The 57,671-nt window shown below is 40.1% G+C and carries 42 protein-coding genes, 8 tRNA genes and 5 pseudogenes (2 of these 55 cut by a window edge); 14 read left to right on the plus strand and 41 right to left on the minus strand.

Annotation, left to right across the window (positions count from 1 at the left end; translation table 11 throughout):
• Positions 1-754, minus strand: a pseudogene (locus tag D2C72_05015) (MFS transporter); it reaches 406 nt to the left of the window's first position.
• Positions 755-817: 63 nt separating this feature from the next.
• Between D2C72_05015 and D2C72_05020 the strand changes: the two are divergent.
• Positions 818-2,455 carry a glucose-6-phosphate isomerase gene (locus D2C72_05020; protein ID QEF43660.1) on the plus strand — a complete coding sequence of 546 codons (1,638 nt, stop codon included), beginning with the start codon at positions 818-820 and terminating at the stop codon, positions 2,453-2,455.
• A 307-nt stretch (positions 2,456-2,762) separates the two neighbouring features.
• The gene (hofH, locus tag D2C72_05025; protein ID QEF43661.1) at positions 2,763-4,178 is read left to right on the plus strand and encodes an outer membrane beta-barrel protein HofH; all 1,416 of its coding nucleotides are present in this window, start codon (positions 2,763-2,765) and stop codon (positions 4,176-4,178) included.
• 342 nt (positions 4,179-4,520) lie between these two features.
• On the opposite strand, the gene D2C72_05030 is transcribed toward hofH, so the two are convergent.
• On the minus strand, positions 4,521-6,584 hold the full coding sequence (locus D2C72_05030) for a carbon starvation protein A (GenBank protein QEF43662.1): 2,064 nt from the start codon (positions 6,582-6,584) through the stop codon (positions 4,521-4,523).
• Positions 6,585-6,792: 208 nt separating this feature from the next.
• Here D2C72_05030 and D2C72_05035 point away from each other — a divergent pair.
• The 5 genes and pseudogenes from D2C72_05035 (at position 6,793) to D2C72_05055 (ending at position 10,424) form a co-directional block, all read left to right on the plus strand.
• Positions 6,793-7,445 (plus strand): annotated as a pseudogene (locus D2C72_05035) (amino acid ABC transporter permease).
• 1 nt (position 7,446) lies between these two features.
• A complete protein-coding gene (locus D2C72_05040; GenBank protein QEF43663.1) occupies positions 7,447-8,118 on the plus strand; it encodes an ABC transporter permease subunit in 672 nt (223 codons plus the stop codon).
• 1 nt (position 8,119) lies between these two features.
• Positions 8,120-8,866 carry an amino acid ABC transporter ATP-binding protein gene (locus D2C72_05045; protein QEF43664.1) on the plus strand — a complete coding sequence of 249 codons (747 nt, stop codon included), beginning with the start codon at positions 8,120-8,122 and terminating at the stop codon, positions 8,864-8,866.
• 48 nt (positions 8,867-8,914) lie between these two features.
• Positions 8,915-9,748, plus strand: a complete 834-nt coding sequence (locus D2C72_05050) for a glutamine ABC transporter substrate-binding protein (protein QEF43665.1) — start codon at positions 8,915-8,917, stop codon at positions 9,746-9,748.
• Between the two features lie 121 nt (positions 9,749-9,869).
• A complete protein-coding gene (locus D2C72_05055) occupies positions 9,870-10,424 on the plus strand; it encodes a hypothetical protein (GenBank protein QEF43666.1) in 555 nt (184 codons plus the stop codon).
• A gap of 274 nt (positions 10,425-10,698) precedes the next feature.
• On the opposite strand, the pseudogene D2C72_05060 reads toward D2C72_05055, so the two are convergent.
• The 8 genes and pseudogenes from D2C72_05060 to D2C72_05095 all read right to left on the minus strand — a co-directional run bounded on the left by D2C72_05060 (position 10,699) and on the right by D2C72_05095 (position 19,925).
• Positions 10,699-11,921: pseudogene (locus D2C72_05060) on the minus strand (sugar MFS transporter).
• A 128-nt stretch (positions 11,922-12,049) separates the two neighbouring features.
• On the minus strand, positions 12,050-13,357 hold the full coding sequence (locus D2C72_05065; GenBank protein QEF43667.1) for an NCS2 family permease: 1,308 nt from the start codon (positions 13,355-13,357) through the stop codon (positions 12,050-12,052).
• Positions 13,358-13,786: 429 nt separating this feature from the next.
• Positions 13,787-15,712: an outer membrane protein gene (locus tag D2C72_05070; GenBank protein ID QEF43668.1), complete on the minus strand. Its 1,926-nt coding sequence runs from the start codon at positions 15,710-15,712 to the stop codon at positions 13,787-13,789.
• Positions 15,713-15,866: 154 nt separating this feature from the next.
• Entirely contained in the window at positions 15,867-16,046 is a 180-nt protein-coding gene (locus tag D2C72_05075) for a hypothetical protein (GenBank protein ID QEF43669.1), read from the minus strand.
• Positions 16,047-16,535: 489 nt separating this feature from the next.
• Positions 16,536-17,237 carry a purine-nucleoside phosphorylase gene (deoD, locus tag D2C72_05080; GenBank protein QEF43670.1) on the minus strand — a complete coding sequence of 234 codons (702 nt, stop codon included), beginning with the start codon at positions 17,235-17,237 and terminating at the stop codon, positions 16,536-16,538.
• Complete coding sequence (locus tag D2C72_05085) at positions 17,234-18,475, minus strand: phosphopentomutase (GenBank protein ID QEF43671.1); 1,242 nt, start codon at positions 18,473-18,475, stop codon at positions 17,234-17,236. Before D2C72_05085 ends, deoD begins: the two co-directional genes overlap by 4 nt.
• 11 nt (positions 18,476-18,486) lie before the next feature.
• Positions 18,487-19,742 (minus strand): annotated as a pseudogene (locus D2C72_05090) (NupC/NupG family nucleoside CNT transporter).
• Positions 19,743-19,847: 105 nt separating this feature from the next.
• Positions 19,848-19,925, minus strand: a tRNA-Met gene (locus tag D2C72_05095).
• Between the two features lie 127 nt (positions 19,926-20,052).
• Here D2C72_05095 and D2C72_05100 point away from each other — a divergent pair.
• Together D2C72_05100 and D2C72_05105 are read left to right on the plus strand one after the other, a co-directional pair.
• Positions 20,053-21,384: an MFS transporter gene (locus D2C72_05100; GenBank protein QEF43672.1), complete on the plus strand. Its 1,332-nt coding sequence runs from the start codon at positions 20,053-20,055 to the stop codon at positions 21,382-21,384.
• Positions 21,385-21,403: 19 nt separating this feature from the next.
• Positions 21,404-22,165, plus strand: coding sequence for a tRNA 2-thiocytidine(32) synthetase TtcA (locus D2C72_05105; protein ID QEF43673.1), 762 nt, complete (start codon positions 21,404-21,406; stop codon positions 22,163-22,165).
• 8 nt (positions 22,166-22,173) lie between these two features.
• Here D2C72_05105 and D2C72_05110 read toward each other — a convergent pair whose 3' ends face one another.
• The 3 genes from D2C72_05110 to D2C72_05120 all read right to left on the minus strand — a co-directional run bounded on the left by D2C72_05110 (position 22,174) and on the right by D2C72_05120 (position 26,076).
• Positions 22,174-23,325: a cation:proton antiporter gene (locus tag D2C72_05110; GenBank protein ID QEF43674.1), complete on the minus strand. Its 1,152-nt coding sequence runs from the start codon at positions 23,323-23,325 to the stop codon at positions 22,174-22,176.
• Between the two features lie 25 nt (positions 23,326-23,350).
• Positions 23,351-24,730 (minus strand): MATE family efflux transporter, encoded by a 1,380-nt coding sequence (locus D2C72_05115; GenBank protein QEF43675.1) that lies wholly within the window; start codon positions 24,728-24,730, stop codon positions 23,351-23,353.
• 170 nt (positions 24,731-24,900) lie between these two features.
• On the minus strand, positions 24,901-26,076 hold the full coding sequence (locus D2C72_05120; GenBank protein QEF43676.1) for a sugar transporter: 1,176 nt from the start codon (positions 26,074-26,076) through the stop codon (positions 24,901-24,903).
• Between the two features lie 277 nt (positions 26,077-26,353).
• On the opposite strand from D2C72_05120, the gene D2C72_05125 reads away from it, so the two are divergent.
• Positions 26,354-27,097 (plus strand): carbonic anhydrase, encoded by a 744-nt coding sequence (locus D2C72_05125; GenBank protein QEF43677.1) that lies wholly within the window; start codon positions 26,354-26,356, stop codon positions 27,095-27,097.
• A gap of 225 nt (positions 27,098-27,322) precedes the next feature.
• Here D2C72_05125 and D2C72_05130 read toward each other — a convergent pair whose 3' ends face one another.
• From D2C72_05130 to D2C72_05140, 3 genes are all read right to left on the minus strand, one after another.
• The gene (locus tag D2C72_05130) at positions 27,323-28,447 is read right to left on the minus strand and encodes a DUF874 family protein (GenBank protein ID QEF43678.1); all 1,125 of its coding nucleotides are present in this window, start codon (positions 28,445-28,447) and stop codon (positions 27,323-27,325) included.
• A gap of 412 nt (positions 28,448-28,859) precedes the next feature.
• On the minus strand, positions 28,860-29,900 hold the full coding sequence (gene asd / locus D2C72_05135) for an aspartate-semialdehyde dehydrogenase (GenBank protein ID QEF43679.1): 1,041 nt from the start codon (positions 29,898-29,900) through the stop codon (positions 28,860-28,862).
• On the minus strand, positions 29,887-31,215 hold the full coding sequence (locus D2C72_05140; GenBank protein QEF43680.1) for a histidine--tRNA ligase: 1,329 nt from the start codon (positions 31,213-31,215) through the stop codon (positions 29,887-29,889). The genes asd and D2C72_05140 overlap by 14 nt, the downstream gene beginning before the upstream one ends.
• A gap of 61 nt (positions 31,216-31,276) precedes the next feature.
• Between D2C72_05140 and waaF the strand changes: the two genes are divergently transcribed.
• Positions 31,277-32,326, plus strand: coding sequence for a lipopolysaccharide heptosyltransferase II (gene waaF / locus D2C72_05145; protein QEF43681.1), 1,050 nt, complete (start codon positions 31,277-31,279; stop codon positions 32,324-32,326).
• Positions 32,327-32,458: 132 nt separating this feature from the next.
• On the opposite strand, the gene D2C72_05150 is transcribed toward waaF, so the two are convergent.
• From D2C72_05150 to D2C72_05170, 5 genes are all read right to left on the minus strand, one after another.
• Positions 32,459-32,785, minus strand: coding sequence for a flagellar protein (locus D2C72_05150; GenBank protein ID QEF43682.1), 327 nt, complete (start codon positions 32,783-32,785; stop codon positions 32,459-32,461).
• A 541-nt stretch (positions 32,786-33,326) separates the two neighbouring features.
• Positions 33,327-35,405, minus strand: coding sequence for an elongation factor G (gene fusA, locus D2C72_05155; GenBank protein QEF43683.1), 2,079 nt, complete (start codon positions 35,403-35,405; stop codon positions 33,327-33,329).
• 11 nt (positions 35,406-35,416) lie between these two features.
• The gene (locus tag D2C72_05160) at positions 35,417-35,884 is read right to left on the minus strand and encodes a 30S ribosomal protein S7 (protein QEF43684.1); all 468 of its coding nucleotides are present in this window, start codon (positions 35,882-35,884) and stop codon (positions 35,417-35,419) included.
• Between the two features lie 15 nt (positions 35,885-35,899).
• Entirely contained in the window at positions 35,900-36,307 is a 408-nt protein-coding gene (locus D2C72_05165; protein ID QEF43685.1) for a 30S ribosomal protein S12, read from the minus strand.
• Between the two features lie 88 nt (positions 36,308-36,395).
• The gene (locus D2C72_05170; protein ID QEF43686.1) at positions 36,396-45,068 is read right to left on the minus strand and encodes a DNA-directed RNA polymerase subunit beta/beta'; all 8,673 of its coding nucleotides are present in this window, start codon (positions 45,066-45,068) and stop codon (positions 36,396-36,398) included.
• Here D2C72_05170 and D2C72_05175 point away from each other — a divergent pair.
• Positions 45,062-45,252 (plus strand): annotated as a pseudogene (locus D2C72_05175) (hypothetical protein). The gene D2C72_05170 and the pseudogene D2C72_05175 overlap by 7 nt on opposite strands.
• A gap of 38 nt (positions 45,253-45,290) precedes the next feature.
• Here the strand turns inward: D2C72_05175 and D2C72_05180 are convergent.
• From D2C72_05180 to D2C72_05240, 13 genes are all read right to left on the minus strand, one after another.
• On the minus strand, positions 45,291-45,668 hold the full coding sequence (locus D2C72_05180) for a 50S ribosomal protein L7/L12 (GenBank protein QEF43687.1): 378 nt from the start codon (positions 45,666-45,668) through the stop codon (positions 45,291-45,293).
• Positions 45,669-45,712: 44 nt separating this feature from the next.
• A complete protein-coding gene (locus tag D2C72_05185; protein ID QEF43688.1) occupies positions 45,713-46,207 on the minus strand; it encodes a 50S ribosomal protein L10 in 495 nt (164 codons plus the stop codon).
• Between the two features lie 110 nt (positions 46,208-46,317).
• A complete protein-coding gene (locus D2C72_05190) occupies positions 46,318-47,022 on the minus strand; it encodes a 50S ribosomal protein L1 (GenBank protein QEF43689.1) in 705 nt (234 codons plus the stop codon).
• Between the two features lie 44 nt (positions 47,023-47,066).
• On the minus strand, positions 47,067-47,492 hold the full coding sequence (gene rplK, locus D2C72_05195) for a 50S ribosomal protein L11 (GenBank protein ID QEF43690.1): 426 nt from the start codon (positions 47,490-47,492) through the stop codon (positions 47,067-47,069).
• Between the two features lie 17 nt (positions 47,493-47,509).
• A complete protein-coding gene (gene nusG / locus D2C72_05200) occupies positions 47,510-48,040 on the minus strand; it encodes a transcription termination/antitermination protein NusG (GenBank protein QEF43691.1) in 531 nt (176 codons plus the stop codon).
• A 26-nt stretch (positions 48,041-48,066) separates the two neighbouring features.
• Positions 48,067-48,246, minus strand: coding sequence for a preprotein translocase subunit SecE (gene secE, locus D2C72_05205; GenBank protein QEF43692.1), 180 nt, complete (start codon positions 48,244-48,246; stop codon positions 48,067-48,069).
• Between the two features lie 142 nt (positions 48,247-48,388).
• Positions 48,389-48,464, minus strand: a tRNA-Trp gene (locus D2C72_05210).
• Between the two features lie 39 nt (positions 48,465-48,503).
• Positions 48,504-48,662 (minus strand): 50S ribosomal protein L33, encoded by a 159-nt coding sequence (gene rpmG, locus D2C72_05215; protein QEF43693.1) that lies wholly within the window; start codon positions 48,660-48,662, stop codon positions 48,504-48,506.
• A gap of 32 nt (positions 48,663-48,694) precedes the next feature.
• Positions 48,695-49,894 carry an elongation factor Tu gene (gene tuf, locus D2C72_05220; protein QEF43694.1) on the minus strand — a complete coding sequence of 400 codons (1,200 nt, stop codon included), beginning with the start codon at positions 49,892-49,894 and terminating at the stop codon, positions 48,695-48,697.
• A gap of 126 nt (positions 49,895-50,020) precedes the next feature.
• Positions 50,021-50,095 (minus strand) — tRNA-Thr (locus D2C72_05225).
• 30 nt (positions 50,096-50,125) lie between these two features.
• Positions 50,126-50,202: transfer RNA gene (locus tag D2C72_05230), tRNA-Gly, on the minus strand.
• A 15-nt stretch (positions 50,203-50,217) separates the two neighbouring features.
• Positions 50,218-50,302: transfer RNA gene (locus D2C72_05235), tRNA-Tyr, on the minus strand.
• 27 nt (positions 50,303-50,329) lie between these two features.
• Positions 50,330-50,405: transfer RNA gene (locus D2C72_05240), tRNA-Thr, on the minus strand.
• Positions 50,406-50,592: 187 nt separating this feature from the next.
• Here D2C72_05240 and D2C72_05245 point away from each other — a divergent pair.
• Positions 50,593-52,329 (plus strand): ABC transporter ATP-binding protein, encoded by a 1,737-nt coding sequence (locus D2C72_05245; GenBank protein QEF43695.1) that lies wholly within the window; start codon positions 50,593-50,595, stop codon positions 52,327-52,329.
• Between the two features lie 8 nt (positions 52,330-52,337).
• Here D2C72_05245 and D2C72_05250 read toward each other — a convergent pair whose 3' ends face one another.
• The 7 genes from D2C72_05250 to D2C72_05280 form a co-directional block, all read right to left on the minus strand.
• The gene (locus D2C72_05250) at positions 52,338-53,006 is read right to left on the minus strand and encodes an HAD family hydrolase (protein QEF43696.1); all 669 of its coding nucleotides are present in this window, start codon (positions 53,004-53,006) and stop codon (positions 52,338-52,340) included.
• A 200-nt stretch (positions 53,007-53,206) separates the two neighbouring features.
• The gene (locus tag D2C72_05255) at positions 53,207-54,196 is read right to left on the minus strand and encodes a modification methylase (protein ID QEF43697.1); all 990 of its coding nucleotides are present in this window, start codon (positions 54,194-54,196) and stop codon (positions 53,207-53,209) included.
• An 8-nt stretch (positions 54,197-54,204) separates the two neighbouring features.
• Positions 54,205-54,891, minus strand: coding sequence for an HNH endonuclease (locus D2C72_05260; GenBank protein QEF43698.1), 687 nt, complete (start codon positions 54,889-54,891; stop codon positions 54,205-54,207).
• A 94-nt stretch (positions 54,892-54,985) separates the two neighbouring features.
• The gene (gene cysE, locus D2C72_05265) at positions 54,986-55,501 is read right to left on the minus strand and encodes a serine O-acetyltransferase (GenBank protein QEF43699.1); all 516 of its coding nucleotides are present in this window, start codon (positions 55,499-55,501) and stop codon (positions 54,986-54,988) included.
• 300 nt (positions 55,502-55,801) lie between these two features.
• A tRNA-Leu gene (locus D2C72_05270) sits at positions 55,802-55,888 on the minus strand.
• Positions 55,889-55,941: 53 nt separating this feature from the next.
• A tRNA-Leu gene (locus D2C72_05275) sits at positions 55,942-56,028 on the minus strand.
• A 72-nt stretch (positions 56,029-56,100) separates the two neighbouring features.
• A complete protein-coding gene (locus D2C72_05280; GenBank protein QEF43700.1) occupies positions 56,101-56,418 on the minus strand; it encodes an ATP synthase subunit C in 318 nt (105 codons plus the stop codon).
• Positions 56,419-56,680: 262 nt separating this feature from the next.
• Between D2C72_05280 and D2C72_05285 the strand changes: the two genes are divergently transcribed.
• Positions 56,681-57,671, plus strand: partial view of a hypothetical protein gene (locus D2C72_05285; GenBank protein ID QEF43701.1) — the 5' portion only. The gene runs 122 nt beyond the window's last position; only the first 991 of its 1,113 coding nucleotides appear in the window; it begins with the start codon at positions 56,681-56,683; its stop codon lies off the right edge, out of view.

Genomic DNA, 57,671 nt, shown 5'->3' on the forward strand with positions numbered 1-57,671 from the left:
TAAAACATAAAAAGGTATTGCTCTTTAACGCCTTGTTTTAAAAAATACGCTTGCCACATTTGAAAATGGCTCATAAAAAAGATGGGCGTAATCAAATGCCCCACTAATAAAATTTTAAGCTTGGGGTTATCTTTAAGCTCTTTAAGACTGCCTTTGACTTGCTCTTTAAGGAGTTTCAGGCTTTTTTGGCTTTTAAAATCCTCTTCTTTTTCTTTAAAATAAATTACGATCGTTAGTGCGCAGAGCATGATTAAAAAATCCCCACGACATACAGCATCGCATGGACTTTGAGATACAAAAACGATCCCAAAGAACTCCCTATAATCATGCCTAAATAAGTAATTTGATTGTTTTTGGCTAAAAACCGGGACAAATCCTTTTTGTTTTCCTTAATGTCTGTGATGAGTGAAGCCTCAATCGTGCCGCTAGAGCATGCGCTATACAAACCATACAACCCCCACGCTAAAAGCATGAGAATAAAACTATCAAAAAACAGCACAAACGAAAAACTAGCGATTAAAAACACATTAGAAACCAGGAATAAATTTTTCCGGCTCATCAAATCCGCTAAAACACCGCTCGGGTATTCAGCCACCAGCACGCAAAAACTGAAAAAGGTTTGCACGAGCAAAATTTCACTCAAACTAAGCCCTTTAGAAAGCAACAAGGGGGTTAAAATCGCATGGGGTAAGCTTTGAGCGATGATTAAGAGAAAATTCGCCCCATAGTAAGCTAAAATGTTTTTTCTTAACATTTGAAAATTGTAATTAAAACTAGCTTATAATACAGCGTTATATCTTTTATTTAAGGGGTATTGATGCTAACCCAATTAAAAACTTATCCAAAATTACTCAAACATTATGAAGAAATCAAAGAAGTGCATATGCGCGATTGGTTTTTTAAAGACAAAGAGCGAGCGAGCCGTTATTTCGTGCAATTGGAAAGCTTGAGTTTGGATTATTCCAAAAACCGCCTGAACGATACCACTTTAAAGCTTCTTTTTGAATTAGCGAATGACTGCTCTTTAAAAGAAAAGATTGAAGCGATGTTTAAGGGCGAAAAAATCAACACCACCGAAAAAAGGGCCGTTTTACACACCGCCTTAAGAAGCTTGAATGACACTGAAATTTTACTAGATAACATGGAAGTGTTAAAAAGTATTAGGAGCGTTTTAAAACGCATGCGAGCCTTTAGCGATAGCGTGAGGAGCGGTAAAAGACTAGGCTATACCAATCAAGTGATCACCGATATTGTCAATATCGGTATTGGGGGGTCAGATTTAGGCGCTCTAATGGTTTGCACCGCCTTAAAACGCTACGGCCACCCGAGATTAAAAATGCATTTTGTGTCTAATGTGGATGGCACGCAGATTTTAGATGTTTTGGAAAAAATCAATCCGGCCAGCACGCTTTTTATCGTGGCTTCTAAGACTTTTTCCACTCAAGAAACTTTAACCAACGCCCTAACCGCTAGAAAATGGTTTGTAGAAAGGAGTGGCGATGAAAAGCATATCGCTAAACACTTTGTAGCGGTATCCACCAATAAAGAAGCCGTGCAACAATTTGGCATTGACGAGCATAACATGTTTGAATTTTGGGATTTTGTAGGGGGGCGCTATAGTTTGTGGTCGGCTATTGGCTTGTCCATTATGATCTATTTGGGGAAGAAAAATTTTAACGCTCTTTTGAAAGGGGCGTATTTGATGGATGAGCATTTTAGAAACGCCCCTTTTGAAAGCAATTTACCCGTTTTAATGGGATTAATCGGCGTGTGGTATATCAACTTTTTCCAATCCAAAAGCCACTTGATTGCTCCTTATGATCAGTATTTAAGGCATTTCCCTAAATTCATTCAGCAATTGGATATGGAAAGTAATGGCAAACGCATCAGCAAAAAAGGCGAAATCATCCCCTACGACACATGCCCTGTTGTTTGGGGCGATATGGGCATTAACGCTCAGCACGCTTTTTTCCAGCTCTTGCATCAAGGCACGCATTTAATCCCCATTGATTTTATCGCCTCTTTGGATAAAAAGCCTAACGCTAAAGGTCATCATGAGATTTTATTTAGCAATGTTTTAGCGCAAGCGCAAGCCTTCATGAAAGGCAAAAGCTATGAAGAAGCGCTTGGGGAATTGCTTTCTAAAGGTTTAGATAAAGATGAAGCCAAAGACTTGGCCCACCACAGGGTGTTTTTTGGCAACCGCCCCTCTAATATCCTTTTATTAGAAAAGATTTCACCAAGCAATATTGGGGCGTTGGTGGCTCTTTATGAGCATAAGGTCTTTGTGCAAGGGGTTATTTGGGACATTAACAGCTTTGATCAATGGGGCGTGGAGCTTGGGAAGGAATTAGCCGTGCCGATTTTACAAGAATTAGAGGGGCATAAAAGCAACGCTTATTTTGACAGCTCCACTAAGCATTTAATAGAATTGTATAAGAATTACAACCAATAGGCTTTGTTTTATAACCAGATAAAACCTAAAAAACGATAAAACAAGGCTTAACCCCCATTTTCAAGCGTTCCATTCAAAATAATCCGTCAATCATAACGGATTTTAGCGCCATATATTAGCCATTTGAATTTAAAGAGAGTAAATTTTCCACAAATTAATCGTTTTTAGCCTTTAAAAGCTTGACTTTCTCATCATACGCATTATTTTACATATTATAATTACTTCAAAGCTAAGAATAATAAAAACTAAAGAATAGATTTATCTTTAAAAGTATTTGCATTTATCAATCTCATTTTAGGAGGCATGCATGAAAAAGGCAAGTCAGGTTTTATTCTTTGGGGCATTTTTAGGCTCTTCTTTACAAGGTTTTGAAGCTAAGCTCAACGGCTTTGTGGATCAATCCAGCACTATCGGTTTTAACCAGCATAAAATCAATAAAGAAAGAGGTATCTACCCTATGCAGCAATTCGCAACGATTGCGGGCTATTTAGGGCTTGGTTTTAGTCTGTTACCCAAAAAGGTTTCAGACCATGTTCTAAAAGGCAAAATAGGGGGCATGGTGGGATCTATTTTCTATGACGGCACGAAGAAGTTTGAAGATGGCTCTGTGGCTTATAACCTCTTTGGTTATTATGATGGGTTTATGGGGGGCTATACGAATATCTTACAGACCGATAGCCTTGAAACACAGAACATGAAACACAACAAAAATGTCCGCAATTATGTCTTTAGCGATGCGTATTTGGAATACGCTTATAAGAATTATTTTGAAATAAAAGCCGGACGCTATTTATCCACTATGCCTTATAAAAGCGGTCAAACGCAAGGCTTTCAAGTTTCTGGGCAATACAAGCATGCACGCTTGACTTGGTTTAGCTCTTTTGGGAGGGCGTTCGCTTATGGTTCGTTTTTGATGGATTGGTTTGCCGCTAGGACCACTTATAGCGGAGGCTTTACCAAAAACGATAAGGGAGGTTATGATAGCCATGGGAAAAAGGTGCTTTATGGCACGCATGCGGTGCAACTCACCTATAAACCTCATCGTTTCCTCATAGAAGGCTTTTATTACCTTTCGCCTCAAATCTTTAACGCTCCAGGCGTTAAAATTGGTTGGGACTCTAACCCTAATTTTAGCGGCACAGGCTTTCGCTCTGATACAGCTGTCATAGGGTTTTTTCCCATTTACTACCCTTGGATGATCGTTAAATCCGATGGGAGTCCGGTCTATAGATACGACACGCCTGCCACTCAAAACGGGCAAAACCTCATCATCCGCCAACGCTTTGACATCAACAATTACAATGTTTCCATCGCTTTTTATAAAGTCTTTCAAAACGCTAATGGTTGGATAGGCAATATGGGGAATCCAAGCGGTGTGATCATGGGGAGTAACAGCGTCTATGCAGGTTTTACAGGCACAGCCCTTAAAAGAGACGCCGCTACCATTTTCCTTTCTTGTGGCGGCACTCATTTTGCCAAAAAATTCACATGGAAATTCGCCACACAATATTCCAATTCAGTGGTCTCTTGGGAAGCGAGAGCGATGATCTCTTTAGGCTATAAATTCAATGAATATTTGAGCGGTAGCGTGGATCTTGCATATTATGGCGTGTATACTAACAAAGGCTTTAAACCGGGTGAAAACGGGCCTGTGCCTAAAGACTTCCCCGCCCTTTATTCTGATAGGAGCGCGTTATACACGGCTCTAGTAGCATCTTTTTGATGCTGTCTCCTATAATATGGTGGGCGTCATTTTGATGCTACCCTATGATATGGTAGACGTCTTTTTGATGCTATGATCACAAAACATGATAAGCGTTTTTTAACGCTGTTCCTCTAATCTATTATAAAATTTCTTTTCAAGCAAAAGCCCTTTTTTAAATCATACCCATTAAGTAAAAAATCATCATCTTCATCATCTTCAAAATTGAGCTTTTAAAAAAGCAAGCGATAGCTTTTTAAAAACCAAAACAGAAATCCCAAACGTCTTTAGTGTTTGCACGCTTCACGAACAGGGTCAAACTTTTTTTATGGATTTAAAGGGGGGTTAAAAACCCCTTTTTATTCAAGCGGCTTTGATGTAGGGCGTTTCAGCTAGCGGCGGGTAAATTTTATTTTTAAAATAAGCGTTTGAGCAAATCCTAACGCTCACGATCAGCACTAAAAGCGCTACAAGCATGAAAAACACGCACAAAATCGCATCAATCGCATGGTTAAAAAAGGATTTTTGGAGTGTTTTGAGCGCTTTTTCATCGGTAGTGGTAGCCATTTTTTCTTTGATGATTTGCATTTGCGCCACATGCGAGACATTATTAAGCACGCTATCATTACTCTTTGGCATTACTTTTAAAATACCGCTATAAAAAGTGATAAATAAAATCAAAACTGCCGGTAAGGCGCTTATCATCGCCCCCTTAAAACGCCCCATTTTAAACAACACCACCGTAACCAACAACAACGCCATGCCCGCTAACATCTGATTGCTCACGCCAAATAAAGGCCATAGCGTATAAATCCCTCCTTTAGGATCGATCGTGCCTTGATACAAGAAATACCCCCACCCTGCCACGCACAAAAGAGTGGCAAAAATCCCAGCCTTATAAGAGCTAAGATTACCCAAAGGCTTATAAACATTACCGAGCAGATCTTGGATCATGAAACGAGCGGTTCGTGTGCCAGCATCCACAGCGGTTAAAATGAACAAAGCTTCAAACAAAATCGCAAAATGATACCAAAACGCCATCACGCTTGGATCCCCTAAAATGTGATACACGATCATCGCTAAACCGATCGCAAAAGTGGGCGCCCCACCGGTGCGGCTCAAAATGGAGCTTTCGCCGATGTTTTTAGTCATCTCACTGATTTCTTCAGCGCTGATATTAAACCCCCATGAGCTAATCACCGAAGCCGCATCAGCTATATTTTTACCGATGCTCACTTCTGGGGAATTGATAGCGAAATAAAGCCCTGGGTGCAAGATCCCTGCGCACACCAACGCCATAAGGGCCACAACGCTCTCCATCACCATAGAGCCATAGCCCACTAGCCTGGCGTCGCTTTCTTTAGCGAGCATTTTAGGGGTCGTGCCTGAAGAAATTAAAGCATGAAAGCCACTAATCGTCCCGCAAGCCACCGTGATAAACAAGAAAGGGAACACGCTTCCTGCAAACACAGGCCCACTGCCATCTACAAAGGGCGTGATTTTAGGGATTTGTAAAGGCGGAGCGACAAAAACAATAGCTACAACCAACACCCCTATAACGCCAATTTTTAAAAAAGTGCTTAAATAATCTCGTGGAGCGAGTAAAAACCATACCGGTAAAATAGAAGCCACAAACCCATAGCCCATGATCATCCACGCTAAAGAACCGGCCTCAAAAGTGAATATTGACGCTAATTTAGGATCTAAAGAAACGTATTTACCCGCATAAATCGCTATAATCAACAAAATAAAGCCGATAACAGAAACTTCTAAAATCTTATGCGGCCTGAAAAACCGCATGTAAAGCCCCATAAGAATCGCAATGGGAATGGTCATAGCGATCGTAAAAAAGCCCCAAGGCGAATGCGCTAAAGCCTTCACCACCACCATCGCTAAAATCGCAATGATAATGAGCATGATCCCTAAAATGCCAAGACTTGCGATCATGCCTACAAATTGACCCATTTCAAGTTTGATCATTTCGCCTAAAGACTTGCCATCGCGCCTAATGGAAGCAAAAAGCACCACAAAATCATGCACGCAACCCCCTAAAACCGAGCCTATCAAAATCCATAAGATAGAGGGCAAGTAACCCATTTGAGCGGCCAGTATCGGGCCTACTAAAGGGCCAGCCCCAGCAATAGCGGCGAAATGATGCCCAAAGGTGATGGCTTTATCGGTTGGCACAAAATCCTTGCCGTCATTCCTTACGCATGCGGGCGTGGCTCTGCTATCGTCTAGCTTTAACACCCGATAAGCGATAAAATGGCTATAAAAACGATAGCCTATGCTATAAATGCAAGCGCTCGCTACTACAAGCCATAGCGTGTTAATGCTCTCACCCTTGTGTAAGGCTAACACCCCTAAACAGATCGCCCCCAAAATAGCGACAAAGACCCAAGCCAAAGAAACTAAACTTTTTTGCATGTCCTCTCCATTTAATGATTATTTAATCATTGTTGTTAATTTCAGCCAATTTTTTATTATAATCCAAATTTTCTTTGAATAGTAGAAAAACGGCTCATAAACTTCCCGCATAAAGGCTTGGGTTTCCAAACTTCTAACAATTAGGGCAAATAAGAGCTGTTTTTAAACATGATGCTTTAAAGCGTCATTAATTTTAAGGTATAGCGTTATGGCATTAGATTGGGATTTTATGTTTCACTCCATCCCTATGTTTTTTAAGGGGTTAGAACTCACGCTTTATATTTCTTTCTTTGGGATTTTGCTCTCTCTTTTGGTGGGGTTTTTGTGCGCGATCGTTTTGTATTTTAAAACACGCTTTATCTCCCCTATCGTCTATATCTATGGCGAAATCGCTAGGAACACGCCCCTACTCATCCAGCTTTTCTTTTTGTATTACGGGTTGAATGAAATCGGTTTGAGCGCTTTAGAGTGTGCGATTTTAGCGTTAGGGTTTTTGGGTGGGGGTATATGAGTCAAAGTTTTTTGCTTGGGTTTAAAAGCTTAGCTTCCATTCAAAGAGAAAGCGCTTTGAGTTTGGGGTTTAGCCCTTTGAAAATGATGTATTACATCATTCTGCCTCAAAGCTTAAGCGTTTCTATGCCTTCTATAGGGGCGAATGTGATTTTTTTACTCAAAGAAACTTCTGTGGTGGGCGCGATAGCCCTAACCGATATCATGTTTGTGGCGAAAGATTTTATTGGCATTTATTATAAAACGACTGAAAGCCTGTTGATGTTAAGCCTCACTTATTTGATCGCTTTGCTCCCTTTGAGCGCTTTGTTTGTGATTTTAGAGCGTTCTTTTAAAAAGAAAGTGGCTTAAAATGGGAGTTTTATTAGAGTTAGACAATCTCAAGCGTTTGTTAGAAGGGTTTGAAACCACTCTTTTAATCGCTCTTAGCTCTGCGATTGTTTCAATCGTTGTTGGAATGCTTTTGGGGAGTTTGATGGCGTTTGGCTCTAAAATGATGGTTTTGGCGTGTCGTGTGTATTTAGAAAGCATTCGCATTATCCCGCTTTTAGCATGGCTGTTTATCGTGTATTTTGGGTTAGCGAGCTGGTTTGATTTGCATATCAGCACTGTTTTAGCGAGCGTTATTGTTTTTAGCTTGTGGGGGGGCGCTGAAATGATGGATTTGACTAGAGGGGTTTTAACTTCCGTGAGCAAACACCAAGTAGAAAGCGCTCTAGCCTTAGGCTTAGATTCAAAAAAGGTGATTTTTAATATTATTTTCCCTCAAAGCTTTTTGTCTTTATTGCCCTCAAGCCTTAATTTATTCACGCGCATGATTAAAACCACGGCCTTAGTCTCTCTCATTGGAGCGATTGATTTGCTAAAAGTGGGCCAGCAAATCATAGAGCTTAACCTCTTACGCATGCCTAATGCGAGCTTTGTGGTTTATGGCGTTATCTTAATGTTTTATTTTAGTTTATGCTATAGTTTGAGCCTGTATAGTTCCTATTTAGAAAAAAAATTCCAATACATTAGAGGGTAAAATGAACGCGATTTTAGAAACCAAAGGGTTAAAAAAAACCTATCAAAACCATTTGGTTTTAGACGGCATTAATTTCACTTTGAATAAAGGTGAAGTGGCAGTGATTTTAGGGCCTAGCGGGTGCGGGAAAAGCACTTTTTTAAAATGCCTAAACGGGCTTGAAAAGATTGATGAGGGTGAAATCCTTTTTGAAAACACTAACCTTAATACGCCAGCCACTAACTGGAATCAAATGCGTCAAAAAATAGGCATGGTGTTTCAAAATTATGAATTGTTCCCGCATTTAAATGTGTTGGATAATATCTTACTCGCTCCTTTAAAAGTGCAAAAACGATCCAAAGATGAGGTCATTTCTCAAGCCGTAGAGCTTTTAAAGCGAGTGGGTTTGGAGCATAAACAACAAGCTTACCCTAAAGAATTGAGCGGTGGGCAAAAACAACGAGTAGCCATCGTGCGTTCTTTATGCATGCGGCCAAAAATCATGCTTTTTGATGAAGTAACCGCCTCATTAGACCCTGAAATGGTTAAAGAAGTTTTAGAAGTGATTTTAGAATTAGCCACAACGGGCATGAGCATGGTGATTGTAACACATGAAATGAAATTCGCGCAAAAAATCGCTCATAAAATCGTGTTTTTTGATAGCGGTAAGATCGCTGAAGAAAACAGCGCTAAAGAATTTTTTAATAACCCTAAATCTCAAAGAGCGCAAAAATTTTTAGAAACTTTCCATTTTTTAGGGAGCTGTTAAATAAAGTTTGCTAAAAAGATAGTTTTAATTTTAAAAAAAGGTGGTTTTATGAAAACGAACGGGCTTTTTAAAATGTGGGGGCTATTTTTAGTTTTAATCGCTTTAGTCTTTAGTGCATGTTCTGATAGCCATAAAGAAAAAAAGGACGCTTTAGAAGTCATTAAACAAAGGGGGGTTTTAAAGGTGGGGGTTTTTAGCGATAAGCCTCCTTTTGGCTCTGTGGATTCTAAAGGGAAATATCAAGGCTATGATGTAGTCATTGCTAAACGCATGGCTCTTGATTTATTGGGCGATGAGAATAAAATTGAGTTTATTCCTGTAGAAGCCTCAGCTAGGGTGGAATTTTTAAAAGCCAATAAAGTGGATATTATCATGGCTAATTTCACGCGCACTAAAGAAAGAGAAAAAGTCGTGGATTTCGCTAAGCCGTATATGAAAGTCGCTTTAGGAGTGATTTCTAAAGATGGGGTCATTAAAAATATAGAAGAGCTGAAGGATAAAGAGTTGATCGTGAATAAAGGCACGACAGCGGATTTTTATTTCACTAAAAATTACCCCAATATCAAACTTTTGAAATTTGAGCAAAACACAGAGACTTTTTTAGCCCTTTTAAATAATAAGGCTACCGCTCTAGCCCATGACAACACTTTGTTGCTCGCTTGGGTGAAACAACACCCTGAATTTAAATTAGGCATTACAAGCCTTGGCGATAAGGATGTGATCGCTCCAGCGATTAAAAAAGGCAACCCTAAGCTTTTAGAGTGGTTGAATAACGAGATTGATTCCCTCATTTCTAGCGACTTTTTAAAAGAAGCTTATCAAGAGACTTTAGAGCCTGTTTATGGCGATGGAATCAAACCGGAAGAAATTATTTTTGAATGATTTCTTCTAGGCTTTTTTGGCTGAAAGCATGCGTTTTTGTTGCTAAAATAGCGGTTTTGTGATCTTTTTGTTTTTCATTTTGAGATATATTTTTTTGATTTTACATTGAAAGGATTTGTTGATGAGTTATTTTTATAAGCGTTGTTTGAAATTTTCGTTAGTGGGGTTACTGGGTGTGGGGTTTTTGAGCACTCAGCTTAATGCTAGGAGTTTTGTTGATGGGGATTTAGACATTCAAAAATTCAGCTATGAAGATTCTTTGCTTAAAAAGGGAGATCCTAATGGCGTGCATAAAGTGCAGGTGCGAGATTATAAGGGCAAAATGCAAGAAGCTGAGATCCATTCAGAAATACGCATTGCGCTTAAACCGGGGGTTAGAAAAGAAGTTAAAAAAGGCAAGATTTATAGCGCTCAAATCAATGATGGCATGTGCTATGCTTTTAGAATGCTCCAAACCGGCGATACCACAAGCCTTGATCCTAAAGAGTTCCCTAAGCAAAGTCGTGAAAAAAAGGGCCAAGTGATCACTTTAATCGGTCAAAATGAAGTGCCTTATCTTATTTTAGAGACGGATTGCCAAGTGGGTGATATTGCAAAAATCTCTTTAGTGGGTAATTTTGATGGGACCGGGTTTCTCACGGAATATAAATTCAAAGGCGCTAAACCCATTTACTAGTCTTTATTCTTTGCTTCATTCTTAAAATCTCTTAATCTTTTATGATTAGGAGGTTTTCTTATTTACTGCGGATATTTTTGATCGCATCTTAAAATTTAAAATTTGCGTACCTTTTGATTTCAAGCGCTGATAAATAAAACCTTATTTAACCACCCAAGCAGAAATCCCAATCGTCTTTAGCGGTTGGGCACTTCACCTTTGGCATTTTCAATTTTTAAAACAAAACCAAAGAAAATAAGAGAGAAAACAAGTAGGGAGAGAAACCCCCCTTTTTTTAGGAGTTTTCTTCTTGTTTATACCCCTTAAGCGCAAAGAAGAGGATATAAAAATAGCACAACAACGGCACGCTATAAGCGTAGAGCAGATTCGATTCGGTTGCTGTGAGCATGTCTGTAACCACGCCTTGAATGGGGGGATTAACGCCCCTCCTACAATCGCCATGCTAATCACCCCAGAAGCCTTAGAAGTGAGATGCCCTAAATTGAGCGTAGCCAAAGAAAAGATTGTAGGGAACATGATAGAGTTGAAAAAGCCCACAAAAGTCAGAGCGAATAAAGCGATCTTGCCTCCAATGAGAATAGCCAAAGCGATAAGCACGATAGAGCTTAAGGCGTTGAAAGCCAGGTATTTATTAGGGGCAATTTTATTCATCAACACACTGCCTAAGAAACGGCCCACCATCGCGCCTCCCCAATAATACACCAAGTAATGCGCGCTTGATTGAGGGTCTAAATTCAAAAGCTTTTCAAAGCTTAGCACCAAGAATGATCCAATCGCCACTTCTCCCCCCACATAAAAAAAGATCCCTAAAGCCCCAAAAACAAAGTGTTTGTGCGAAAACAGGCTTTTTTGCGTCGTTTCTTTAGGCATTTCTTTTTCCACATCAGGCAATTTCAAAAGATACATGATGAGCGCTAAAAGAAGCGAAAACACCGCCAAGCCCAAATAAGGCATTTGAACGCTTTTAGCGTCCGCTAATTTATCTATCAAACTTGCATTATCGCCCATTTTAGTCGTGCTAAAAATCAACAAGCTCCCAAAAATAGGCCCTAAAGTCGTGCCAAGCGAATTGAACGCCTGGACTAAAACCAGGTTTCTGGCTTCTTTACCTTTAGAAAGCAAGGTTACAAAGGGATTACCAGCGGTTTGTAAGCACACAATCCCGCTCGCTAAAATAAACAACGCTCCTAAAAAAAACCCATAGGAGCCAAAATGCGCCGCCGGATAAAACAACGCACACCCCGTCGCTGTGATCACAAAACCAAGCACCACGCCAAAAGGGTAGCCGATTTTACTGATCACATTCCCAAAGACTCCCCCCATGATAAAATACGCCCCAAAAAAGCAAAATTGAATGAGTGAAGCTTCAAAATAGGTCAAGTCAAAAATGGGCTTTAAATGCGGGATTAAAATGTCGTTTAAAACCGTGATAAAACCCATTAGAAAGAATAGCGCTGTCAAACTCCCCAGCGCCAGAGTGTTAGAAGTTTTTTGCATACCTTCTCCTTTTTTATTGAGTTGATATAATAATAATGATATTACAATTATTTTAAGATAATAATCTGTCTAAATAAAGAAAAAGAGGCATGAAATGAGTAAAAAATGCAAAGCCCCTTAAAAAGAGCTTAACGAAAGATAAATACAGAAACAGAAATGATGCAGAGAATGATGATGCCTGAATTGATGGCTTTGAAGTCTTTTTGAACCAATTTGATGATACTATAAGACAAAAAGCCAAAGGCTAAGCCATCGGCAATGGAGAAGGTTAAGGGCATCATCACCACGGTTAAAAAAGTGGAAACGCTAATGGCCATGTCTTTAAAATTCACCCCCTCTAACACGCTAAACATCAAAACCCCTACTACCACCAGCACCGGATAAATCGCATTGCTAGGAATAGCTTTTAAAAGAGGCAAGCAAAAGAGCGTTAAAACAAAAAATAGTCCGGTAAAAACCGCTGTAAGCCCTGTGCGGCCCCCCTCTTCAACCCCACTCGCGCTTTCTATAAAAGCGGTCGTGGTAGAAACGCCCACCACCGCGCTCCCTAAAGAAGCCACCGCATCCGCTTCCAAAGTCTTTTCCAATTCCTTATTTTTTTCTTCATCATTGAAAAAATCAGTCTTGTGGCCAATCCCTGCAAGCGTGCCTAAAGAATCAAACAAATCGGTTACAAAAAAAGTGATGATGACTGGCACTAACGCTAAAGTGAAGGCCCCGCTCGCATCAAAAAAAATGCCTTTAAAGTCTAATTGAAAGGCGATAGGGCCAATGCTAGCGGGCATGGAAAAAAACTCGCTAGGGTAAGGAGCCAGCTTTAAAACCCAGGCGAGAATGGAAGTGATTAAAACCGCTATAATAAAAGAACCCTTGATTTTAAGCGTGTAGAGCGCGAAAGTCAAAATGATCCCCACAACCCCCAATAACACATGCGGATCTCCAAAATCGCCTAAGGTTACAAGCGTAGCCTTATGGGTAACGACAATATGCATTTCTTTAAGGCCAATAAATGCGATAAAAGCCCCTATCCCCGCGCTCACCGCACGCCTTAAATCGATAGGAATGCTTCGCATGACCCAACTTCTAAATTTAGTGAAAGACAAAATCACAAAAATCGCTCCCGAGAGTGCTACGATGCCTAAAGCGCTCTGCCAAGGGAGTTTTAGCCCCTGAACTAACCCAAAGCTAAAATAAGCTGACAGCCCTAATCCCACGCTCATAGCGATGGGGGTGTTTGCCCACAACCCGTTAAACACACTCGATAAGATAGTGATAATGGCCGTTGCGCTCAAAAGGGCTTCATAAGGCATGTTGGCTTGAGAAAGGATAAGAGCGTTTAAGGGCACGATGTAAATCATGGTGATAAAGGTCGTTAAACCCGCTCTAAACTCGGTGGCGATGTTAGTGTTGTGTTCTTTAAGCTTGAAAAACCCCATGTTAGATAACTCCTTACTATTTGGTATAGATTAATTTAATAAGGGGCTTTAGGGTTATGTTAGCACTATTTTATTTTAAATTGCCTTAAGACGCTTGATTGTGTTGTGTAAATCAAGAGAAGTGAGTAAAAAACCCTTTTTTTAATGGAAACCACAAAAAAGCCCATCTTGTAAGGCAATTTTACTCTTTAATGGTTTTTAAAGAGAGCGTTTTTTTAAATTTGAAAAGATTGTTGTAAAACAAACGCCCCCATAAGAGCGGTTATGGGGATAAATTCTAAAAAGGAGTTTGCCATGGAAAATTAAAAGTGGCGAAAACATTATACCTTGAAATTTCTTTTTTAGAATTTAATCATTGTTTTTTGAAGATTTTTAGCTTTAAAGGTTTTTTAGAAGTTTAACCCCCCCCTTTTTAAAAAAAGAGGGTTTTTAATAGGCAAACACATAATTGAGATACACGCTATAAAGCCTTCTATATTCTAGTTTAGTGTCTAGAAAAGAATAGTAATTCGTGTTAATGGTAGGGATTTTCACGCCCAATTCCATGCCATGTTGAGCCGCATGATGGCTATCTTTTTTCTTAGGCCTAGCGAGATTGGTTCTCAAGCCTAAATTGAATAAAAATTGGAAGTTAGCCGTATTCACTTTAGCGCTATAGACATTGCTGATGGTTTTTAAATTCACAAATTGAGAATTAAGCCATGAAGTCCCTGCCAGTTGGATGCCTCCAAAAAGCCCCACTGAAATCTGGTTATTCTTGCCTAAAAAGTTGGTGTTTTTATCGTTGATGAAATTAAACAATAAATCACTACCCACCCCATAAGTCCACACATCAGAAGCCGAGTTAAAGAAATTGGATTTGATATAGGCGTGGTTGTAATCAAAGAAACCATAATACCTTAACCCCCATCTTTTCTTTTCTCCAAAAAATTGCTTATAGCCCGCTTGCACGCCAAAGCCATTCAAGGCGCCGTTATTCGTGGTTGAAGAAGCGATCATGCCCATATTCCTAAAAGGGTTGTTGCCAAGTTCTTGAATAAGGGTGTTGGCTAGGTTTTGCGCTTGATTGATTTGAGGCGTTTGGTTGTTAAAATCAGCGGCGCTTGTTTTTAATAAAGACTGAGTTTCTTCCACGCCAGCACACCCGTTCCCCCAATTGTTCTTTTGATTTTGCATTGTCATATTCGCGCTGCTTATAGCGCTCGCATCGCATTTCCCTATGTAGTCTTTAAGATGGCCTGAAGAAAGTTTGTCAAAATCGTTCTCCACTTGATTGGCCAGCTTTAAAATTTCTGCTTGAGATTGCGCGTTTTTAAGCATTTTTTGAGCTAAAGCTGTAAGACTGCTAGGGGTGTTAAGGTTGAAATTATGAGGTTGTGTGATATTTTTTGGTTGGTTGGCGCTGAGTTGTTGGGTTTCTTGAACGATTTTTTGCGCATTATTAATCATGTCTGAAGCGGCACTAAACTCCGCACCAAAAGTCGTGCATGAATCTTTGCCACCACCGGTTGTTTGCCATGAAGGGGTGTTTGTAGTAGCTTGGCCACTACTTCCACTACTAGATTTCGCTATCAACATGGGGCAATAATCTTTAAGGGTATTGACAATCGTTTGCGCTTGAGTCAAAAGATTTTGCGCATCGTTAGTCGTATCAATAACAGAAGTTGTCGTTTTAGTTTGATTATCTTGTTGATACTTTGATGTGGTTACATGCGCTTCTAATTTTTCCCCTTTGCTATTTAAAGGAGCAAGCCCAGCTTGTTTTAAAGCTTTTGAAAGAATCTGATAAGCTTCATGGATTTTTTCATATTGCTCAATAGATAGAGAAACATTTTTGTCTGCTTTTAATGTATTTGTGCCACTAAAACTATGAGTGCCATCACTATTTGTGCTCCCACCGCAATTGATTGTAGTGCCGTTGCCATTCTCATCGGTGTAGTGGAAATTTTTTTGATTGTTTTCGCCTGGACTTTTGGTATAACCTCCGCATATGACCGCATAACCCATGCTATTCCATAGCCCTAACACCGATCTCAACGCCAAAAGCGTAGCTTGATAGGCAGGGGAATTGGTTGTCCCACCGGCTAAAGTTTTTGCGCGTTCGTTCAAATTATTAACCGCTTGGTTGATCGCTTGCGCGCTTGTCTTTGAGCCTGAGCCATCATTGTTGGTTAAAAGTCTGCTTAATTTTTCATAAGAGTCTGAAAGCTTTTGCACCTTGTCGGCGTTTTTCACCTTTTGAACCGCTTCACCGATTTGATAACCCACGCTTAAAAAAACGCCGTTATCTTCAGCATGCAAGAGTGACGCCGCAAGAGTTAGAGAAAGCAGAATCGTTTTTTTCGTTTTTTTCATAAGATGTTCCTTAAAGTAATGTTTTATTGTAAAAATGTATCAAAATGAGAATTTATTTACAATGCGTTTAATTATAGCATAAATTTATTGGATTTCAAAAAAAGTTTTAGGGTGTTTTGATGCACTCAATCAAGCTTGTAAGAGTGTTTTTAATTTAATTGGGATTTGGTTTTAGAAAGATTGTTGTAAAATAAACGCCCCCATAAGTGCAATTATGGGGATAATTTTTAATGGGAGTTTGCCATGAAAACAGAAAATGGTAAAAACTCTTGGAAAACATTATACCTTGAAATTTCGTTTTTGGGGTGTAAAGTTGTTGTTTTATTGAAGCGATAGTTTTGTCAAACGAAGTTTCTGTAAAACGATAGCTTTAGTTTTTCCAAAGTTCCCTTAAGGCTTTTAGCTTTAAGGGTTTTCCTTAAAAGTTTATCCTTAACTTATGGGGTTATAAAAACTCTTTTAAATTAGCTCTAATATTCTTTTTAGCGTTCTTTATTTGGGGTAAGGTTTTGCTTTTTTAATTTAGATTGGGGCTTTAAGAAAGATTGTTGTAAAATAAACGCCCCCATAAGTGCAATTATGGGGATAATTTTTAATGGGAGTTTGCCATGAAAACAGAAAATGGTAAAAACTCTTGGAAAACATTATACCTTGAAATTTCGTTTTTGGGGTGTAAAGTTGTTGTTTTATTGAAGCGATAGTTTTGTCAAACGAAGTTTCTGTAAAACGATAGCTTTAGTTTTTCCAAAGTTCCCTTAAGGCTTTTAGCTTTAAGGGTTTTCCTTAAAAGTTTATCCTTAACTTATGGGGGCAACAAAAAAGGCTAACTCATCATCTCTAAAGCTAGAGTGATCATGTTATCAAAGCTCTCTATTCTTTCTTTAGGGCTTAAGGCTTCTTTAGTGATTAAGTGATCCGAAACCGAGCACAAGCATAAAGCCTTAGCGTTTAGTTCCATCGCCGTGGCGTATAACCCTGCCGCTTCCATTTCAATAGCCAAGTGGTTGTATTGGGCCATTAAATCAAAGGCATGCGTTTCAAAAGAATAGAAAAAATCGCTTGAAAAAATATTGCCCACTTTCAAATCAATACCCAAACGCTTTGCTGTTTGATACGCTCTTAAACTCAATTCAAAATCAGGCGTTGCGCTCAAATCGTGGTTTAAAAAACGCACCCGATTGGTTTTAGAATCCGTTGAAGCTCCAGTCGCCATGATAATGTCTTTCAGGCCAACTTTTGGGCTAATCGCCCCGCAAGTGCCAATCCTTAAAAGCTCTTTAACCTGATAGGTTTTAATGAGCTCCGTTACATAAATCGTGCATGACGCAATGCCCATGCCATGCCCCATTAAAGAAATCCCCTTACCCTTATACTTCCCGCTAAAGCCTAGCATGTTGCGCACATTCGTGATCTCTTTAGCGTCTTGTAAAAAATTTTTCGCAATGTAGCTCACCCTTAAGGGATCGCCGCATAAAAGGCATTGAGGATAAAAATCGCCGATTTTAGCGTTGATGTGAGGGGTCATGGTTGTCCTTTAAAGTTTAATAAGTTTTTGCCATAATCTAAGGGGCTTAATCCCAAAAAATAAGCGATACTTTGCCCAATATCCGCAAACGACTCGCTCTTGCCTAAAAAGGCTGGTTGTAAATCTTTGTGATAGAACAAAACAGGAATATATTCTCGTGTGTGATCGGTGCCTTTAAAGCTGGGATCACACCCATGATCGGCGCAAAGAATGAGCAAATCGTTTTCCCTTAAATTGTCTAAAACCTCTTTTAAGCGCAAATCAAAATACTCTAAAGCGTTAGCGTACCCGCTAACATCGCGCCGATGCCCATAATCGCTATCAAAATGCACAAAATTCGTAAAAATCAAGCTGTTGTTTGGGGCGTTTTTGACTTGATCTAAAGTCACATCGCATAATTCCATTAAGCTACCGGCTTTGAATTTTTGAGTGATCCCCACATGGGCGTAAATATCAGCGATTTTCCCAATGCTAATGACTTCGCCTTGCTTTTCTTCAATGAATGTTTCAAAAAGCAATTTTTTATGGGGCTTTATCGCATAGTCTTTACGATTAGCGGTGCGCTTGAAATTCTCTCTATTGGTGCCAATAAAAGGCCTTGCGATCACTCTGGCGATCTTTAAAGGCTCTAGAATTTTAAACGCTTCTTCACAAAGAGCGTATAAATGATCAAGCCCAAACTTTTCTTCATGTGTAGCGATTTGAAACACCGAATCCGCTGAAGTGTAAAAAATGGGATATAAAGTTTCTAAATGCTTTTCACCTAAATCTTTAATGATTTCTGTCCCGGATGCGTGGCAATTCCCTAAATAGCCCTTAATCTTAGTTTTGTGCATGATTTCATCTAAAATTTCTTTAGGAAACGAATGGGTTTTGTCTTTAAAATACCCCCATTCAAAAAGAACGGGCACGCCCATCATCTCCCAATGCCCAGAAATCGTATCCTTAGCGCTAGAGAGTTCTTTAGCGTAAGCGTAAGCCCCTATTAAATTGGGTTGTGGTTGGAAACCCAAAGGCAATTCATTTGCGGCTTCTAAAGCGCTCAAACCTAAACCCAAACTCTCTAAATTGGGCAGTTTCAAAGCCCCACTGCGATCGTTAGAATTAGCCAGGTTATTGAAACAAGCCTTAGCGATATTGCCTAAAGTGTTCGCCCCCAAATCGCCAAAATCTTTAGCGTCTTCACTAGCCCCTATACCAAAAGAATCCAATAATAAGATTACCACTCTTTTTTGCATGTTTTGTCCTTTTAATGAGCGTTTAGCCCTATGAATAACCCAGCGATAGTCGCGCTCATGAAATTAGAAAGCGTGCCTACAAGCACCGCTTTTAAAGCAAGCCTGGCAATGAAATCTTTCTTTTTAGGCACTAAACTGCCAAGCCCCCCAATGAGCATGGCGACTGAGCTTAAGTTAGCGAATCCGCACAACGCAAAGGTGATGATCGCTTTGGTTTTCTCGCTCAAGATTAAAGGAGGGTTATCGCCCAAATAAGGCAATAATTGCATATAGCCCACAAATTCATTGAGCGCGATTTTAATGCCTATGATTTCCCCGGCAATCCCGGCTTGGCTCCAAGGAATGCCTAACATAAAGGCCAAAGGTTTTAAAAGCGTGCCTAAAACCACCCCTAAAGACAAATGCTCCATGCCTAAAAATCCCCCTACAACCCCTAAAAGCCCATTAATGAGCGCGAGCATCCCCACAAAGGCTAAAAGCATCGCCCCCACATGCAAGGCTAAATGAAGCCCTGTGCTTGCCCCATTAGCGATAGCTTCTATAATATTGACATGCTCTTCTGCAGAAACATCTGCATGGCTAGAAATGGTTTCGTTTTGCGGGTAAATGATTTTAGCGAACAACAACCCCCCAGGAGCGGACATAAACGATGCGGCGATTAAATAAGGTAAAGGAATTCCCATGCTCGCATACCCGGCTAACACAGGCCCCGCAACGCTAGCCATGCCCACGCACATGACCGCAAAAATCTCTGAATCGCTCATGCTTTTCAAATAAGGTTTAATGACTAAGGGCGCTTCGGTGTGCGCTACAAAATATTAGCCGCTGCGCTCATGCTTTCTGCTTTAGAAGTGCCTAAGCATTTTTGCAACGCCCCACCGATGAGGTTGATCACTAAAGGCATGATTTTTAAATAATATAGAAGTGAAATCAAACTAGCAAAAAAGATAATGATCGCTAAAACGTTGATCGCAAAGATAAAGCCTCCTATCCCTTGATCGCCCTTAGCGTTTGGAGCGAGATTGCCAAATAAAAAGCGTACCCCCTCATAGCCGTAACCAATCACGCTTTGTATGCCGCTAGCTAAACCCTGCAGTATTTCTCTGCCCAAAGGCACATATAAAGCCAACGCCCCTAAAGCCACTTGAATCACAAAGGCGCTGACAATCGTGCGATAATTTATAGCCCTTTTATTGCCAGAAAACACCCAAGCAATAAGAAAAAGCACCGCCATCCCTACAACACTTAAAAGAGAGCTAAAAATCATCGTCAAATCCCTAATGTTAAGAAATTAAAAGATGCAACGCTATTGTAGTTTAGGTTTGCTAAAAAAAAGATTAAACGGATATTAAATGAAGATTAAATCAAATCATGGTGTCAAGAGGGGGACTTGAACCCCCGACCTCCGGCTTATGAGACCAGCGCTCTAAACCAGCTGAGCTACCTTGACAAAAAATAAAAGAATAAGATTATACAAAAAATTTTCTTAAAAATCCATTAAAATTAAACTTTTATTATCAATCCTACTTCCCTAAATTAATGATAAAAATTAGAGATTTTCTTGTAAAATAACCCGCATGTTTAAGAAGATTTTTCCATTAGCGTTAGTGTCGTCGTTGCGGTTTTTGGGGCTTTTTATTGTTTTGCCGGTCATTAGTTTGTATGCGGATAGTTTCCATTCAAGCAGTCCCTTGCTTATAGGTTTAGCGGTGGGTGGGGCGTATCTCACACAAATCATTTTTCAAACCCCCATGGGCATTCTTAGCGATAAGATAGGCCGTAAAGTGGTGGTTATGGTGTGCTTATTATTGTTTTTAGCTGGCTCGTTAGTGTGCTTTATGGCGAATGATATTATTACGCTCGTTATCGGGCGCTTCATTCAAGGCATGGGGGCTTTAGGGGGGGTCGTTAGCGCGATGGTGGCGGATGAAGTGAAAGAAGAAGAGCGCACCAAAGCCATGGCTATCATGGGAGCGTTTATTTTCATTAGCTTCACTATAAGCATGGCCATAGGCCCTGGGGTTGTGGCGTTTTTGGGGGGGGCAAAATGGCTCTTTTTACTCACGGCGATCTTAACCTTATTGAGTTTGTTGATGCTTTTAAAAGTCAAAGACGCCCCTAAAATTTCTTACCAGATCAAAAACATAAAAGCTTATCAACCCAACTCTAAAGCCTTGTATCTTTTGTATCTAAGCTCTTTTTTTGAAAAAGCGTTCATGACGCTTATTTTTGTGCTGATCCCTTTAGCCTTAGTGAATGAATTCCATAAAGATGAAAGTTTTTTGATCTTGGTGTATGTGCCTGGAGCCTTATTAGGGGTTTTAAGCATGGGAATAGCGAGCGTTATGGCTGAAAAATACAATAAGCCTAAGGGGGTGATGCTTTCTGGCGTATTATTGTTTATTGTGAGTTATATGTGCTTGTTTTTAGCCGACTCTAGCTTTTTAGGGAAATATTTATGGCTTTTTATTGTTGGGGTGGCGTTTTTCTTTATTGGCTTTGCCACCTTAGAGCCTATCATGCAATCTTTAGCGTCTAAGTTCGCCAGAGCAAACAAAAAAGGCAAGGTTTTAGGGCAATTCACTACTTTTGGCTATTTAGGGAGCTTTGTTGGGGGCGTGAGCGGGGGGTTAAGCTATCATCATTTAGGCGTTTCTAACACAAGCTTAATCGTTGTAGCTTTAGGGCTTATTTGGGGCTTATCGCTCTTTTTACTCCATAACCCTTCCAAGCAAAAAAATGTCTATTTCCCCTTAGACGCTTATAATGAGGAACAATTTGAAACTTTAGGGGACAAAATCATTGAATGGTATGTCAATATTAGCGAAGAAATCATTATTGTGAAATATAATTCTGATCACATTAGCGAAGAAGAAATCATTCACTTAGTGCAAAACTTTAGAAAATAAACATAATCAAGGATCAAAAATGGCCTATGAAATTTCCAAAAAAGTCTTACACATTGTAGGCAAGACAAACGCCACTTACAAACTCATAGAAGAAGGCGATAAAATCTTGTTAGGATTGAGTGGGGGCAAGGATTCTATCATGCTCGCTTGCATCTTAGCCAGGATGCAAAAACATGCCCCTTTCAAATTTGATTTTAAAGCGGTTACCGTGCATTATGGTTTGGGCGAAGATTTGAAATGGTTGAGCGATTTGTGCCAAGAACAAGGCATTGAGCATGAGATCATTTACACCCAAATCGCTGCCACGATCAACGAAAAACGCCGTGAAAAAAGCTCGTTTTGTTCGTTTTGCTCTCGTTTGAGGAGGGGGACTTTGTATTCTAAAGCCTTAGAAGAAGGCTATAATAAAGTCGCTATCGCACACCATTTAGACGATGCGGTGGAGAGCTTTTTTATGAATTTCACTTATAACGGGAGTTTAAGGAGCATGCCCCCCATTTATAGGGCTGAAAACGGCTTGTTGGTAATCCGCCCTTTGATTAAGGTTCGAGAAGCCAGCAGCATCCATTTTGTCACTTCTCAAAATATCCCGGTTGCCCCTGATTGCAATTGCCCGGCCAAACAGCCCACCTCTGATAAGCCTCCTATCGCGCGATTAGCCACTAAAAATTTCTTAAAAGAAATGCAAAACTTGCACCCTCGTTTCTTTGATAGCTTAGAAAACGCGTTTAATAACGTTCAGGCGAACAGCTTTAGCGACGCTAGATATTTAGACGCTTAAGCTTTCATTTAAGCTTTTTTGTTGAGTATTTTGATCGCAATCGTGAATAATACCCCTTCAAAAATAGCCGCCATGAGCAATGCGTAGTAGGTGTTTTGTGAGATCGCTTGCGCTTTTAAGCCAACTGCTGCGGTGGTTACTAAAAAAGTTAAAGGCATAGAAGCCCCTAAAGCGAATGAAAATAAATGCTTAGCCTCTTTAAAGTATTTGCGCCACAATAAGGTTGAAGTGATCAAGTGCAAACTCAACATCGCTATGACAATCAATATCCCTTGGAGAATCAAATGCGGGTTTAAAAACACTAATTTTAAGTCTAAAGTAGAGCCTACATGGATGAAAAACAAAGGCACAAAAAACCCAAACCCCACATCATTGAGCTTGTGGATCAGCTCTGATTTATGAGGGAAGAAAGTAGAAACGACTAACCCCGCCAAAAACGCCCCTAAAACCATTTCTATTTTGAGCCACACCACGATCGCAACCAAGGAAAAAAAGAGCATGAGCGAAAAACGCACATCTTGGTTAAACTGACTGCTTTTAGGCATCACAAAAAGCTTTAAATGCGGGAACCACCAAAACAAAGTCTTAAAGATTTGAAACGCCACGATGATTAAAATTAAAAAAACAATGAGAATGCCTAAATCTTTAATCAAATCCATGCCCAAACCATGCGAATACACCCCATCCACGACCACCAAACCAAAAATGCTTAACAATTCCCCAATAACGCCCACTTTCAAAACCAAATCAAGCCACAAAATCTCTTTACGATAATCTTTGACTAAAGTCATGATCATGCCCAAACTGATAATAGGGAAAATCACCATAAAAATAGGCTCTAAATTAAGGCTAAAAGTAAGGATGAATGAAAGCGTGTATAAAATCAACAGATAAGCAAAAATGCGTTTTAAAAGAGAAACCCCTAATTTTTTAAACAAATAAATCTCCACTTCCAAACCGCATAAAAACATTAAAAACAAAAAGCCAATTTCAGACATGATTTCAAAGCCTTTAGTTGGCTCAATAAAACCCACATACGCCCCAACAGATCCAAACAAAATCTCCACGACCGTGATGGGCAAACGAGAGATTCTAGACATATAGGGAGCCATCACAATTAAAAGCATGATGAGTGCGAAAGTGAAAAATTCTGCATGCATGTCTTAATTTTACCTTATTTATTGGTTAAGTTTTCAAAGCGATAGGGTTTTTCTCTTTATAAGTGGTGAAAACCCCTTTTTTGATTTCGTAATAAGTTACCCCTAACGCTACTAAAAACGCTAAAAATTGCGCGATAGGGTAAGTTACCCAAATGCCATTAATCCCATAGAAATAGCTTAAAATCGGCAATAGGACAATAATAAACCCTAGCGTGTGCGAAAGGGTGATGATAAACGAACTTTTAGTGCGTTGGATGGATTGGAAAAACACCGCGCACAACAAAGTCATGCCTAAGAAAATATAGCCCACATAATAAATATTCATCGCTCTTTTAGTCTCTTGCATAAAAAGGGGGTCTTGTTCGCTTGGCTGCAAATAAAGCTTGATTAAAAATTCATCTAAGAAATAATAAGCACCATAGAAAACAATCCCTATACAAAACGCTGCTTTCAAACCAAAGACAAACACGGCTCGCACGCGCTCTAAATTTCTAGCCCCATAGCTAAAGCTCGCGATCGGTTGGATGCCTTGAGAGATCGCAAACAAAGTCGTAAAAAAGATAATCGCATTATACATAACGATCCCATACATGCTCACAGACCTTTCCCCTGCCGTGTGCATGATAGCGGTATTAAACAATAAAATCATAATAGAAGCGCTAAATTCCGCCGTGCTTTGAGGCACACCGCTTTTAGCTGAAGAAATGACCGAAGACAAAGAAAATCGTTTGATGAAATACAACTGCCCTTTTTTGCGCCAAAAATGCTGCATTAAGACTAAAACCCCTATCGCATGCCCTATCACGGTGGCTATCGCGCTGCCTTGAACCCCCACTTCCAACACAAAAATAAACCAATAATTGAAAAAGATATTCGCTAACGAGCCAATCAGCATCGCCACCATCGCTAAAACGGGCCGTTTGTCATTCACCACAAAGACATCCGCTAAAGGGTGCAAAACCATAAAAACAGAGCCCATTAAAATGATTTCAATATAGCGTTTAGACATGCTCAATAAAGCGTCATTACTCCCAAAAAAACGCGCGATAGTTTCGCTAAAAGGCAATAACGCCATGCTCAAAATAAAGGCACTTATAGCGACAAAATAAAACACGCTGCTAAACACAAGCCTAGCCCTATGGGTTTTATTTTGACCTAAAAAATACCCCACAATGCTCGCTGCCCCAAAACCAAAAAGCAATTCATACGCAATGAGTCCTGGAAAAATAGGCCATGCGATATTGACCGCAGCGATAGCTTCTTTACCCAGTTTTTTGCCAACAAACATGCCATCTACCATAGAGTAAGTAGAAAGTGAGATCATAGAAAAAACTAAAGGGATGAAGTAATAAAAAAAGAGCTTCCTAATAGAATCTTTATGCAAATCAATCTTTTTTTTTAGCATTTAAACCCCACACCGCTTAAAATTGATGACAAATTTTTCTATTTTAACATAAAAAGAGAGACAATCTACCCGTTTGCGCGGTTGGATTCAAGCAGCACCATTAAAGTTTAAAAAATGGTTTTTAGCGCAAAAGGGATTTCCTTTATTGGGCTAATCCTTATTAACGCCCCTTATGTTTTTTTAAACTTTATCGTAATGAATCTAAGCCAAAATAGTGCCAACAACCCCAAAGCCCCACCCACAAAGCCAATACACCCTAGCCCTAGTTGGTGGATCACAATACTGCCAAACAGCGCTCCTGATCCAATCCCCACATTATAGCTCCCCGAAAAAATCGCGCTTGCGACATCCGTGGCATCTGGGGCGAGCTGTAACACCCTCATTTGCAACGCAATGGTGAGTGAAGTGATCCCAATCCCCCATAAGAAAATTTGTAAGAAAACCACCCACTCTAAGTTTTTAAACACAAAAAGCAAGAGTTGCGGGCAAATGACTAAAACCATTGCAAAAGCGATAAATTTTCTTGAGTTTTTCGCATACAAACGGCCGAATAAAAAACTCCCCGCCACGCCTGCTAACCCAAACACAAACAGCATTAGCGTCGTAATGTCAGGAGAAAATTGGCTGATCTGAATGATAAAAGGCTCAATATAGCTATAAGTGGTGAAATGCCCAGAGATAACCATGATTACAAGCAAATAAATCCCCACTAAAAGCGGGCGTTTCATTAATATAGGGACACTTGCGAGCGTGCCGGCGTTTCTACTCGGCAAAGGCGGGAGCAATTTCCACATGAGCAACGCTATAAGAGTCGCAACGCCCCCAATCACGCCAAAAGTGGAGCGCCAATCCAAGATTTGCCCAATGATCCTCCCAAGCGGTAACCCCAAAATCATCGCTAACGAACTCCCTAGCGCTAATAGGCCTAAAGCTTGTTGTTTTTTATTTCTTGGCGCGACACGAATGACTAAAGAAGCCGTGATGGACCAAAAAATAGAGTGGGCAAAAGCGATACCCATACGAGAAATGAGAAGCACCCAAAAATTCCACGCTAGCGCTGAAAGAATATGACTAGCAATAAAAAGGGCGAAAAGAAAAAGCAATAAGCGTTTCCTTTCAATTTTAGCGCTAAGCAGCATCAAGGGCAATGAGCCAAGAGACACCACCCATGCATAAGCAGTGATCATAAGCCCCACTGTCGCGCTCTCCATTTCAAAACTTTTCGCAATATCTGATAACAATGCGACAGGGACAAACTCCGTGGTGTTAAAAATAAACGCCGAAAGCGAAAACACAAAAACCCGCATTAAAGCGAATCTTTGATACGATTGTTTGGTTATCATCATTTAAATCTTAAGGGGTTAAATTTTATTCAATTTGAAAACCTAGAGTATAAAACAAAAATTTTAACCGCTTGTAAATTAGGGGCTAATTGAAACAAATATTCTTGCTCCATAGGCGCATTAATTTAATAAAGTTGTTACTATATAAAACAGAATTTAAAATCATTTTCAACTTTTAACCAATCTATTTTTGGTAACTGCGGTCATTGTTGATTAAGCGCTAAAATTAAGTCGTTGCCTTTTTAATAATTTTAGAATTTTAGAATAAAGGATAATTAAAATGAAAAAAACTTTTTTGATCGCTTTAGCGTTAGCGGCTTCTCTTATAGGCGCTGAAAACACCAAATGGGATTATAAGAATAAAGAAAACGGCCCGCACCGCTGGGACAAATTGCACAAAGATTTTGAAGTCTGTAAAAGCGGTAAAAGCCAATCGCCCATTAATATTGAGCATTACTACCACACGCAAGATAAAACCGATTTGCAATTCAAATACGCCGCTTCTAAACCTAAAGCGGTCTTTTTCACTCATCATACTTTAAAAGCTTCGTTTGAGCCGACTAACCACATCAATTATAGAGGGCATGACTATGTGCTGGATAATGTGCATTTCCACGCCCCTATGGAGTTTTTAATCAATAATAAAACCAGGCCTTTGAGCGCGCATTTCGTGCATAAAGACGCTAAAGGGCGTTTGTTAGTGTTAGCGATTGGTTTTGAAGAAGGGAAAGAAAACCCCAACCTTGATCCTATTTTAGAAGGCATTCAAAAGAAACAGAATTTTAAAGAAGTGGCTTTAGACGCTTTCTTGCCTAAAAGCATCAATTACTACCATTTTAACGGCTCTCTCACCGCTCCTCCTTGCACAGAAGGGGTGGCATGGTTTGTCATAGAAGAGCCTTTGGAAGTCTCTGCCAAACAATTGGCTGAAATCAAAAAACGCATGAAAAATTCGCCTAACCAACGCCCCGTCCAGCCTGACTACAACACCGTAATCATTAAAAGCTCAGCTGAGACCCGCTAAAATGGAAACTCTCTCTTTTATAAAGAGAGAGGTATAAAAATCATTCTTCATAATAAAACAACGCCAAAAATTGCAACCGCTTGTATTTTGTGAAACGCTCAAACGCTAAAGACGATTGGGATCCCTACTAAGGAGTTTAAAAAAGGCTCTGTTCTAATTGGGTAACATAGAGTTTTTAAAATACCATAAATAAGCTAAAAACGATTTCATGGTGTTTTCTTATGCCTACATCCTTTTACTATAACCATAACCCGCTTTTTCTGCTTTCTTTTCAGTATTAGCAACTGCTTTTATTTCTTTATTAACATCAGCAAATATTTTTTGAAGGAACAAAAGGCTTTGAGAGGTTGAAAGGTGGGCTTGTGGGTTTCTCATTTCAAGCATTTTAGCTTGAGCTTTAGAGCGTATTTTTAGATTTTCTTTTTGCCATTCTTCTGTAGCTTTAAAATCTCTAGGATCTAGTTCTAAATAAGCGATAGAACTTGGCCTGTAAAAATCCACTTGTTTAGCGATAGCTTTTTGTGAATAGGGCAGAGATTCTAATTCTTTTTGCAAATAAGCTATAAGCTCTTGCGCTTTTGATCCTCTTTGAGAGCGGGGTTGTTTAGAGTTTGGGAGGTGTTTTGGCTGGATAGGGGTTTGATTGGTTTTTGTGGGCTTAGGGGTTTTGCATTCAGCTTCTACTTCTATACCAATACCAGCCTTAATTCCTCCTTTTTTAATAAAGAATTGGCCATGATTTTCTTTGCAATTTTGTTCTATGTATTTAATGAAATCTTTCTGTGTATTAATTGTCTTTTGTTTTTCTTGTTCTGTCTTTTGTTTTTCTTGTTCTGTCTTTTGTTGTTCTTGTTCTACTTTTATTTGATTATTGGTTTCTATATTGCTTGTCTTTTGTTTTTCTTGTTCTACTTTTATTTGATTATTGGTTTCTATATTGCTTGTCTTTTGTTTTTCTTGTTCTAACTCTATCTGTTTATCAGTATCACCAGCGCTACAAGCGGCTAATAATAAACTTGTCGCTATTGTGAGTCCTGAATACTTCCACCAATTGATTTGATTTTCTTTTTCAGCTTGTTTGGATTTATCCTGGACTTTATCGTCTAATTCTTTTGCCCTCTTGCATGCAACATGGGTCAATACTACTAATGCCGCATTGCTTTTCTTGGGGTGTTTTTTTACAAGTTCTCTAACTTTCTTTACAATTTTTGTAAAAAACCCACCAATTGATCTGAGCGTATTTGTAATGGCGCTCGCTTGTTTGAAATGAGTCTCTTTATTTGCCTTTGTGTTAGCTGTCTCTGTGTTTTTGCCAACCTTATTTGTTTTTCCTGTTTTTATTGATTCCATTACCAACCTTTCAAAATCTTATTATTGTAGTGTATATAGCCATATTTAATCGCTATTAAACAATTGGTTTGAAAAATTGTGAGGGTCAATCCAATCAGATTTTTCTAATCCATTCCAACAAAACTTGATACAAGTTTTCCTTATACCTTAAACTCACACCCTTTTAAAGGGAATAATAGGCAATAACTCGCTAGTTAAACATTCACTCTCTGCTTGAGTGTAAGCCTTTATATTCCTTTTGACCTACCAAATATTAGCATTTCTCTCAATCAAGCCTTGAGAAATTCAATTACACCCTTGTTTAACATCGCAAGCCTAGTAACTTAAAGCTCTTTTTGAGAGATTGGGCTAGATTGATCCTTATCCTTAATTCAAGCGCATGCGCATTCATCTTTGTTATCTTTGAATAAGCTCAAGCGTTCTTAATGTAATGCATGGCGATTTTGAGCGCGTTGGTGGCTGCCCCCACTCTTAATTGATCCGCCACGCAAAAGCCGTGCAAGGTTTTCTTATCAAACAAATCCTTCCTCAAGCGCCCTATAAAGACACTATCCGTGTGGCTCGCTTTTAGGGGCGTGGGGTAAAGATTATGACTGGGATCATCGCAAACAACCACGCTAGGGGCGTTTTTTAAAACTTCATAGACTTCTTTGAGATCGAATTCTTTTTCAAAAGCGATACTCAAACTCTCGCTATGGCTCCTCAATACCGGCACGCGCACGCAAGTCGCACTGATAGGGAAATCCACGCCCATGATTTTATGGGTTTCATGCACCATTTTCAGCTCTTCTTTCGTGTAGCCATTCTCCTTAAAAGTGTCAATATGAGCGATCGCATTGAAAGCGATCGGATAAGCGAAAGCCCCGGCTCGCAAAACCTGGTTTAAATCAATAGCGGGGTCTTTTTCCAAACATTCTAATGCGGTTTTTAGCTCATTTTTCAAACTCTCTATCCCCTTGTTCCCTGCCCCACTCACGGCTTGATAGGTGCTAACAATCACGCTTTTTATCCTAAAATGAAGGTGTAAGGGGTTTAAGATTTGCGTCATTTGAATGGTGGAGCAATTAGGGTTAGCGATGATATTTAAGGGAGCGTTAAAAATTTCTTTAGCGTTGATTTCAGGCACGACTAAAGGCACATCTTTATGCAATCTAAAAAAGCTCGTGTTATCAATCACTAAGGCCGTTTTTGAAGCGCTTGTAGCAAATTCTTCGCTCACGCTCCCCCCAGCGCTAAAAAAGGCGATGTCTATTTTTTCTTTTTCAAAAACCTCATGCGTGGTTTCTAAAATTTCATAGTCTTTATTGAAAGCTCTAATCTTTTTACCAGCGCTCCTAACGCTAGCGAGCGGGACAAATTTTTTAATTGGGAAAGAAGAATTTTCTAAACCTTTAATCAGCTCTTGGCCTACCGCCCCACTAGCCCCAACAATAGCGACATTATAAGTCTTCATCGTTTTCTCCAATGATTTCAAGGGCTTTTAAAAAACTCAAGCAATTCAACTGCATGCCTGAATGCATGTTTTTCAAGCTTAAAGTTTCGCTTTTAAATTCTTCTTCGCCAATGACAGCCACAAACTCATGCCCCTTGTGGTTAGCGTAAGAAAAGGGTTTTTTGATTTTTTGAGCTTCTGGATAGACTTCGCTAAAAATCCCGCTTTGCCTTAAAGACTCCGCCAAGCGGTTGGCGTAAGAAAAATACTCTTCATGCATGCAAGCGATTAAAACTTTGGCTTGGGTGGAACGCTCGTCTAACAATTGCATTTCACTCAAAGCCACAATCAATCTATCAATCCCAATAGAAGCCCCCACTCCTTGTAAATTTTCTTTAGAAAAATTTTTAGTCAAATGATCGTAACGGCCCCCTGAACACACGCTCCCTAAAGACTTCATATCATTAAGCGTGGTTTCATACACAATCCCTGTATAATACCCTAAGCCCCTAGCGATAGAAAAATCAATCTTATACAAGTTTTGAGAAATTTGCAAATCCCCTAGCAACTGGTATAGCCTTTCTAAATCCTGTATGCCCTTTTTCAGATTTTCGTTATAGTCTTTCAAATAAGCAATTTTTTCAAAAAATTCCGCATGGCTTAAATCGTTTTGTTGGATTTGAACCATTTCTAAAAGCTCTTTAATGGTGTTTGGATCCAAATCGCACTCTTTTTTTAATTCTTCTTCAACCCCATTCAAGCCAATTTTTTCTAATTTATCCACAATGCGCAACACTTCATTCACTTGAGCAATGCCAAAATATTCGCATATGCCATTCAAAATTTTTCTGTGGTTGATAGAGACGCAAAAATCTTCTAAATCCAAAGCTTTTAAAGAAGCGATAATCACTTGAATGATCTCAGCATCGCACACCAAACTCTCGCTCCCTATAAAATCAAAATCGCATTGCGTAAATTCCCTGTAACGCCCTTTTTGCGCCCTTTCGCCCCTAAAAACATTGCCTATGGCGTAGCGTTTAAAGGGCATGCCTAGGGTTTGGTGGTGTAAAGAAACAAAGCGGGCTAATGGCACGGTCAAATCAAACCTTAAAGCCACATCCCTATCCCCATGGTCTTTAAAACGATAAATCTCTTTTTGAATATCACTGCTCGCATCAGGCAATAACGTTTGAGCGTATTCCAAATGGGGGGTTTCAATCGGCACAAAACCAAAACTTTGAAACACGACTGAAACTTTAGCGAGCAACTGGGCTTTTTGTATCGCATCTTTAGGCAAGCGGTCTTTAAACCCGCTCAACACTTTAGGGGTAATCATTCCATTTCCTTGTATTTGTATGCTAAAATTTTAGCTTAAAATCTTTAAAAAAGGGCTATTGATGAGCGTAAATGCGCCCAAACGCATGCGTATTTTATTGCGTTTGCCTAATTGGCTAGGCGATGGGGTGATGGCAAGCTCGCTTTTTTACACCCTTAAAAACCACTACCCTAACGCGTATTTTGTCTTAGTGGGCCCAACCATTACGTGCGAACTTTTCAAAAAAGATGAAAAAATAGAAGCCGTTTTCATAGACGACACCAAAAAATCCTTTTTCAGGCTGCTAGCCACTTACAAACTCGCTCAAAAAATAGGGCGTTGCGATATAGCGATCGCTTTAAACAACCATTTTTATTCCGCTTTTTTGCTCTATGCGACAAAAACGCCTGTTCGCATCGGTTTTGCTCAATTTTTCCGTTCTTTGTTTCTCAGCCATGCGGTAACTGCTGCCCCTAAAGAGTATCATCAAGTGGAAAAGTATTGCTTTTTGTTTTCGCAATTTTTAGAAAAAGAATTGGATCAAAAAAGCGTTTTACCCTTAAAATTAGCCTTTAACCTCTCCACTCACACCCCAAACACCCCTAAAAAAATCGGATTTAACCCTAGCGCAAGCTATGGGAGCGCTAAAAGATGGCCGGCTTCTTATTACGCTGAAGTTGCGGCTGCTTTGTTAGAAAAAGGGCATGAAATTTATTTTTTTGGGACTAAAGAAGACACTATCGTTTCTGAAGAGATTTTAAAATCCGTTAAAAGCTTATTGAAAAACCCCTTATTATCCCATAACGCTTACAATTTGTGCGGGAAAACAAGCATTGAAGAATTGATACAACGCATCGCTGTTTTAGATTTATTCATCACTAACGATAGCGGTCCCATGCATGTGGCTGCTAGCACGCAAACCCCCTTAATCGCTCTTTTTGGCCCCACTGATGAAAAAGAGACTCGCCCCTATAAAGCTCAAAAAACGATTGTGTTGAACCACCATTTAAGCTGTGCACCTTGCAAGAAACGAGTTTGCCCTTTAAAGAATGAAAAAAACCATTTGTGCATGAAATCCATCACGCCCCTTGAAGTCCTTCAAGCCGCTCACGCTCTTTTAGAAGAGCCTTAAACGCCTTTCATGCGCTTTTTTAAAAACGCAACCATATTGATAACACTCTGTGTATAAAAGATTTAAAAAGTAGAACTGACAAAGCAGTTTAAAGAAAGCGTTTTGAAAACGCTTTCTTTGGAGACAAAGCTATTAAGCCACTGAGTTTTTAGGTTTTTTGGCGTCTTTTTTATCTTTGTGAGCCACTAATTGAGAGCTTAACTCAGGTTTTTTGGCGTCTTTTTTATCTTTGTGAGCCACTAATTGAGAGCTTAACTCAGGTTTTTTGGCGTCTTTTTTATCTTTGTGAGCCACTAATTGAGAGCTTAACTCAGGTTTTTTGGCGTCTTTTTTATCTTTGTGAGCCACTAATTGAGAGCTTAACTCAGGTTTTTTGGCGTCTTTTTTATCTTTGTGAGCGTATGCAGAACTCACAGCCAAAACTGATAATAAAACACCTGTCAAGATTTGCTTTTTCATACGAAAACTCCTTATGATGATCTTAAAAGCGAGAGAATTATATTTCTCAAAAGTAAATAAATAGAAACCAATAGGATTTTCACTAAAGAAATTTGCAGATTGCGTTTTGTTATATAAAAAACGCCTGGGAGCAATCAGCCATTTTTCTTAAAAAATAAAAACGCTCAAAAGCGTTTTTTAAGATTGAAGACAAAAAAGCTTGTGATTAGTCAAGCGGAATTTCTTAATAATGCGATCTTATGGGTGTTAAGAAGAAAAGTTATTTCAAAATACCCCCTATCCCTTGAAAAAAATGAGTCTTAAATAAAGAAAATAAACTTTACTATAAAGCAAAGTAACCAAAACCCCATTTTTTAAAAAATTAAAAAATTTTAGTTACTCCTGTTTGACAATAGAGCCAAGAATCAATTTTATAGCAAAAAAGGTAATTAAAAGAGGTAAAAAGGGTTAAAGACTCTCAAAAAAAGTCTTTTTAAATCCAAAAGAGAAAAAGTTAAATAGCACCTACAACACCCTCTCACAAGAGAGCGTTATAATCAAATCAGCCTTTGCGCTTTTCTACAATTTCCTTAGCGATATTGCTAGGCACTTCGCCATAATGATCAAACTCCATGGAGTAAGTCCCACGCCCTTGAGTGGCTGATCGTAAATCCGTAGAATAACCAAACATTTCCACCAACGGCACAAAAGCGTTCACGATTTTCAAACCTAATCGGTCGTCCATAGAATTGATTTGCCCTCTTCTTCTATTCAAATCGCCAATCACATCGCCCATGTATTCTTCAGGGACTTCCACTTCCACTTTCATCATAGGCTCTAGTAAAACCGGGTTAGCCGCACGACTCGCTTCTTTAAACGCCATAGAGCCAGCGATTTTAAACGCCATTTCTGAAGAATCCACATCATGGTAGCTCCCATCATAAAGGGTAACTTTAAAATCCACCACCGGATAGCCTGCCAAAACGCCATTTTGCATCGCTTCTTGGATACCCTTATCCACCGCAGGGATATATTCTTTAGGGATCACGCCCCCAGAAATTTCATTCACAAATTCATACCCACTGCCAGGCTCTTTAGGCTCAAGCTTGATAAACACATGCCCGTATTGCCCACGACCACCGCTTTGCTTAGCGTATTTATGCTCTTTGCTCACGCTTGAGCGGATAGTCTCTCTAAAGGCGACTTGCGGCTGACCGATTTCAGCTTCTACTTTAAATTCCCTTTTCAATCTATCCACGATGATTTCTAGGTGCAATTCACCCATACCGCCAATGAGGGTTTGCCCGGTTTCTTCTTGAGTCATCACCCTAAAGCTTGGATCCTCTTCAGCAAGCTTGCCTAACGCTACGCCCATTTTTTCCTGGTCTGCTTTCGTCTTAGGCTCCACAGCGATGTGAATGACCGGCTCAGGAAATTCCATCCTCTCTAAAACCACCGCATTCTTTTCATCGCAAAGCGTGTCCCCAGTCAGCGTATCTTTCAAGCCCACGAACGCGCAAATCTCACCCGCATAAACTTCTTTAATGTCTTCTCTCTTATTAGAGTGCATTTTAAGGAGTCTTCCCACGCGCTCTTTTTTGTCTTTGGTGGAGTTATACACATAGCTACCGGACTCTAGCTTGCCGCGATACACGCGCACAAAAGTGAGTTGGCCCACAAAAGGATCCGTCATGATCTTAAACGCCAAGCCGGCAAACTCGCCATCATCACTAGACTTCACAAAAACTTCTTCTTCGGTTTTTGGATCAATCCCCTTAATATCCACAACCTCTGTGGGCGCTGGCAAGTAGTCAATCACCGCATCTAATAAAGTCTGCACGCCCTTATTTTTAAAAGAAGAACCACAAAGCATGGGGACAAGGCTCATGTTCAAACAACCTGTTTTAATGCCTTTTTTGATCTCTTCAACGCTTAATTCCTCACCGCCCAAATACTTTTCCATTAAGGCTTCATCTTGCTCAGCTACGGCTTCTACAAGCTTTTCTCGGTATTCTTTAGCCTTTTCTAACAAATCGCTAGGGATTTCTTCCACATCGTATTTGGCTCCCATGGTTTCATTATTCCAAACAATCGCCTTCATTTGGACTAAATCAATCACGCCAATGAAAGTGTCTTCAGCCCCAATAGGGATATTAATAGGCACAGGATTAGCTTTCAAGCGTTGCTTGATCTGGTTTTCTACATTATAGAAATTCGCCCCAATCCTATCCATTTTATTGACAAAAACAATCCTAGGTACGCCGTATTTGTTCGCTTGACGCCACACGGTCTCGCTTTGAGGCTGCACGCCCCCCACCGAGCAAAACACCGAAACTGCGCCGTCTAGCACGCGCATGGATCGCTCCACTTCAATAGTGAAATCCACATGCCCTGGAGTGTCAATCAAATTGATTTGGTGATCCTTCCAAAAGCAAGTCGTTGCCGCAGAAGTGATAGTGATCCCTCTTTCTTTTTCTTGCTCCATCCAATCCATTGTCGCCGCGCCGTCATGCACTTCGCCAATCTTATGGCTCACGCCTGTATAGAATAAAATCCTTTCAGAAGTGGTGGTTTTCCCGGCATCAATGTGAGCGGCGATACCGATATTTCTGATCCTGTTTAATGGGGTTTTTCTAGCCATTCTAACTCCAATTACCAGCGATAGTGCGCGAACGCTTTATTCGCTTCTGCCATTTTATGCACATCTTCTTTTTTCTTAAAAGCCGCACCCTTATCGTTAGCCGCATCCATAAGCTCGTTAGCCAATCTATCCACCATCATCCTTTCATTGCGTTTTCTGGTCGCTTCTAAAATCCAACGGATAGATAGCGACTGCTGGCGGCTCGCCCTCACTTCTACCGGCACTTGATAGGTAGCCCCACCCACTCTCCTGCTGTGCACTTCCACTAAAGGACGCACCCTTTCTAGGGCTTTTTCAAACACTTCAATGCCTTTTTCACCGCTTTTTTCTTCAATCTTATTGAAAGCTTTGTAGATGATTTTTTCCGCTACGCTTTTCTTGCCATCGAACATCATTTTATTGATAAACTTCGTTACCACCTTGTTCCCATAAACAGGATCGCCCAAAACCTCCCTAACGGGTGCTTTTCTTCTTCTCATGTTTTTGTTTTCCTCTTATTTTTTCTTGTTGTCGGTTGCTTTCTTGTCGGTCGCTTTAGCTTTTTTAGTCCCATACTTAGAGCGTGAAACCGTTCTTTTATTGACCCCTGCAGTGTCTAAAGCGCCACGAACGATGTGGTATTTCACACCGGGTAAATCCTTAACCCTACCCCCACGCACTAACACAATGGAGTGTTCTTGCAAGTTATGCCCTTCACCAGGGATATAACTGATCACTTCAAATTTACTGGTCAAACGAACTTTGGCGACCTTTCTTAAAGCCGAGTTAGGCTTTTTAGGGGTAGTCGTATAAACCCTAGTACAAACCCCTCTTCTTTGAGGGCATTCCACTAACGCAGGTGATTTGGTTTTTTTAACCACCTTTTTCCTTTCTTTTCTAATCAACTGATTGATAGTAGGCACTATTCTTCCTTATTCTAAAAATTTAAAACTAAAAGTTCCCCCATTTTACCCTAATTTTTCTTTTAAAAATCTTAACCGATTTTTTATATCAAAATTTAGAGTTATCCTCAAGCGCTCTTAACACGATTTTTTTATTCTTATACATGCCTGTTCCCACAGGGATCATTCTCCCCAACACCACATTCTCTTTCAAATCCTCTAAAAAGTCTTTTTTCATCGCAATACTGGCTTCTGTTAAAACCTTAGTCGTTTCTTGGAAAGAGGCCGCTGAAATGATGCTATCGCTCCCAATAGCCGCTCTGGTGATCCCTAAAAGCACCGGTTCAGCAATCGCTGGCTCGCCTTTTAAAGCGATCACACGAGCGTTTTCTTCTTTGAAGAGTTTTTTACTGACTAAATCCCCTTCAATAAACTTGCTATCCCCGCTGTCTAAAATACGCACTTGCCTTAGCATTTGAGAAACAATGATTTCAATGTGCTTGTCGGCAATGCTTACCCCCTGCCTGCGATACACTTGCTGGACTTCGCTCACAATGTATTTATAAAGCTCTTTTTCGCCGCTGATCCTTAAAATATCATGGCTTGAAACCACCCCATCCGTCATCGCCTCTCCCGCATGCACAAATTCATCGGCATGCACTAAAATTTGCTTGCCCTTATCCACAAAATAATCTGTGAGACGACCATCTTTGGAAGTTACGATGATGTGTTCTTTATTACGGATAGATTTACCAAAACTCACAATCCCATCAACCTCAGAAAGAATCGCCACATCTTTAGGTTTAGGCTTTCTCGCTTCAAAGAGTTCAGAAACCCTCGGGAGACCTCCGGTAATATCCCTAGATTTAACGGTCGCTTTAGGGATTTTCGCTAACACTTCAGCCTGCTCCACGCTAACGCCATCGCTAATGGCGATAGAAGTTTTTGGCTCTAGGAAATAACGCGCTTCTTCGCCATTAGCCCCCTCTAAAAACAAGCTTGGTTTGTACCCGCTTGGAATGTAATCATTCACCACTAGGCTTGTGATACCGGTATTTTCGTCTTCTTTCTCAGCGACCGTAACCCCTGCGATAATATCCACAAAACTCACCTTACCCTTAAAGTCTGCAATGATAGGGGTGTTGTAAGGATCCCATGTGGCGATCGTTTTGAAAGTGTTGGTCGTGGGTTTAGAAATAAGGCTATTAGCGCTCACTTCACTATTATCATCAATCAAGATCTCAGAACCCCTAGCGATATAATGGCGAGCGGCTTCCCTGCCATTATCATCAGCTACCACCGCAAACAAGCCTTTTTCGCTCACCATATCGCCCTTTTTGACTCCATGGGTGCGTTCTAAATGGTTAGCCTCTAAAACATAGTATTTGATCACGCCTTTTTCTTTGGCATACACATCTTGCGCGATAGGGTCATTATCTTTAACTAGCAATTCGCTCGCATAAGGGATGCGATTAGGCACATTCCAACCCTCTTGGATAATATCAGCGATACTTCCCCCCTTATGCACCTTATGCCCATTAGCATAAGGCAAATACACTTTCCCCTCAATCTTACCGCCAACGCCGGCCAATTCGCTCGGCTTGACAATATCGCTTCTTCTTAAAACGAATTTAGCTTCTTGATCGCCATTTTTCACGCTCACAACGACTTCTTCATAAACCGTTTCAATGCGTAATTCCCCATCAAAAGGCGCTTTAATCTTAGGCTCTACCACTAAAATAGAAGCGTTACGGCGGTTAGCGATAATGTTTTTACCCTCTTTATTCGTGTAAGTCCTAAGGTTATAAAAACGCACAAAACCTTCTTTGCTCGCCACGATTTCGCGCTCATCCTGGCTCCTGCTCGCTGTCCCACCCACATGGAAAGTCCTTAAAGTGAGCTGAGTTCCAGGCTCCCCGATAGATTGCGCGGCTACCACGCCCACCGCTTCACCTGGATAGCTCATCTTACCTTCGCCTAAATTCAAGCCATAGCATTTCGCACACACGCCCTTTGGCGCTTTACAAGTTACTGGGGTGCGGATCGTAATGGATTTAATCCCGGCTTCAACCACCTTTTTAGCGCCCTCTTCATCAATCAAAGTGTCCGCATAAAGCAAGATTTCATTCGTAATGGGATCGATCACATCTTCTAATAAAACGCGCCCAAAAATACGCTCTTCTAAAGGCTCAATCAGCTCACTCCCCACCGCAATATCCGTGATTTCAATCCCTTCATGTGTGCCGCAATCATCAGACACCACCTTGACATTTTGCGAAACGTCAATGAGTTTTCTTGTCAAATACCCTGCATTGGCGGTTTTTAACGCCGTATCCGCTAAGCCCTTTCTAGCGCCATGCGTGGAGTTAAAGTATTCTAAGACATTCAACCCCTCTTTAAAGTTAGAAATAATAGGCGTTTCAATGATACTGCCATCCGGCTTTGTCATAAGCCCCCTCATCGCTGAGAGCTGACGGATTTGCGCCGCACTCCCCCTTGCGCCGCTATCCGCCATCATATAAATAGAGTTAAAGCCCTCTTTATCTTTTGCGATAGCGCTCATCATTTCTTTACTCATTCTGTCATTGACTTCAGTCCAAGTGTCAATGATTTTATTGTAACGCTCTTGGTCAGTGAGTAACCCTTGATCGTATTGTTGTTGGATTTTTTTAACCTCCACTTTGGCTTTTTCCACCATTTTTTGCTTGTCTTTTGGCGTGATAATATCTTCCATAGAGATAGAAATACCAGCCTTAGTCGCATACCTAAAGCCAAGCGTTTTCAAATGATCCAAAAAGGTTGCGGTAATGCCGATACCGCCGACTTTATGCACATAATCCACAAGCACGCCAATATCTTTTTTCTTCATGGGTCTGTTCCACAAATCCGTAGGGATAAAATCAGGCAAAATGGACTTGATGATCATGCGCCCCGCGCTCGTAGCGATAATATTCCCTTGATCCAAAACCCTAATCTTTGCGTGGATGTCTAATTCTTTCGTGTCAATAGCGGTGATGATTTCATTCACGCTAGAAAAAAGCTTATGCTCGCCCTTGACCCCATTCTTTTCTAAAGAAAGATAATAAAGCCCTAAAACCATATCCTGGCTAGGAATGGCTACGGCTTTACCGCTAGCGGGTAAAAGGATATTCATAGAGCTTAGCATGAGCACCTTGCATTCAGCGATCGCTTCCTGGCTTAAAGGCACATGCACCGCCATTTGGTCTCCGTCAAAATCGGCGTTAAACGCTGAGCACACTAACGGGTGCAACTGGATCGCTTTGCCGTCAATCAGCTTTGGATGGAACGCCTGAATGGATTGCTTGTGCAAGGTAGGAGCGCGGTTGAGTAGCACCGGATACCCCTCTGTGATTTCTTGCAAGCACTCCCACACTTCATTGCTTTTTTGTTCAATCATGCGTTTAGCCTGTTTGAGCGTGGTGGCATAGCCTCTCTCTTCAAGCTTGGATAACAAATGCGGTTTGAAGAGCTCTAACGCCATGTTTTTAGGCAACCCGCATTCATCCATTTTGAGATTAGGTCCCACCACAATCACGCTTCTGCCTGAAAAATCCACGCGCTTACCTAAAAGGTTTTGCCTGAAACGCCCTTGCTTGCCTTTAATGATCTCGCTGAGCGATTTTAAAGGGCGTTTGTTAGCCCCTTTAACCGCATTGGTGCTGCGACCGTTATCAAGAAGCACATCCACAGCTTCTTGCAACATCCTTTTTTCATTGCGCACAATGATTTCTGGCGCCCCAAGCTCCATTAAGCGTTTCAAGCGTTGGTTACGATTGATGACACGACGATACAATTCATTCACATCGCTGACCGCAAACTTCCCGCCATCTAGCGCGACTAAAGGCCTTAAATCCGGTGGCAATACCGGTAAAACCGTGAGCATCATCCATTCAGGCCTGTTACCAGAATTTAAAAAGCTTTCTACCACTTTCAAACGCTTAATGAGTTTTTTCTTTTTCGCATCGGAATTGGTGTCTTTCACTTCTTCTTTCAAACTCTGCAATAAGGTGATCAAATCAATTTCTTCTAACAAATCCTTGATCGCTTCGCCGCCCATTTGTGCTACAAAGCCCCTATCTTCGTATCTTCGTGAGATATTTTGATACTGCTCTTCATTCAAAATATCGTATTTCATCACAAGTTTAGTGCTTTCATTGTCATAAGCGGCTTCGCCTGGTTCTTTAACGATATAAGCTTCATAATACAACACGCGCTCTAAGTCTTTCATCTTAACGCCTAAAAGCGTGCCGATACGGCTAGGCAAGGAATTGACATACCAGATGTGCGCTACAGGAGTGGCCAATTCAATATGCCCCATTCTAAAACGCCTGACTTTGGAGTGCGTGATCGCCACGCCGCATTTTTCGCATGTGCCAATGTCTTTGAAGCGAGGCTTTTTGTATTTACCGCACAAGCATTCATAATCTTTAGTAGGGCCAAAGATTTTCATGCAAAACAAGCCGTCCCGTTCAGGTTTTAGGGTGCGATAATTGATCGTTTCTGGCTTTTTAACTTCCCCATAACTCCAAGAATGGATTTTTTCAGGGCTGGCTAGAGTGAGCTGGAAAGAGCTAAAGTCTTTAGGCCTGTCATCTTCTTTAATGACAATGGGTTTGGGCGCTCCATCCTCATCCACATCGTCCCCAAAAATATTAATATCCAAAGCGAGCGATTGCAATTCTTTAGTCAAGACATAGAAAGTCTCAGGGATTTCACTCTCGCCCACTTGCTCACCTTTAGCGATAGCCCTATAAGCGTTCTCTCTGCCTCTAATGTCATCGGATTTAATGGTGAGCATTTCTTTGAGAGTGTGCGCTGCGCCATAAGCTTCCAAGGCCCACACTTCCATTTCCCCAAACCTTTGACCCCCAAAGAGCGCTTTACCCCCAACGGGTTGGTGCGTTACTAAGCTATAAGGGCCTGTGCTTCTGGCATGGACTTTTTCATCCACTAAGTGGTGGAGTTTGATCATATACATATAGCCCACATTCACGCGCTCCCTCATTTTTTCGCCGGTGCGCCCGTCATACAGATCCATTTTGCCATCCATAGCAATCTTAGCTAATTCAAATAGCTTATAAAATTTTTCTTGCGAGATGCCTTCAAACACAGGGATAGCCATCTTAACGCCCTTGCTCCAATCTTTAGCGTATTCCAAAAGCTCTTCATCAGAGCAATTCTCAAGCGCATGGATTGTCAAGGGATCTTTTTCATTAATGGCGTTAGCGATTTCTAGCATTTTAGCGCGCAATTCTTTGGCAAAATCTCTGGTTTTATCCTCTAGCATGTGAGCGATTTGTTTCCCAAATTCTTTCCCCACTAAGCCTAAATGCATTTCTAAAATCTGCCCGATATTCATGCGGCTTGGCACGCCTAAAGGGTTTAAGACAATATCTACAGGCTCGCCATCAGCGGTATAAGGCATATCCGCAACCGGCACGATATTAGACACAATCCCTTTATTCCCATGCCTTCCTGCCATTTTATCGCCCACTTTAAGCTTTCGTTTTGTAGCGATATAGAGCTTGACTTTTTTGATCACGCCATTAGGCAAAATATCATCTTTTTCTAAAATAGAGAGCTTTTCTTCATGCTCTTCACCCAAAACTTTCTTTTGCTCTAAGAAATTATTTTTAGTGATTTCATAGTGGTTTTGCACTTCTTTAGAATACTTTTTGACTAAACTAGCCAAAGTGAAGCGGTTGATTGAAGCGATTTCTTCTTTAGGGATTTGATCGCCTTCTTTATAATCCTTGCCGTTATGGCTGAAAGGCTCTTCTAAAATCGCTTGAGAAAGGAGCGAACTAACGCGCAACAATTCTTCTCTATTGAGCATGGTCAAGCGATCAAAATGCTCCATATCAAGCTTGGCTTTTTCTTCTTCATACGCGCTCAAAACTCGTGCGTCTTTCTCATAGCCTTTTTTAGTGAAGACTTTCACATCAATCACCGTGCCTTCCAAACTGGGGGGACAATACAAACTCTTATTGACCACATGCCCGGCTTTATCCCCAAAAATAGCCCTTAAAAGCCGCTCTTCAGGCGTGCTTTTAATCTCGCCTTTAGGAGAAGTCTTACCCACCAAAATCATGCCAGCGCTCACATAAGTGCCTACTTTAACGATCCCGCTTTCATCAAGATGAGCGAGCGCTTCTTCTTTCACATCAGGAATATCAGCGGTAAATTCTTCCGCGCCATGCTTAAGCTCTCTAGCATCCACTTCTTTTTCATAAATGTGGGTGGAAGTGAAAATATCATCTTTAGTGATGCGCTCACTCACCACGATCGCGTCTTCAAAGTTATAGCCATTCCAAGGCATGAACGCCACGCGCACATTTTTCCCTAACGCTAACTCGCCTCTATCCATGCTAGGGCCATCAGCGATGATTTGCCCGGCTTCCACTTTATCGCCCACCTTAACGATAGGGACTTGATTGAAACTGGTGTTTTGGTTGGTGCGCAAGTTTTTTTGCAAAGAATACGCATCAATATAGGCTTCTTCTTTGCCTTCGCCTAAAATATAAATATTTTTAGAATCAATTTTTTCTACAACGCCTGTGCGATTAGCCTTGATCGCTCCCCAAGAATCCCTAGCGATAATTTTTTCAATCCCTGTGCCTACAATGGGAGCGTCGCTTCTTAACAAAGGCACGGCTTGGCGCTGCATGTTAGTCCCCATTAAAGCGCGGTTGGCGTCATCATGCTCTAAGAAAGGAATGAGCGATGCGGCGACCCCCACTAGCATGCTAGAGCTTAAATCCATTAAGGTAACTTTGCTTTTTTCGTTTAAAACGATCTCGCCTTCCACGCGCGTTTCAATCAAATCGCCTAAAATATTACCCTCTTCATCAATGGGGGTGCTTGCGGGAGCGATGATGTGGCTGTCTTCTTGAATAGCGGTCAAATAAATCGTCTCACCCACGACCTTGCCATCCACAACCTTTTTATAAGGGGCTTCAATAAAGCCTAAATCATTCACTCTTGTGAAAGTGGAAAGGGTGTTGATCAAACCGATATTTTGACCTTCTGGGGTCTCAATGGGACAAATTCGGCCATAATGCGTGGGGTGCACATCCCTAGCTTCAAACCCTACCCTATCTTTCACCAATCCCCCTTCACCGAGCGCTGAAAGGCGTCGTTTGTGCGTAACCTCACTCAAGGGGTTAGTTTGATCCATAAATTGCGAGAGCTGACCGCCCATGAAAAATTCCATGATGGTGCTTGTGATCATTTTAGAATTGACCAAGTCATGGGGCATGAGCGAATCAAAAGCCCCACTCATGGTAGTGAGCTTGTCTTTAATGGTCTTTTGCATTTTCACTAAGCCTGAATGCAATTCATTGGCCAATAGTTCCCCTACCGCTCTGATCCTACGATTGCCCAAGTGATCCCTATCATCAATCTTGCCCTGATTGTTTTTGATTTTCATGAGGTATTTAACGGTGGTGATAATATCTTCATGCGTTAAAGTCGTGATGTAATCAGGCACATGCAAGCCTAACTTGTGATTCATTTTCATGCGCCCCACCATGGTCAAATCATAGCGTTCTGGATCAAAGAAAAGTTTTTTGACAAACTGCTTAGCCACTTCAGTCGTAACAGGATCGCCTGGCTTCATAACCTTATGGATACGAATCGCTGCTAGAGCGTTTTCATCATCAATTTTTTCGGTTTGCTTGAGCAATTTCAAAGACTCATAATCGGCCAAAAAAGAATGGATAATGGAAGCGTCATGCCCTAAAGCTAGATCGTTGATGATCACAAATTCTTGCACGCCTAAATCGTGGATTTTTTCTAATCTGTTTTTATCTAGCTGAGTGAGCATGTCCAATAAGACTTCTTTCCCTACCATAACAGGCTCAGCTAAATGGCGATTGATTAAAATATCCATAGGGTATTCCACCCATTCTAGATGGTTTTCTTTAAGCTCTTTAATCTTTCTTGAAGTGAGCTTTTTTCCTGCTAAAAGAATAACCTTGCCTTGAGGATCTTTCAAGTCAAATTCCATTCTTTGATTGGCGTCTAATGAAGCAAATGGGATCAAATATTTATCGTTTTCATAACGCACTTTCACAAGCGGGTAGAACATTTTAATAATGTCTTGTTTTTGATAATCCATCGCCCTGAATAAAATGGTAACAGGCACTTTACGGCGTTTGTTGATACGAGCATACAAAACATCTTTAGAATCGTATTCAAAATACAGCCACGAACCCCTATCAGGGATGATTTGCCCTGTGTAAATGAGCTTGTTTAAAGAAGTGCTAGATTCTTCTTCTTTGAAAATCACACCGGGGCTTCTGTGGAGTTGATTGACCACCACGCGCTCCACCCCATTAATAATAAATGAAGTGCGTTCTGTCATCAAAGGGATCTCACGAATGAAAATGCTTTGTTCTTTAATATCCTTAATGCCGTTCTTTTCGCCACTCTTGGTGTCTTTTTCCCACAAGATCAAGCGCACTTTAATTTTGAGGGGGATAGAGTAGGTAATACCCCTCTCCATCGCTTCTCTAACAGTGTATTTAGACTTGCCAAATTCGCAACCCGCATATTCTAAAGTGATGCGGTTATGCTCATCTTGGATAGGGAAAATGGATTTAAAAACCTTTTCAATCCCGCTCTCTTTACCCTCTTTAGAATACAAGAAAGAATCATAGCTGTCTCGTTGTAATAATAATAAATTAGGAACTTCTAAATCTGTCGGGGTTTTTGTAAAATCAGCTCTCAAGCGGTTTTTTAGGGGAATTTTTTTTGACATATTTCAAGCCTTTGATCAAAAATTTTGAGTTATTTAATGCATTAATTCAAGTAAGCATTGCAAAAGGATCTTTAAACTTTAGAACCATCCATGATAAAAATACCAAAACCCACCTGCAATACTAACCACTTTAGGCTACACGCTCACAAACAAAATCATGGAGCAAAATCATCTGCCACACTAGAGCAGAGAAAGGCACAAAGACCTTTCTGTTTTTAAGTCTTACTTGACTTCAACCTTAGCACCTACTTCTTCAAGTTTCTTCTTGATGGTTTCAGCTTCTTCTTTATTCACGCCCTCTTTAAGCACATGAGGGGTTTTTTCGGTAGCGTCTTTAGCTTCTTTCAGGCCAAGCCCAGTGATTTCACGAACCACTTTAATCACCTTAATTTTTTCAGCACCGCTATCGGCTAAAATCACATTAAATTCGGTTTTTTCTTCGCTCTCAGCCGCTACACCGCCAGCTACAGCCGTACCCGCTACGACCGTTGGAGTCGCACTCACGCCAAATTTTTCCTCAAACATTTTAACCAATTCAGCAAGCTCTAAAACGCTCAATGAACCAATATACTCTAACACTTCTTCTTTTGAAATTGCCATAATCCAATCCTTCAAATTTTTTTAATTAAAGCCATCATAGGCTCTTAGTTTTCTTCTTTCGCTTTACGCAAATTGTCTAAACCGGTCACAAAATAACGCGCCGGAGCCGTCCAAACAGAAAGCAACATTCCCATAAGCTCTTCTTTGCTTGGGAGTTTTGAAACCGCTTCCACATGAGCTACACTAACGCTTTCTTTATCAAACAAGCCCGCTTTCAACACAAAGTGATCTTTATGCTCTTTTTGGAAATCAAACACGAGTTTAGAGAGAGCGATTTGATCACCGCCCCACAAAAACACATTGGTTTCTTTCAAATCCAAATCAGAATAGCCAGCCTCTTTCATGGCAATATGAGCGAGAGTGTTCTTAATCACTTGCACTTTAATGCCTTGAGTGCGAGCCTTATTCCTTAAGGCTTCCAACTTTTTCACGCTAAGACCCTTATAATCGCAAATTAAAAGGGCTTTGGCATCTACAAATTGCGACTTTAAGTTAGCGACTAGCTCTACTTTATGCTGCCTTTGATGTTGTTTTTGCATCTTTTCCTCCTTTCTAGACTAGACCTCTGCAAGATTATCTTTTTAAAAAAGAAATTTTAAGCTTTTTAGCTCTTACGATCTTCAGCCTAAGATTAAAAACTCCCCTAACGCTATTTAATATCCATCAATTCCTGTGCGTCCAAACTCACTGAAGGCGACATGGTAAGCGAAAGAGCGGCGTTTCTAATATACTTGCCTTTCGCACTACTGGGTTTTAGGCGGTTGATCGTTTTAACCAACTCAAGCATGTTTTCTTTGATTTTTTCTTCAGGAAAACTCGCTTTGCCAATAGGGGCATGAACATTGCCCTTTTTATCCACCCTGAAATTCACTTGACCGCTTTTAGCGTTAGTAACCGCTTTAGCAATATCCATCGTAACGGTTCCGGTTTTAGGGTTTGGCATCAAACCTTTAGGGCCTAAAATCCTACCCACTTTACCGACAACCGCCATCATATCAGGCGTTGCGATCACCATGTCAAAATCAATACGGCCGTTTTTGATTTCTTCAGCCAAATCGTCTCCTCCAACGACATCAGCTCCAGCACTCTTGGCTTCATCTTGCTTAATGTCTTTTGCAAAAACAGCCACCCTTACTTTTTTCCCTGTTCCATGAGGAAGCACCACCGCACCGCGCACCATTTGATCCGCATGCCTTGGATCAACCCCTAGTCTTAACGCTACTTCCACGGTTTCATCAAATTTGGCTGAAGCGAGGGATTTAACCACCTCTACGCCTTGCTCTACGCCATACGCTTTATCGTTTTGAATTTTAGAAAAAAGTTTTTCCAATCTTTTAAATACTTTTTTTGCCACGATTCTAATCCTTAAAAATTTCTTTCAATTCCAACAAAACCCAATCAATCCACAACTTCTACGCCCATGCTCCTAGCACTGCCCATAACGATTTTTTTGGCCGCTTCCATGGTGCTTGTGTTTAAATCTTCCATTTTCAATTGCGCAATCTCTTCCACTTGCTTGTGGGTGAGCTTTGCGATCTTATTTTTAAGCGGGTTGTCAGAACCTTTTTCAACCCCAGAAGCTTTTTTGATCAAATCCGTTACTGGAGGCTTTTTAGTGATAAAAGTGAAACTCTTATCTTGATAAACCGTGATAATCACCGGGATATTAAAACTCCCCATGTCTTTAGTTCTTTCATTAAAAGCCTTACAAAATTCCATGATATTAACCCCTCTTTGGCCCAACGCTGGCCCTACGGGAGGTGAAGGGTTTGCCTTACCGGCAGGGATTTGAAGTTTGATTTCTCCGACTACTTTTTTAGCCATGTTTTCTCCTTAAAAAGTTATATAATTTTTTCCACTTGCGAATGCAAAATCTCTATTGGAGTGTTCCTACCAAAAATAGAAACATTGAGCTTGAGCTTGCGGTGTTCCACATCATACTCTTCCACCGTAGCGGTAAAGTTCGCAAAAGGGCCTTCCACCACACGCACCACTTCACCTTGCTCAAAAAAGATTTTGGGCTTGGGGGCTGCTCGGTTATTCATTTTCTCTAAAATATGCCCAATATCCGCTTCACTCAATGGGGTTGGTTTTTTATTTTCTCCAATAAAACGGCTCACTCTTGGCAAAGATTGTATCTTATGCCACAAAACCGTATCTAAATCCACCTTAATAAAAACATACCCAGGATAAAGGCTTCGTTCCGTTACTTTCGTCTTGCTTTTTTTAGAAACCTCTATAATATCTTCAGTAGGCACAATGATCTCTTGTATCCTATCTCTTATATTATGGTCATTCGCTAGATTCTCAATCGCTTTCTTAACGGACTGCTCGCTCCCTGAATAAGTTTGTATAGCATACCAATCCATCATTATTCTCCTTATTTAAAGCCACCAACCTATAGAACACTAGAGACAAAAGCCCCCAGAGAAAAATCCAACAAAGCTAAAAACAGCGTGATAGCGCTCACCACCACCAAAACAGAAACAAGTGCGTTGCGTATCTGCTCTTTAATAGGAAATATCACTTTAGAAAGCTCTTCTCTAGCTAATCTGTATTGCATGAGCCATTTATCCATAATTTCTTTTCGCCCTCACTTAAACTTAATACATTTATACATTAAAAGAATTTTCAATTTTATCCAAAATAGCTTAAACTAAAATTAAAAAATTCAAAAACAATCCAATTGAAACAAAAATTTGATAGAATAAATTAGTAGATGGCAGGCCAGGAGGGACTCGAACCCCCAACAACCGGTTTTGGAGACCGACGCTCTACCATTGGAGCTACTGACCTAACCTCCCCTCCTTTTAAATTGCAACACAAAAGAAAGAACTAGCTCTTCAATTTGATTTCTTTATGAAGAGTGTGTTTGTTTTCCCTTGGGCAGAACTTCTTAAGCTCCAGTTTTTCAGTGTTAGTTTTAGCGTTCTTGGTTGTGCTGTAATTGATGTCTTCACAATCGGAACACTTCAACCCTATTTTAACTTTCATAATGACCCTTTATGGTAACTCTTTTGCTAATATTATTCAATAATATTGCTCACAACACCAGCACCAACTGTCCTACCGCCTTCACGAATCGCAAATTTGGTTCCCAACTCTAACGCAACAGGGCTAATCAACTCTACAGTGATTTTCACATTATCGCCAGGCATAACCATTTCTACGCCTTCAGGAAGGGTGATAGAGCCAGTCACATCAGTTGTGCGCACATAGAATTGCGGGCGGTAATTGGTGAAGAATGGAGTGTGTCTCCCGCCTTCTTCTTTAGAAAGGACATAAATTTCTCCCTCAAATTTCTTGTGCGGAGTGATAGAACCTGGTTTGCATAGAACCATACCGCGTTCTACTTCTTCTTTTTTAGTTCCTCTCAAAAGCACGCCCACATTATCGCCGGCTTCACCTTTTTCCAACTCTTTCCTAAACATTTCTACACCGGTTACAGTCGTTTTTTGTGTAGGTCTGATACCAACGATTTCCACTTCATCGCCTACTTTCACCACGCCTCTTTCAATCCTACCTGTAACTACAGTCCCTCTACCCGCAATAGAGAACACATCTTCAACCGGCATCAAGAAAGTTTTTTCAGTGTCTCTTTCTGGAGTAGGGATATAAGAATCCACTTCAGCCATAAGCTTAAGCACTTTTTCACCCCATTCACCCACATTGCCGGCCTTTGCTTCTTCTAAAGCTCTTAAAGCTGAACCCGCTATGATAGGAGTGTCATCGCCAGGGAATTCATACGCACTCAACAATTCGCGCACTTCCATTTCCACAAGCTCTAACAATTCTTGGTCATCTACCATGTCTTGTTTGTTTAAGAAAACAACAATGTGAGGCACGCCTACTTGACGAGACAATAAAATATGCTCTCTGGTTTGAGGCATAGGGCCATCAGCTGCAGAAACAACCAAAATCGCTCCGTCCATTTGCGCTGCACCGGTGATCATGTTTTTTACATAGTCAGCGTGTCCTGGGCAATCCACATGTGCATAGTGTCTGTTTTCAGTCTCATATTCAATGTGAGAAGTAGCGATAGTGATCCCTCTTTCTTTTTCTTCAGGGGCGTTATCAATATTATCATAGTCTTTCATTTCTGCAAGACCTTTCAAAGAAAGCACCGCTGAAATCGCTGCACTCAAAGTCGTTTTGCCATGGTCTACATGCCCAATGGTTCCAATATTAACATGCGGCTTAGTTCTGTTAAACTTTTCTTTTGCCATTTGTATTTCTCCTTAATTTTTTGAAATGGATTTTAGAATTATACTAAACAAAATCCTAAGTATTCCTAAATGCTACCACAAAATTTAAGACATTTTTGTCTTATCGCCATTCAAGAGATTATAAACTGGAGCCTATAAGCGGAATTGAACCGCCGACCTCTTCCTTACCAAGGAAGTGCTCTGCCTCTGAGCTATATAGGCGTCTCAAAAACTAAAATGTTATCCTAAAAATGGAGCGGGAAACGGGACTCGAACCCGCGACCCTCAGCTTGGAAGGCTGATGCTCTAGCCAACTGAGCTATTCCCGCATCTATAAAACAAAATGGTGGTGAGACGTGGATTCGAACCACGGAAGACATAGTCAGCAGATTTACAGTCTGCCCTCGTTGGCCACTTGAGTATCTCACCAAAAACTTTACAAAATAACATTTTAACTGGAGCTGGCTAAGGGACTTGAACCCCCGACCTGCTGCTTACAAGGCAGCTGCTCTACCAACTGAGCTAAGCCAGCAACTAAAAACAATTAAAGACTTGGGATTATAGCAGTTTTATACTTGACTTGTCAAGAAATGATGACAGAAAGCTAAATTATTCGTATGGCACAGAGCATGGTTAAAATTTAGCTATAATCTAGCTCAATTTGGCTTAACACAGCTCAAAGCTCATTACATATGAAAGAATTTATGGACACTTAAATTATGGCGAAAAAAAAACATAAAATTTCTACTTTAAAATACTTTTTGCGTTCTTTAAAGCAAATTTATATGCTCATCACTTTCAAGGAAAAAATGGTTTTTTTCCTGCTTGTGCTGATGGCGGTTTTTTCTTCTTTTGTGGAAGTGATGTCCCTAACCCTCTTAATGCCTTTTATCACTCTCGCTTCCGATCCTAATAGGGCTTTAGACGATAAAGATTGGAAAATGGTTTATGATTTTTTCCATTTTTCATCTCCCGTTCGCCTTATGTATTTCTTTAGTTTTTGCTTGGTGGGGATTTATTTGTTCAGGATGTTTTATGGGGTGTCTTTCACTTATTTGAAAGGGCGTTTTTCCAATAAGAAAGCTTATCAAATCAAGCAACAACTTTTTTTACAGCACATTAAAAGCAACTACCTCTCCCACCTTAACCACAACTTGGATTCTTTAAGAGACATTATCAATAATAAAGCGGATGGCATGTTTATGAGCTTTAACGCTTTTTTGAATCTACTCACTGAATTAACCGTGATCGTTTTTTTCTATTCCACGCTATTAATCACTAACTGGAAGTTAACGCTTATATTCACTCTAATCATCTCTATACAAATTTTTATCATCACTAAAAAAATCACCATTCTTATTCAAAAAAAGGGCGAGATAGCGGCAAAATCTAGGGCGCAAACGCTTAAAGTTTTTTCCAAATTTTTCAGCAATTTCAAAATCACTAAACTCAAAGACAACCACGAAGAAGCCCACAAGCTTTTTGGAGAAAATAGCCGTAAAGCCCATGACACCGAGATTATTTATTCTACTTTGCAAGTAGTCCCCAGGTATTCATTAGAAACGGTGGGTTTTAGTTTGTTGATTTTAGCGGTCGCTTACATTTTATTCAAATACGGCGAAGCTAAAATGGTGCTCCCTACCATTTCTATGTATGCTCTAGCGCTTTATCGCACGCTCCCTTCTGTTACTGGCGTTTTGAATCAGTATAATGAAATCGCTTACAACCAGCTTGCGACTAACATTGTGTTTAAAAGCCTTACTAAAACCATCGTTGAAGAGGATTTAGTCCCTTTAGACTTTAATAAAAAAATCACTCTCCAAAACATTTCGTTCGCTTATAACTCAAAACACCCAGTTTTAAAGAATTTTAACCTCACCATTCAAAAAGGTCAAAAAGTCGCTCTCATAGGCCATAGCGGGTGCGGAAAATCCACGCTGGCGGATATTATTATGGGGCTTACCTACCCTAAAAGTGGGGAAATTTTTATTGATAACACCCTTTTAACCAACGAAAACAGGCGCTCATGGCGTAAAAAAATAGGCTATATCCCCCAAAATATTTACCTTTTTGATGGCACTGTGGGGGATAATATCGCTTTTGGGAGCGCTATAGATGAAAAACGCTTGATTAAAGTGTGTAAAATGGCTCATATTTATGATTTTTTATGCGAGCATGAAGGCCTTAAAACCCAAGTGGGCGAAGGGGGTGCTAAGCTTAGCGGCGGTCAAAAACAACGCATAGGCATTGCGAGAGCCTTATACGACAACCCTGAAATTTTGGTTTTAGATGAAGCCACTTCGGCCCTAGACAATGAAACCGAGAGTAAAATCATGGATGAAATCTATCAAATCGCTAAAAATAAAACCCTAATCGTTATCGCCCACCGCTTAAGCACGATTGAACGCTGTGAAGTCATCATTGATATGAGCCAACACAAAGACAATCTCGGCTAAAGCTGGCTTTACTCTTTTATAAAGTTTTGCAAATCAAACCCCTTAAAGCTCTCCAAATACTTCCCTTGATAGCCGTTTTGACCCACTAAATTTTTCAAAACCTTGCTGTTGTAACCCAAAAACGCCACTTTATTAGCCTTAGCGCTTTCATAGTCATTGACGCTATCGCCTATCATTAGCATGCGACCTGGGTTATAGGCATATTTTTGAATGATATTAGCGATGATTTTAGGTTTATTGGGCGGACTCCCTTCAACGCTCTTAAAATACTTAGTAATCCCTAAAAACTTGCACAACACTTGCAATTCGCTATGCAAGGCCGCTGAAGCGATATGGAAAATGTAATTTTTATAATGCTTATCAATAAACGCCATCACTTCGCTATTCAAATGCCCCCTATCAAAAAGCTTTTGTTCTATAATAGTGCCAAACTCTAGGGCTAATGCATCCACTTCTTCTTGAGCGATAGGGGTTTTTAAAATCTCGTTATAAAAATATTGGATTTTTTCATTCCTTGAAATCCCCCCACTTTGATAGTGATAAACTTCAAATTGTTTCAAATCCTCTTGATTCTTGTTGCCATGCTTTTGAAACAACGCCTTAAACCCTTCATTTTTTAAATGCATGCTGTCAAAAATCACGCCATCAAAATCCCATAAAACCACTTCAAGTGCCATGATTTCCCCTTTTTTATAGGCTTATTTTGGTTTCATTTTACCTTATTCAAGCGGTATTTAAGCGATTATTTTTATCATTATTGGAGTATCTTGGATTGGTTTTAATCAAATACCGCCTGCTAAAGCCTCATTTAAAACTCTAACGCTCTTTAGATTTTTTAACTTAAAGCTCGTTCTTAAAGGTTAGGCTATCTTGACTCTTATTTGATAAGAATATGCAAACACTCTTTGGTGTGCACGGCTTTATGGGCGCGTTTGTTATCCGCTTTAAAACGCATGTAGGTTTTGGTCATTAAGGAGTAAGCGCCGTATTTTTTTAAAATATTTCCAATCTCTATCTCGCTCATAAGCCCTTCATTGTTATAGCTTAAAAAAATATATTTGAATCGCGCTTTTTTGATTAAATTTTCAAAAGCGTTTAAGATTTTAGCGCGAGAGCAAAACGATGATTTCTGGTAACTGGGCAAGCCGGTTTTGCCTTTTGGAGCAAAGGGCGTATAAGCAGCAATCGTGTTCAATAAATGATAATTCGCCCCGTATTGCCTCGCATTGTAAGGAGGGTCTAAATACAAAATATCCCCTGAAATCTTTCCAATCAAATCATTAGAATCCTGCTGGTACACTTCATTAGCGTTTAAACTCACATCAAAATGAGCGCCTTTTAAGATGAGTTCTTTTTGAGCGCTTTTTTTAAGGCGTTTTAAAAAAGCCCCATAAACTGAAGCGGTGTTAGCCACCTTGTCCGCGCTCTCTAATAACGATGCGAGCAAAAAATAATACGCATGGCTATCAATGTTTTGAGAAAGCTTAAGCTCTTCAATTTTTAAACGCATCGCATCAATTTTTTGAGCGTTTGTTTCGCTAAAATACTGCCTTGAACTCCCCCCTAAAGAATAATGCGAATAGATAAAGCCTTTTTTTAAAGCAACGCTATTAATCTCATCAATAAGCTCTTCTTTATTGGGGATTTCTTGAATGTTGCCGATATAATTTTGATTCAAAACAAAGCTATAATATTCCAAATCATTAGAAATAACCTTATTAACTGCTTTTTTAAACGCACGCCCCATAATGCCCGTCCCAGCGAACAGATCACAAAAAATCGCACCAGAGAGATCATTGCCCGCAACCGCATGGATATTTTCCTTAATAAAGGGAATGAGCTTGTATTTAGAACCGATGTAGTTCATTGCAACCGCTATAAAGTAGTTTTTTGATGGTATCCATTTTGATACCCCTCATAATAGCCTTTTTGATGCCCTTCATTGTATATCCTACCATTACAAGTTTTCCTGTATTGTATGGGGTCATATTGATAACAACCCACACAGCCGTCATATTCAGCCTCCCCTTCATAGAAAGGATAACGATTGCCAGGAATTTTTGTTGCGTCAAATCTATAGCCAGTCTCTTTGTATTCTTTACAAATCTGGCGTTTCTTGTCGTTACAAGCTTTGCATAAAGCTTGGAAATCATCAAAAGTCTGTGTGTTTGAATCAGAAACTCTTAAATCATCCTTGCGACCGTCTTTATGATCCACCTCTATTTGAGTGTTTTCAGAGTTGCCGTGTGCACCGCACATAGTGCAACATTGTTGTTTATAGTGGTTTTTAATGTCTTGACGGATACTTTGATTAAAAACACATTCGGTATTATAGCCATTCAAGCGTATTCTATCAATGGAATTTCCTAGAGTTTGCCCTTTATCAAATTCTAATATAAATTCTTTAGCCAAAGATGAGTTATTCCTACACCAACTCCCCCCATTACCTAGCTGCAACCCTTGATATTTTCCTACAAATTCTGTAACGCTTACCCAACGACTCACCCCCATTTTATCAGGTTGTGCAAGTTCCAAAAATAACTCTTTTTTACTTTTATTCATCTTTAAAATTCTCTCTATAAAATTTCATAAATTCTAATCAATTTATTTCAAAATAACCCGCATCGCACAAATTAGCTCAACCGCTTGTCTAGAATTAACGATCCTTTGTGATGGTTTTGGCTTTAGAGCCTACAGCTGTAGAACCCGTGGGCAAATCTGAAAGCACCACCGCATTAGCCCCAATCTTCACATCATCGCCCACGCAAATCGCGCCCAAGACCTTAGCCCCTGCCCCCACTACCACACGATTGCCTAAAGTAGGGTGGCGCTTGCCCTTGAACTTGCCCGTGCCCCCTAGAGTTACGCCATGATAAATGGTAACATCATCTCCAATCTCTGTGGTCTCGCCAATCACCACACCCATGCCATGATCGATAAAAAGCCCTCTCCCAATCTTAGCGCCCGGGTGGATTTCTATCCCAGTGATAAAGCGCGCTAACTGAGAAAGCGCGCGAGCGATGAAGTAAAACCCACGCTTGTGCAACGCATGCGCTAGGCGGTAACAAAGCAGCGCATGAATGCCCGGATAAAGCAAGAGCACCTCCCACTTATTCCTAGCTGCCGGGTCTTCTTGCAAGACACGCTCCAGGCTATAAGACAAATCCAACATTATAAAATCTCCAATTGGAATGTATTTGGGTCAAGATAACTTAAGCAGATTTTTCTCATCTATTCCAATAAAACTTGATGCAAATTTTTCTTGCTATTATACCCAAACTCACGCTCCTTTAAATGGAGTAAAAAATTAATAGAGTAAAACGCCCTCTCTTTTAATCCCTTCAAATTCGCTTAAACAACCCTTTAAAAAGGCTTAAAAACCCGCTAATCCATCATTAATTTGGCATTTATTTGGAATAAAACTATTTTAAATGAAAAAGATAAAAAGCAGATTGAAAAAGATTACTATTAATGGTGCCGAAGGTCGGACTCGAACCGACACGGGATTGCTCCCACCAGATTTTGAGTCTAGCGTGTCTACCAATTCCACCACTTCGGCGTGTATAGAGCGAAGAGTGAGATTATACCCACTTATTCCTTAAAAAAACTTAATGGTGCACTGGGCGAGACTCGAACTCGCACGAGATTGCTCCCACCACCCCCTCAAGATGGCGTGTCTACCAATTCCACCACCAGTGCTAAAAATTTAAAATAAATGAATATTATAGCTAAATCACGCTTTTTAAGCAATGATTTAGCCCAACAAAACCCTTAACTTAAGAATGGGTTACTATAAATAGCGATAATAGCAAACACTAGAGTATAAATCACTTGCGCTTCAATCATCGCCATGGCCACAAACATGGTTGTGAGCAATTTACCGCCCACTCCTGGGTTTCTCGCTGTGCCTGTAATGGTCGCTGCGGCCGCATTCCCCATGCCGATCGCCCCACCAAAAGCGGCAATCCCTAAACCGATCATCGCTCCTAAGATAGAATAAGATTTAATCATATCCATCCCACCCATTCCACCATCATGAGCGAAAGCAACGCCCGCTAAAGCCAGAAAAAATAACGCTAAAAATTTCATTTTCGCACTCCGTTTCAAAAATTAGGCTTGATTTTCATTTCGAATCGTTCCTCTACTTTCAAAAATACAAGCAAGAATCTATTCTAATACAAACTAGCTTAAAATCTCTTTTAAAATAATAAATTTTTATTAAATTATTAGAAATAAGGAAGTTTTTAAAAAACAAATTTGCTTTAAGCAATAAGTTATCCTTAAAAACTTAAAACAATCCATTAGTAGTATAATGATGTGGTCAATAAATTAGATACAACAAAGGATCACAATGCCAAAAGATAACAATAAAGAACTCACTCTACTTGAAAGGGTTTTGGGTAGCAGAATAGAAGTTCTGCCGACTTTGCCAAGAAAACAAACACTTGATAGCAATTATCAACGCATGATTTTAATTAAATCAAATGAGCTATACGATAAGCTAGGTCATATCATCAATCATGGCCTTAGCTCTTTGCCTATTTTTACAACAAGTGTTCCTTTAGATAAATTAGTGTTATATAAAGATGGAAAGGTTTCATCTATGTTAAAAGGTGTCAAAGGGTTTGGGGGCCATGAAGGTTTTGAGATAGTAGGTGCTATTGAGCTAACTACAGGGATTATGAACCATATTGCCCCTATTCTTAATTATAAACTAGCAGAAATCTATTATGAAGCATATGCCGAAACTAATCGTCTTTTTGACGAAAACCAAAGGCTACTCACACAACAAAACATCTTTGTTGTCCAACAAGTTAATGCCTTAAAAGCTAAAACTAAATTTCTCCAAGAAGTTTATAAGGATATTTCTCAAATTTCTAAAAGTGATATTTGGAGACAATCAACATGCACAAATTTACAAAGAATACACATTGAATTAAATGAAATTTTTTATAATTTTATATCCCAAATAAATCAAGGGCTAATATTAAAGAACTTTAATGATGTAGGTAGTAACTACATTTGTGCGAGATATGCTCTTTCTCATTATGGTTTTGCGTTGGTTTTAGAATATGTTGTTGCAGGACTCATTGATAATGAGAGCATGAAATTTTTAAAAGCCAAAGTTGAAGAAGCTTTTGATAGTTTTAACAAAACAACAAGTGATTTGGAAAGAGAATTAAATTTTATCCAAAATAGCAATTTTCAAACACAAAAATATATTTGGAATAATCCGTTTCTTGGTTGGTGGTATGATAGCTGGAACAATCAACCACAACCACAACACAGCCCTTATCAGCAAAACGAATTAAATAGGTTAAACAACGAAAATGCAGATATAG

It is taken from the genome of Helicobacter pylori (genome assembly GCA_008032955.1).
GTDB classification, from domain to species: Bacteria; Campylobacterota; Campylobacteria; order Campylobacterales; family Helicobacteraceae; genus Helicobacter; species Helicobacter pylori_DC.

Bases quoted from the DNA above. Each gene is read 5' to 3' on its own strand.
- D2C72_05110 (QEF43674.1), bottom strand. From the start codon at position 23,325: ATGCATGCAGAATTTTTCACTTTCGCACTCATCATGCTTTTAATTGTG.
- D2C72_05160 (QEF43684.1), bottom strand. From the start codon at position 35,884: ATGAGAAGAAGAAAAGCACCCGTTAGGGAGGTTTTGGGCGATCCTGTT.
- tuf (QEF43694.1), bottom strand. From the start codon at position 49,894: ATGGCAAAAGAAAAGTTTAACAGAACTAAGCCGCATGTTAATATTGGA.
- secE (QEF43692.1), bottom strand. From the start codon at position 48,246: ATGGATAAATGGCTCATGCAATACAGATTAGCTAGAGAAGAGCTTTCT.
- D2C72_05070 (QEF43668.1), bottom strand. From the start codon at position 15,712: ATGAAAAAAACGAAAAAAACGATTCTGCTTTCTCTAACTCTTGCGGCG.
- waaF (QEF43681.1), top strand. From the start codon at position 31,277: ATGAGCGTAAATGCGCCCAAACGCATGCGTATTTTATTGCGTTTGCCT.
- D2C72_05030 (QEF43662.1), bottom strand. From the start codon at position 6,584: ATGCAAAAAAGTTTAGTTTCTTTGGCTTGGGTCTTTGTCGCTATTTTG.
- D2C72_05100 (QEF43672.1), top strand. From the start codon at position 20,053: ATGTTTAAGAAGATTTTTCCATTAGCGTTAGTGTCGTCGTTGCGGTTT.
- D2C72_05065 (QEF43667.1), bottom strand. From the start codon at position 13,357: ATGGGGTTTTTCAAGCTTAAAGAACACAACACTAACATCGCCACCGAG.
- D2C72_05130 (QEF43678.1), bottom strand. From the start codon at position 28,447: ATGGAATCAATAAAAACAGGAAAAACAAATAAGGTTGGCAAAAACACA.
- fusA (QEF43683.1), bottom strand. From the start codon at position 35,405: ATGGCTAGAAAAACCCCATTAAACAGGATCAGAAATATCGGTATCGCC.
- D2C72_05050 (QEF43665.1), top strand. From the start codon at position 8,915: ATGAAAACGAACGGGCTTTTTAAAATGTGGGGGCTATTTTTAGTTTTA.
- nusG (QEF43691.1), bottom strand. From the start codon at position 48,040: ATGATGGATTGGTATGCTATACAAACTTATTCAGGGAGCGAGCAGTCC.
- D2C72_05260 (QEF43698.1), bottom strand. From the start codon at position 54,891: ATGAATAAAAGTAAAAAAGAGTTATTTTTGGAACTTGCACAACCTGAT.
- D2C72_05180 (QEF43687.1), bottom strand. From the start codon at position 45,668: ATGGCAATTTCAAAAGAAGAAGTGTTAGAGTATATTGGTTCATTGAGC.
- rpmG (QEF43693.1), bottom strand. From the start codon at position 48,662: ATGAAAGTTAAAATAGGGTTGAAGTGTTCCGATTGTGAAGACATCAAT.
- deoD (QEF43670.1), bottom strand. From the start codon at position 17,237: ATGACCCCTCACATCAACGCTAAAATCGGCGATTTTTATCCTCAATGC.
- D2C72_05125 (QEF43677.1), top strand. From the start codon at position 26,354: ATGAAAAAAACTTTTTTGATCGCTTTAGCGTTAGCGGCTTCTCTTATA.
- D2C72_05170 (QEF43686.1), bottom strand. From the start codon at position 45,068: ATGTCAAAAAAAATTCCCCTAAAAAACCGCTTGAGAGCTGATTTTACA.
- D2C72_05115 (QEF43675.1), bottom strand. From the start codon at position 24,730: ATGCTAAAAAAAAAGATTGATTTGCATAAAGATTCTATTAGGAAGCTC.
- rplK (QEF43690.1), bottom strand. From the start codon at position 47,492: ATGGCTAAAAAAGTAGTCGGAGAAATCAAACTTCAAATCCCTGCCGGT.
- D2C72_05185 (QEF43688.1), bottom strand. From the start codon at position 46,207: ATGCAAAAACAACATCAAAGGCAGCATAAAGTAGAGCTAGTCGCTAAC.
- hofH (QEF43661.1), top strand. From the start codon at position 2,763: ATGAAAAAGGCAAGTCAGGTTTTATTCTTTGGGGCATTTTTAGGCTCT.
- D2C72_05045 (QEF43664.1), top strand. From the start codon at position 8,120: ATGAACGCGATTTTAGAAACCAAAGGGTTAAAAAAAACCTATCAAAAC.
- D2C72_05040 (QEF43663.1), top strand. From the start codon at position 7,447: ATGGGAGTTTTATTAGAGTTAGACAATCTCAAGCGTTTGTTAGAAGGG.
- cysE (QEF43699.1), bottom strand. From the start codon at position 55,501: ATGTTGGATTTGTCTTATAGCCTGGAGCGTGTCTTGCAAGAAGACCCG.
- D2C72_05245 (QEF43695.1), top strand. From the start codon at position 50,593: ATGGCGAAAAAAAAACATAAAATTTCTACTTTAAAATACTTTTTGCGT.
- D2C72_05085 (QEF43671.1), bottom strand. From the start codon at position 18,475: ATGCAAAAAAGAGTGGTAATCTTATTATTGGATTCTTTTGGTATAGGG.
- asd (QEF43679.1), bottom strand. From the start codon at position 29,900: ATGAAGACTTATAATGTCGCTATTGTTGGGGCTAGTGGGGCGGTAGGC.
- D2C72_05120 (QEF43676.1), bottom strand. From the start codon at position 26,076: ATGATGATAACCAAACAATCGTATCAAAGATTCGCTTTAATGCGGGTT.
- D2C72_05020 (QEF43660.1), top strand. From the start codon at position 818: ATGCTAACCCAATTAAAAACTTATCCAAAATTACTCAAACATTATGAA.
- D2C72_05105 (QEF43673.1), top strand. From the start codon at position 21,404: ATGGCCTATGAAATTTCCAAAAAAGTCTTACACATTGTAGGCAAGACA.
- D2C72_05280 (QEF43700.1), bottom strand. From the start codon at position 56,418: ATGAAATTTTTAGCGTTATTTTTTCTGGCTTTAGCGGGCGTTGCTTTC.
- D2C72_05255 (QEF43697.1), bottom strand. From the start codon at position 54,196: ATGAACTACATCGGTTCTAAATACAAGCTCATTCCCTTTATTAAGGAA.
- D2C72_05055 (QEF43666.1), top strand. From the start codon at position 9,870: ATGAGTTATTTTTATAAGCGTTGTTTGAAATTTTCGTTAGTGGGGTTA.
- D2C72_05150 (QEF43682.1), bottom strand. From the start codon at position 32,785: ATGAAAAAGCAAATCTTGACAGGTGTTTTATTATCAGTTTTGGCTGTG.
- D2C72_05250 (QEF43696.1), bottom strand. From the start codon at position 53,006: ATGGCACTTGAAGTGGTTTTATGGGATTTTGATGGCGTGATTTTTGAC.
- D2C72_05140 (QEF43680.1), bottom strand. From the start codon at position 31,215: ATGATTACCCCTAAAGTGTTGAGCGGGTTTAAAGACCGCTTGCCTAAA.